56 protein-coding genes (2 of these 56 cut by a window edge) are annotated in these 56,361 nt (G+C 66.9%); 25 read left to right on the forward strand and 31 right to left on the reverse strand.

The genetic code is table 11. The annotated features are described in order from the left end of the window. Positions 1-52 carry the end of a YggS family pyridoxal phosphate-dependent enzyme gene (locus tag ABS767_RS04620; RefSeq protein ID WP_408077183.1) on the forward strand. 617 nt of this gene lie to the left of the window's left edge, so 52 of the gene's 669 nt are visible here — the last part of the coding sequence; its start codon lies beyond the left edge, outside the window; its stop codon occupies positions 50-52. Next, positions 49-723: an HAD family hydrolase gene (locus ABS767_RS04625; protein WP_408077184.1), complete on the forward strand. Its 675-nt coding sequence runs from the start codon at positions 49-51 to the stop codon at positions 721-723. Before ABS767_RS04620 ends, ABS767_RS04625 begins: the two co-directional genes overlap by 4 nt. On the opposite strand, the gene tldD is transcribed toward ABS767_RS04625, so the two are convergent. Further along, positions 720-2,141 (reverse strand): metalloprotease TldD, encoded by a 1,422-nt coding sequence (gene tldD / locus ABS767_RS04630; RefSeq protein ID WP_408077185.1) that lies wholly within the window; start codon positions 2,139-2,141, stop codon positions 720-722. The genes ABS767_RS04625 and tldD overlap by 4 nt on opposite strands. Before the next feature lie 18 nt (positions 2,142-2,159). Further along, positions 2,160-2,390, reverse strand: coding sequence for a zinc-finger domain-containing protein (locus tag ABS767_RS04635; protein ID WP_408077186.1), 231 nt, complete (start codon positions 2,388-2,390; stop codon positions 2,160-2,162). A gap of 105 nt (positions 2,391-2,495) precedes the next feature. On the opposite strand from ABS767_RS04635, the gene ABS767_RS04640 reads away from it, so the two are divergent. Beyond that, a complete protein-coding gene (locus ABS767_RS04640) occupies positions 2,496-3,422 on the forward strand; it encodes an ABC transporter ATP-binding protein (protein ID WP_408077187.1) in 927 nt (308 codons plus the stop codon). 4 nt (positions 3,423-3,426) lie between these two features. On the opposite strand, the gene ABS767_RS04645 is transcribed toward ABS767_RS04640, so the two are convergent. Continuing rightward, positions 3,427-4,320, reverse strand: coding sequence for an alpha/beta hydrolase family esterase (locus tag ABS767_RS04645; protein ID WP_408077188.1), 894 nt, complete (start codon positions 4,318-4,320; stop codon positions 3,427-3,429). Between the two features lie 121 nt (positions 4,321-4,441). Between ABS767_RS04645 and nadB the strand changes: the two genes are divergently transcribed. The 5 genes from nadB to ABS767_RS04670 all read left to right on the forward strand — a co-directional run bounded on the left by nadB (position 4,442) and on the right by ABS767_RS04670 (position 13,004). After that, a complete protein-coding gene (gene nadB / locus ABS767_RS04650; RefSeq protein WP_408077189.1) occupies positions 4,442-6,034 on the forward strand; it encodes an L-aspartate oxidase in 1,593 nt (530 codons plus the stop codon). A 132-nt stretch (positions 6,035-6,166) separates the two neighbouring features. Continuing rightward, positions 6,167-7,261, forward strand: coding sequence for a serine hydrolase (locus ABS767_RS04655; RefSeq protein ID WP_408077190.1), 1,095 nt, complete (start codon positions 6,167-6,169; stop codon positions 7,259-7,261). A 207-nt stretch (positions 7,262-7,468) separates the two neighbouring features. Next, positions 7,469-10,237, forward strand: a complete 2,769-nt coding sequence (polA, locus tag ABS767_RS04660) for a DNA polymerase I (RefSeq protein WP_408077191.1) — start codon at positions 7,469-7,471, stop codon at positions 10,235-10,237. Then, complete coding sequence (locus tag ABS767_RS04665) at positions 10,234-11,505, forward strand: cation:proton antiporter (protein ID WP_408077192.1); 1,272 nt, start codon at positions 10,234-10,236, stop codon at positions 11,503-11,505. Before polA ends, ABS767_RS04665 begins: the two co-directional genes overlap by 4 nt. Continuing rightward, entirely contained in the window at positions 11,502-13,004 is a 1,503-nt protein-coding gene (locus tag ABS767_RS04670; RefSeq protein WP_408077193.1) for a lipopolysaccharide biosynthesis protein, read from the forward strand. Before ABS767_RS04665 ends, ABS767_RS04670 begins: the two co-directional genes overlap by 4 nt. 28 nt (positions 13,005-13,032) lie before the next feature. Here the strand turns inward: ABS767_RS04670 and purH are convergent, their stop codons facing one another. From purH to htpX, 5 genes are read right to left on the reverse strand one after another with little or no spacing between them, the layout of a single operon-like run. Beyond that, a complete protein-coding gene (gene purH, locus ABS767_RS04675) occupies positions 13,033-14,604 on the reverse strand; it encodes a bifunctional phosphoribosylaminoimidazolecarboxamide formyltransferase/IMP cyclohydrolase (protein WP_408077194.1) in 1,572 nt (523 codons plus the stop codon). A gap of 40 nt (positions 14,605-14,644) precedes the next feature. Next, positions 14,645-16,393 (reverse strand): heparinase II/III family protein, encoded by a 1,749-nt coding sequence (locus ABS767_RS04680; protein WP_408077195.1) that lies wholly within the window; start codon positions 16,391-16,393, stop codon positions 14,645-14,647. Beyond that, positions 16,390-17,049 (reverse strand): ribulose-phosphate 3-epimerase, encoded by a 660-nt coding sequence (rpe, locus tag ABS767_RS04685; RefSeq protein WP_408077196.1) that lies wholly within the window; start codon positions 17,047-17,049, stop codon positions 16,390-16,392. The genes ABS767_RS04680 and rpe overlap by 4 nt, the downstream gene beginning before the upstream one ends. A gap of 24 nt (positions 17,050-17,073) precedes the next feature. Beyond that, entirely contained in the window at positions 17,074-18,357 is a 1,284-nt protein-coding gene (locus ABS767_RS04690; RefSeq protein WP_408077197.1) for an RsmB/NOP family class I SAM-dependent RNA methyltransferase, read from the reverse strand. 45 nt (positions 18,358-18,402) lie between these two features. Then, the gene (gene htpX / locus ABS767_RS04695; protein ID WP_408077198.1) at positions 18,403-19,365 is read right to left on the reverse strand and encodes a zinc metalloprotease HtpX; all 963 of its coding nucleotides are present in this window, start codon (positions 19,363-19,365) and stop codon (positions 18,403-18,405) included. A gap of 64 nt (positions 19,366-19,429) precedes the next feature. Here htpX and ABS767_RS04700 point away from each other — a divergent pair, with 64 nt between their 5' ends. Both ABS767_RS04700 and ABS767_RS04705 read left to right on the forward strand, forming a co-directional pair. Next, entirely contained in the window at positions 19,430-19,591 is a 162-nt protein-coding gene (locus tag ABS767_RS04700; RefSeq protein ID WP_408077199.1) for a DUF1674 domain-containing protein, read from the forward strand. A gap of 42 nt (positions 19,592-19,633) precedes the next feature. Further along, a complete protein-coding gene (locus ABS767_RS04705; RefSeq protein WP_408077200.1) occupies positions 19,634-21,472 on the forward strand; it encodes an AsmA family protein in 1,839 nt (612 codons plus the stop codon). An 8-nt stretch (positions 21,473-21,480) separates the two neighbouring features. On the opposite strand, the gene ABS767_RS04710 is transcribed toward ABS767_RS04705, so the two are convergent. From ABS767_RS04710 to ABS767_RS04740, 7 genes are read right to left on the reverse strand one after another with little or no spacing between them, the layout of a single operon-like run. Then, positions 21,481-22,011 (reverse strand): DUF1697 domain-containing protein, encoded by a 531-nt coding sequence (locus ABS767_RS04710; protein WP_408077201.1) that lies wholly within the window; start codon positions 22,009-22,011, stop codon positions 21,481-21,483. Continuing rightward, on the reverse strand, positions 22,008-22,985 hold the full coding sequence (locus ABS767_RS04715; protein ID WP_408077202.1) for an NAD(P)H-dependent glycerol-3-phosphate dehydrogenase: 978 nt from the start codon (positions 22,983-22,985) through the stop codon (positions 22,008-22,010). The genes ABS767_RS04710 and ABS767_RS04715 overlap by 4 nt, the downstream gene beginning before the upstream one ends. After that, complete coding sequence (gene tsaD / locus ABS767_RS04720) at positions 22,982-24,007, reverse strand: tRNA (adenosine(37)-N6)-threonylcarbamoyltransferase complex transferase subunit TsaD (RefSeq protein WP_408077203.1); 1,026 nt, start codon at positions 24,005-24,007, stop codon at positions 22,982-22,984. Before tsaD ends, ABS767_RS04715 begins: the two co-directional genes overlap by 4 nt. Before the next feature lie 17 nt (positions 24,008-24,024). Beyond that, positions 24,025-24,567: an SRPBCC family protein gene (locus ABS767_RS04725; RefSeq protein ID WP_408077204.1), complete on the reverse strand. Its 543-nt coding sequence runs from the start codon at positions 24,565-24,567 to the stop codon at positions 24,025-24,027. Positions 24,568-24,580: 13 nt separating this feature from the next. Continuing rightward, positions 24,581-24,976 (reverse strand): VOC family protein, encoded by a 396-nt coding sequence (locus ABS767_RS04730; protein ID WP_408077205.1) that lies wholly within the window; start codon positions 24,974-24,976, stop codon positions 24,581-24,583. Continuing rightward, complete coding sequence (locus ABS767_RS04735) at positions 24,973-25,305, reverse strand: ArsR/SmtB family transcription factor (protein WP_408077206.1); 333 nt, start codon at positions 25,303-25,305, stop codon at positions 24,973-24,975. The genes ABS767_RS04730 and ABS767_RS04735 overlap by 4 nt, the downstream gene beginning before the upstream one ends. Positions 25,306-25,350: 45 nt before the next feature. Further along, entirely contained in the window at positions 25,351-26,025 is a 675-nt protein-coding gene (locus ABS767_RS04740; protein ID WP_408077207.1) for an MBL fold metallo-hydrolase, read from the reverse strand. Positions 26,026-26,104: 79 nt separating this feature from the next. Here ABS767_RS04740 and pabB point away from each other — a divergent pair, with 79 nt between their 5' ends. The 3 genes from pabB to msrA all read left to right on the forward strand — a co-directional run bounded on the left by pabB (position 26,105) and on the right by msrA (position 30,018). Then, a complete protein-coding gene (gene pabB, locus ABS767_RS04745) occupies positions 26,105-27,877 on the forward strand; it encodes an aminodeoxychorismate synthase component I (RefSeq protein WP_408077208.1) in 1,773 nt (590 codons plus the stop codon). A 34-nt stretch (positions 27,878-27,911) separates the two neighbouring features. Then, a complete protein-coding gene (locus tag ABS767_RS04750) occupies positions 27,912-29,111 on the forward strand; it encodes a pyridoxal phosphate-dependent aminotransferase (RefSeq protein ID WP_408077209.1) in 1,200 nt (399 codons plus the stop codon). A gap of 226 nt (positions 29,112-29,337) precedes the next feature. Then, positions 29,338-30,018, forward strand: a complete 681-nt coding sequence (gene msrA / locus ABS767_RS04755) for a peptide-methionine (S)-S-oxide reductase MsrA (protein WP_408077210.1) — start codon at positions 29,338-29,340, stop codon at positions 30,016-30,018. Here msrA and ABS767_RS04760 read toward each other — a convergent pair. Both ABS767_RS04760 and mgtE read right to left on the reverse strand, forming a co-directional pair. Next, a complete protein-coding gene (locus tag ABS767_RS04760) occupies positions 30,015-30,413 on the reverse strand; it encodes a DUF1489 family protein (RefSeq protein WP_408077211.1) in 399 nt (132 codons plus the stop codon). The genes msrA and ABS767_RS04760 overlap by 4 nt on opposite strands. 36 nt (positions 30,414-30,449) lie before the next feature. Beyond that, a complete protein-coding gene (mgtE, locus tag ABS767_RS04765; RefSeq protein ID WP_408077212.1) occupies positions 30,450-31,856 on the reverse strand; it encodes a magnesium transporter in 1,407 nt (468 codons plus the stop codon). Between the two features lie 143 nt (positions 31,857-31,999). On the opposite strand from mgtE, the gene ABS767_RS04770 reads away from it, so the two are divergent. From ABS767_RS04770 to ABS767_RS04800, 7 genes are all read left to right on the forward strand, one after another. Continuing rightward, the gene (locus ABS767_RS04770) at positions 32,000-32,458 is read left to right on the forward strand and encodes a peptidylprolyl isomerase (protein ID WP_408077213.1); all 459 of its coding nucleotides are present in this window, start codon (positions 32,000-32,002) and stop codon (positions 32,456-32,458) included. Between the two features lie 96 nt (positions 32,459-32,554). Beyond that, a complete protein-coding gene (locus tag ABS767_RS04775; protein WP_408077214.1) occupies positions 32,555-33,169 on the forward strand; it encodes a LolA family protein in 615 nt (204 codons plus the stop codon). 231 nt (positions 33,170-33,400) lie between these two features. Further along, a complete protein-coding gene (locus tag ABS767_RS04780; protein WP_408077215.1) occupies positions 33,401-34,186 on the forward strand; it encodes an exodeoxyribonuclease III in 786 nt (261 codons plus the stop codon). A gap of 50 nt (positions 34,187-34,236) precedes the next feature. Further along, positions 34,237-35,268, forward strand: a complete 1,032-nt coding sequence (ribA, locus tag ABS767_RS04785; RefSeq protein ID WP_408078652.1) for a GTP cyclohydrolase II — start codon at positions 34,237-34,239, stop codon at positions 35,266-35,268. 183 nt (positions 35,269-35,451) lie between these two features. Then, the gene (locus ABS767_RS04790; protein ID WP_408077216.1) at positions 35,452-35,790 is read left to right on the forward strand and encodes a P-II family nitrogen regulator; all 339 of its coding nucleotides are present in this window, start codon (positions 35,452-35,454) and stop codon (positions 35,788-35,790) included. A 14-nt stretch (positions 35,791-35,804) separates the two neighbouring features. Then, positions 35,805-37,136 carry an ammonium transporter gene (locus ABS767_RS04795; protein WP_408077217.1) on the forward strand — a complete coding sequence of 444 codons (1,332 nt, stop codon included), beginning with the start codon at positions 35,805-35,807 and terminating at the stop codon, positions 37,134-37,136. Positions 37,137-37,256: 120 nt separating this feature from the next. Continuing rightward, positions 37,257-37,679: a DUF5990 family protein gene (locus ABS767_RS04800; protein ID WP_408077218.1), complete on the forward strand. Its 423-nt coding sequence runs from the start codon at positions 37,257-37,259 to the stop codon at positions 37,677-37,679. Between the two features lie 3 nt (positions 37,680-37,682). Here ABS767_RS04800 and ABS767_RS04805 read toward each other — a convergent pair whose 3' ends face one another. The 7 genes from ABS767_RS04805 to ABS767_RS04835 form a co-directional block, all read right to left on the reverse strand. Continuing rightward, on the reverse strand, positions 37,683-39,254 hold the full coding sequence (locus ABS767_RS04805) for a GMC family oxidoreductase (RefSeq protein ID WP_408077219.1): 1,572 nt from the start codon (positions 39,252-39,254) through the stop codon (positions 37,683-37,685). A 63-nt stretch (positions 39,255-39,317) separates the two neighbouring features. Beyond that, a complete protein-coding gene (locus tag ABS767_RS04810; protein ID WP_408077220.1) occupies positions 39,318-40,262 on the reverse strand; it encodes a sterol desaturase family protein in 945 nt (314 codons plus the stop codon). Between the two features lie 62 nt (positions 40,263-40,324). After that, positions 40,325-40,720, reverse strand: a complete 396-nt coding sequence (locus ABS767_RS04815) for a hypothetical protein (RefSeq protein ID WP_408077221.1) — start codon at positions 40,718-40,720, stop codon at positions 40,325-40,327. 3 nt (positions 40,721-40,723) lie between these two features. Then, on the reverse strand, positions 40,724-41,149 hold the full coding sequence (locus ABS767_RS04820) for a TIGR01244 family sulfur transferase (protein ID WP_408077222.1): 426 nt from the start codon (positions 41,147-41,149) through the stop codon (positions 40,724-40,726). A gap of 7 nt (positions 41,150-41,156) precedes the next feature. Beyond that, complete coding sequence (locus tag ABS767_RS04825) at positions 41,157-41,666, reverse strand: hypothetical protein (protein ID WP_408077223.1); 510 nt, start codon at positions 41,664-41,666, stop codon at positions 41,157-41,159. Beyond that, a complete protein-coding gene (recQ, locus tag ABS767_RS04830; protein WP_408077224.1) occupies positions 41,659-43,443 on the reverse strand; it encodes a DNA helicase RecQ in 1,785 nt (594 codons plus the stop codon). The genes ABS767_RS04825 and recQ overlap by 8 nt, the downstream gene beginning before the upstream one ends. Then, positions 43,440-44,330 (reverse strand): hypothetical protein, encoded by an 891-nt coding sequence (locus tag ABS767_RS04835; RefSeq protein WP_408077225.1) that lies wholly within the window; start codon positions 44,328-44,330, stop codon positions 43,440-43,442. Before ABS767_RS04835 ends, recQ begins: the two co-directional genes overlap by 4 nt. 65 nt (positions 44,331-44,395) lie before the next feature. On the opposite strand from ABS767_RS04835, the gene ABS767_RS04840 reads away from it, so the two are divergent. After that, positions 44,396-44,677 (forward strand): GNAT family N-acetyltransferase, encoded by a 282-nt coding sequence (locus ABS767_RS04840; RefSeq protein ID WP_408077226.1) that lies wholly within the window; start codon positions 44,396-44,398, stop codon positions 44,675-44,677. Here the strand turns inward: ABS767_RS04840 and ABS767_RS04845 are convergent. The 4 genes from ABS767_RS04845 to ABS767_RS04860 all read right to left on the reverse strand — a co-directional run bounded on the left by ABS767_RS04845 (position 44,674) and on the right by ABS767_RS04860 (position 49,347). Next, positions 44,674-45,765 (reverse strand): ATP phosphoribosyltransferase regulatory subunit, encoded by a 1,092-nt coding sequence (locus ABS767_RS04845; RefSeq protein WP_408077227.1) that lies wholly within the window; start codon positions 45,763-45,765, stop codon positions 44,674-44,676. The two genes, ABS767_RS04840 and ABS767_RS04845, sit on opposite strands and share 4 nt — an antisense overlap. Then, entirely contained in the window at positions 45,765-46,427 is a 663-nt protein-coding gene (locus ABS767_RS04850; RefSeq protein WP_408077228.1) for a TIGR02466 family protein, read from the reverse strand. Before ABS767_RS04850 ends, ABS767_RS04845 begins: the two co-directional genes overlap by 1 nt. Positions 46,428-46,470: 43 nt before the next feature. Next, entirely contained in the window at positions 46,471-48,048 is a 1,578-nt protein-coding gene (serA, locus tag ABS767_RS04855) for a phosphoglycerate dehydrogenase (protein ID WP_408077229.1), read from the reverse strand. 138 nt (positions 48,049-48,186) lie between these two features. Then, positions 48,187-49,347 carry a phosphoserine transaminase gene (locus tag ABS767_RS04860; protein ID WP_408077230.1) on the reverse strand — a complete coding sequence of 387 codons (1,161 nt, stop codon included), beginning with the start codon at positions 49,345-49,347 and terminating at the stop codon, positions 48,187-48,189. A gap of 169 nt (positions 49,348-49,516) precedes the next feature. On the opposite strand from ABS767_RS04860, the gene ABS767_RS04865 reads away from it, so the two are divergent. Further along, entirely contained in the window at positions 49,517-50,206 is a 690-nt protein-coding gene (locus ABS767_RS04865; RefSeq protein WP_408077231.1) for an extensin family protein, read from the forward strand. A 58-nt stretch (positions 50,207-50,264) separates the two neighbouring features. After that, entirely contained in the window at positions 50,265-51,131 is an 867-nt protein-coding gene (locus ABS767_RS04870; RefSeq protein WP_408077232.1) for an LOG family protein, read from the forward strand. 56 nt (positions 51,132-51,187) lie between these two features. On the opposite strand, the gene ABS767_RS04875 is transcribed toward ABS767_RS04870, so the two are convergent. Continuing rightward, the gene (locus ABS767_RS04875) at positions 51,188-51,853 is read right to left on the reverse strand and encodes a c-type cytochrome (protein ID WP_408077233.1); all 666 of its coding nucleotides are present in this window, start codon (positions 51,851-51,853) and stop codon (positions 51,188-51,190) included. Between the two features lie 111 nt (positions 51,854-51,964). On the opposite strand from ABS767_RS04875, the gene ABS767_RS04880 reads away from it, so the two are divergent. Beyond that, positions 51,965-52,858, forward strand: coding sequence for a prephenate dehydratase (locus ABS767_RS04880; protein ID WP_408077234.1), 894 nt, complete (start codon positions 51,965-51,967; stop codon positions 52,856-52,858). A gap of 29 nt (positions 52,859-52,887) precedes the next feature. Here the strand turns inward: ABS767_RS04880 and ABS767_RS04885 are convergent, their stop codons facing one another. Both ABS767_RS04885 and ABS767_RS04890 read right to left on the reverse strand, forming a co-directional pair. Further along, entirely contained in the window at positions 52,888-54,462 is a 1,575-nt protein-coding gene (locus ABS767_RS04885; RefSeq protein ID WP_408077235.1) for a peptide chain release factor 3, read from the reverse strand. Between the two features lie 17 nt (positions 54,463-54,479). Then, on the reverse strand, positions 54,480-55,346 hold the full coding sequence (locus ABS767_RS04890; RefSeq protein WP_408077236.1) for an aldose 1-epimerase family protein: 867 nt from the start codon (positions 55,344-55,346) through the stop codon (positions 54,480-54,482). A 196-nt stretch (positions 55,347-55,542) separates the two neighbouring features. Between ABS767_RS04890 and ABS767_RS04895 the strand changes: the two genes are divergently transcribed. Beyond that, positions 55,543-56,361: the 5' portion of an alpha/beta fold hydrolase gene (locus ABS767_RS04895; RefSeq protein ID WP_408077237.1), read on the forward strand. The gene runs 12 nt beyond the window's last position; the window shows 819 of its 831 coding nt (coding positions 1-819); it begins with the start codon at positions 55,543-55,545; the stop codon falls past the right edge of the window.

A 56,361-nucleotide genomic window follows, 5' to 3' on the forward strand; every position in this document is an offset into this window, starting at 1 on the left:
CGGCGCCACCCATGTCCGCGTCGGGACCGCATTGTTCGGGGCGCGCGCATGACGCTCGCGATCCGGTTCGACGCGCTGATTTTCGACTTCGACGGCGTGCTGCTCGAGAGCGAGTTCGAAGGCAATCGCCATATCGCCGAGTATCTCACCGCGATCGGGCATCCGACCTCCCCGGAAGATTCGATGACGAACTTCATGGGGCTCGCCGGACAGGAGTTCATCGACGCAATCGAGACGTGGATCGGGCAAAGCCTTCCCGAAGACTTTCATGGCGCGCGCGAGACAGAGAATCGCCGCGCGCTGGCCGAAGGCGTAGCCGAGGTTGAGGGTGCGATCCGATTCGTCCGAGCGCTCCCCGACGATCTGCCCCGCGCGATCGCGTCTTCGAGCAACAGCCAGTGGATCGTGACGCATCTCGACCATCTCGGCATCCGCGATGCCTTCGAGGGCCGCATCTTCAGCGGGCGCGAGCATGTTGCGCGGGGCAAGCCTGCGCCCGACATCTATCTCCACGCCGCGGCGCAGTTGGGGGTCTCCATCGAGCGCTGTGCGATCCTTGAGGATTCGCCGGTGGGCGCGACCGGGGCGGTGGCATCGGGCGCGCATGTCATCGGGCTCTGCGCAGGCAGTCACTGCGGGCCGGATCACGGCGCGCGGCTCCGCGCGATCGGTGTGCAGGATATCGCACACGACTTCGCCGAGGTCGCCCGCCTGCTGGCTTAAGCGGCCGTCCCTCCCACAGTCAGCCCTTCGACGAGCAGGCTTGGCTGACCGACGCCCGCCGGAACCGACTGGCCGCCCTTGCCGCACATTCCGATGCCCTCGTCGAGCGCGAAGTCGTTGCCGATGCCGATCACCTTGGTCAGGCAGGTCGGCCCGTCGCCGATCAGCGTCGCGCCCTTGATCGGCGCGCCGAGCTTGCCGTCCTCGATCTTGTACGCCTCGGTGCAGGAGAACACGAACTTGCCCGAGACGATGTCGACTTGGCCGCCACCGAAGCTCTTCGCGAAGATGCCTTTCTTCACGCGCGCCAGCAACTCGGCGGGTTCGTCCTCGCTGCCCTTCATGAAGGTGTTGGTCATGCGCGGCATCGGGGCATGCTGGAACGATTCGCGGCGGCCGTTACCGGTGGGGTCGACCCCCATGAGTCGCGCGTTCATGCGGTCCTGCATGTAACCCTTGAGGATGCCGTCCTCGATCAGCACGGTTTCGCGCGTCGGCGTGCCTTCATCGTCGATCGACAGCGAACCGCGGCGGTCCATGATCGAGCCGTCGTCGACGACCGTTACGCCCGGCGCCGCCACCCGCTCGCCGATGCGACCCGAAAAGGCGCTCGTGCCCTTGCGATTGAAATCGCCCTCGAGCCCATGGCCAACCGCCTCGTGCAGCAGCACGCCAGGCCAGCCCGGGCCGAGCAGCACGGTCATCTCGCCCGCTGGGGCGTCGACCGCGTCGAGATTGACCAGCGCCTGCGCCAGCGCTTCATCGATCGCGCGATTCCACACTTCGGGCTGGAACAGGCGGTCGTAGAGCGCGCGCCCGCCGGTGCCGAAGCTGCCGGTCTCGCGCCGCCCGTTCGATTCGACCACGATCGAGACGTTGAGGCGCACGAGCGGGCGGATATCGGTCGCGACGAACCCATCGGGCCGGACGATCTCGACCACGCTCCACGATCCAAGCAGGCTTGCCGACACTTGCACCACGCGCGGGTCGCGGGCACGCGCCGCGGCGTCGATCGTCTGGCACAGATTCACCTTGTCAGCGAAGGGCACCAGATCGAGCGGATCGGCGTCGGTGTAGAGGTGACGATTGGTGCGCGGGGGCGCGGCAGCCTTCGGGCCGGTTGCCGGGTCGATCAGCGCCATCGTCTCGCCCGCGCGGCGGATTGCGGCGTTGCTGATTTCGTTGGCATGGGCGAAGGCCGTGGTCTCGCCGCTGACCGCGCGCAGGCCGAAGCCCGAATCGGTGTTGTACGACGCTGTCTTCAGGCGCCCGTCGTCAAAGCCGAACGCTTCGGACTTGCGATACTGTAGGTAAAGCTCGCCATCCTCGGCCTTGCCAAGGATCGACGCGGTCAGGCGTTGTGCGGCATCGGCGTCGAAGCCGTCGCGGTAGAGGAAGCTTCGGGGATCGGAATACATCCGCCGAATATAGGAGCCTTAGAGGCTCGCGCCAGACGCGATATCTGGCAGCGCGCTCTGATCGGCGCCATCGGCGGGCCCACCAATCAAGACAAAGCGGCGGTCGCAATATCCGCAATCGACATAGCCATGCTCGTCGATCTGCAGGAAGACCCGCGGATGGCCCAGCGACGCGGGGATACCGGCATGTGCGCCATCACAGGCAACGCGGGCATGGGTGACGCGGGTGACTTCGGGTGGCGCGATCATGCGCCTGCGGTTAGCAAAGCGGCGCGCGCGCGGCAATCGCCTGTGTACCGGTCCCAACGAGCAGTTTTGCTTGCCAAGTGGCGTGCGTCGCCCCACTTCGGCCGCATGAGCGACGCGGCGATCGAGATCGACGGCCTTTCCAAGGTCTATCAGGGCGGAAAACAGGCGCTGGATGCGGTGACCTTTACCGTGCCGCGCGGGCAGATTTTCGGTCTCCTCGGCCCCAATGGGGCGGGCAAGTCGACGCTGATCAACATTCTGGCAGGGCTCGTCAACAAGACCGGCGGTAGCGCGCGCGTGTGGGGTTTCGACATCGGCGCCAATCCGCGCAACTCCAAGCGCGCGATCGGGATCGTCAACCAAGAGATCCTGTTCGACCCCTTCTTCACTCCGTTCGAGACGCTGGAGATCCAGGCAGGGCTGTACGGCGTGCCGAAAGCCGAGCGCCGGACGATGGAATTGCTGCGCGCGGTGCACCTGGAGGACAAGGCGAACGCCTATTCGCGCACGCTTTCTGGCGGCATGAAGCGGCGGTTGATGGTGGCGAAGGCGATGGTCCATTCGCCGCCGGTGCTGGTGCTCGACGAGCCGACCGCTGGCGTCGATATCGAACTGCGTCAGCAGCTCTGGGCCTATGTCCGGTCACTCAACGACAGCGGCGTGACGGTGGTGCTGACCACGCACTATCTGGAAGAGGCCGAGGAGCTGTGCGATCGCATCGCGATCATCAACCACGGCAAGTTGATCGCCAACGAACCGACCCGCGAGCTGGTCGGCAAGACACAGGAAAAGGCGGTCGAGGTCGTGGTCGATCGTGACATTGCCGGTCTGCCGGCGAACCAGTGTTTCCAGAAGATCGAGGCGAAGGGCGAGCGTACCTTGGTCATCACCTATCGCAAGGACCGCGCGAATGCCGGCGAGGTGCTGGGCGCAGTGCAGGCGGCGGGGTTCGGCATCGTCGACGTATCGACGCGCGAGGCGGACCTCGAGGACGTGTTCCTGAGCCTGACTCGCGCCGCAAACGCCGCCTGAGCGGTCAGCGCCGGTAGCGTTCGAAGAACCGCCACATCGCATCGTTGTCCGCAGTCCAGACATGGCCTGCGCCGCGCGTGATCCACGCGGCGACCTCTGCCCCCGCACGGCACTGGGTGTGCAGGCGTTCGTAGAGATTGGCGGCCAAGTCCCGGCGCAGCGGACCGGTATTGCACCCGTTAAGCGCGGCCCAGCGCGCCTCGGCAGCCTCCATCGTATATTGCCAATAGCCTGCGCCGCCGCCCTGCACCGGATTGGTGCCGTCGGCATCGCCGGCAAACGCGATCACCGGCATCGGCCGCTTCGGCATGCAGGTGGCGGGGTCGGGGCGCGCCTTGTCGCGCGCCAGCGGATTACCCGCGCGCAAGCCGACGACCGGAGCGATTGCGGCGAAGCGGTCGGACGCGACGCAGCCCAGCCATGACGTCATCCTCCCGCCGCCCGACAGGCCGGTGGCATAGACGCGGGCAGGGTTTGCACATCCCTGTGCCGCCAGCCAGTCGATCGCGGTCTTCAGAAATGCGACATCGTCGGCATCGCCCGGGCCGGGGACCTTGCCGGTGACGGTGGGGACCCCCGGAATGTTCCAGACGAAGCCGCTCTCCACCGGGATTCCGGCGTCCGGCGCGGCGACGATGAACCCGTGGAGATCGCTGGTCATTTCCAGCTTCGATTGCGCGAGGATTGCCGAGCCATCGCCACCGCTGCCATGCAGCGCGAACACCAGCGGTAGCGGCTCGCGCGTCGCACTCACGGGAACATGGAGCAGCACGCTACGACCGGTATCGCCGACGGTTACCCGCGCGGTCGTGCCCGGCGTGACTGGACAGCCGGGCGCGGCAAGCGTCGGGGAAAGCGTGGTGAGCAATGCGGCAAGGGCGGCGAGGATCAGGCGCATCGGTATCTCCTTGAGCGACCCTCGCTATGACCTGCACCCTCGCACGGCAACCGCGGCGTGTTTGAAATCGCCGCGCTTTGTCGCATAGCAGCGCCCGCCATTGGTGCTTGAAGGAACGAGATTGGCCCACGACCCCCATCAAAGCGATGTGCTCGTCATCGGCTCCGGCGCCGCCGGCCTCACTGCCGCGCTCAACCTGGCGCAGCGCTTCAAGGTGACCGTGCTGGCCAAGGGCGGTCTGGACGAGGGGTCCACCGCCTGGGCGCAGGGCGGGATCGCCGCAGTGCTCGAGCCGGGCGACACGTTCGAAAGCCATATCGAGGACACGATGGTCGCCGGCGCCGGCCTCAACGACCGCGCGACGGTCGAGATGGTCGTCGAGAACGCCCCGATCGCGATCGAACGGCTGGTCGAACTGGGCGTGCCGTTCAACATGGACGGCAATGCGCTGCACCTCACGCGCGAAGGCGGACATAGCGCGCGCCGCATCGTCCATGTCGATGACGCCACCGGATGGGCGGTGCAGGAAGCTCTGATCCGCGCCGCGCGCGCCGCTCCCAATATCACGCTGGTTCCCGATATGGTGGCGATTGACCTCGCCACCAGCCGCCACGAACTTCGCTATTCCGGGGCGGGTAAGGTCTGGGGCGTATACGCCGTCAACCGCGCGACCGGACGGGTCGAACTTTTCACCGCCAACGCCACCGTGCTCGCGACCGGCGGCGCAGGGCGCACCTATCTGTTCTCCACCGCACCCAAGGGGGCGACCGGCGACGGCATCGCGATGGCGTGGCGCGCGGGGTGCCGCATCTCGAACATGGAGATGATGCAGTTCCATCCGACCTGCCTCTACAATCTCGACGTCAAGAATTTCCTCATCACCGAAGCGGTTCGCGGCGAGGGCGGGCGGCTGATCAACCCGCAGACGGGCAAGCGCTTCATGAGCGACTACGATCCCGAGCGGATGGAACTGGCGCCGCGCGACGTGGTCGCCCGCGCGATTGATGCCGAGATCAAGCGCGACGGCCTCGATTACGTCCATCTCGACATCAGCCACATGCCGGCGGAGTTCGTGAAGGGGCATTTCCCCAATATCTATGAGAAGCTGCTCGGCCTGGGCATCGACATGACCACCGGCCCGATCCCGGTCGTGCCAGCCCAGCATTATACTTGTGGCGGTGTCGTCGTCGATTTGGACGGTCGCACCGACCTGCCTGGCCTCTATGCCGCAGGAGAATGTACCGAAAGCGGGCTGCATGGTGCTAATCGTCTTGCCAGCAATTCGCTGCTCGAATGCTTCGTGTTCGGCGAGGCGGCCGCACGACACATCGCGACGCACTGGGACGATCTGCCGCCGCCGCCAGCGATCCGGCCATGGGACGAGAGCCGCGTTACCGATTCGGACGAAGAGGTCGTGATCAAGCAGAATTGGACGGAGATTCGACGGTTCATGTGGAACTATGTCGGGATCGTACGGACAACCAAGCGGCTCGAGCGCGCGGCGCACCGGATCAAAATGCTCAATGAAGAGGTGGCTGATTATTACGGCCATTTTCGGGTGACGCCGGATCTGATCGAACTGCGCAACCTGCTCCAGTCGGCCGAGCTGATCGTGCGAGCGGCGTTGCACCGGCACGAGAGCCGGGGGCTGCACTATACGCTCGATTATCCGGAAACATCGCCGGAGGCTGTCGATACCGTATTAGTTCCGTGAAAATTTGGTGGAATCTTCACGCTTTGGCTCCAATATCCCTACATTCGTCGCACATCCCGCGCTGGGCCCTTGAGCCAGATGCTGCGACGCCGCATGATCGCTTTGGGCAAGGGGCGTCGTATCGTGTTGGGGATGCAGGAGTTTACGATTCTTCAGCGAGCACTGACTTTGGCGGGGCTTGCCCCTGCGCTGCTGATCGGCGCAGGCGTGCATCGCGACGACCTACCCGAAAATCTCACACCGCCCAGCTACCGCGTATCGATGCCTGTCCCGGCCGCACCGCAGGCCGCCCCCGTGTTTCCCGCACCGGCCGCCCTGTCCGCGACGATCGCGTCGCTGTCGCGGGAATTCGGCGGAGTCGTTGGAATCTCGATTCGTAGTCTCGACTGGGGATGGCAGATCGACGCCAACGGCCAGCGCCGGATGCCGCAGCAGAGCGTGAGCAAATTGTGGGTCGCGATGACCGTGCTCGACGCGCGCGACAAGGGTCGGCTGACCCTCGACGATCCGGTCACGCTGACGCGCGAGAATCTGACGGTGTTCCATCAGCCTATCGCCACGCTAGTGGTACGCGACGGCGTGTATCGCACCACGGTGCGCGAATTGATGCTGCGGGCGATGCAGTCCAGCGACAACACCGCCAATGATCGGTTGTTGACCCTGGTCGGGGGTCCGCCCGCCGTGCGCGCCTTCATCGCCGAGAAGGGGCTGGGCGAAATCCGCTTCGGCCCGGGCGAGCGGCTGCTGCAGGCGGGGACCGCGGGCCTTTCGTGGAAGCCCGAATATTCGATGGGGCGCGCTTTCTACCAGGCGCGCGCCGCGCTTCCGGTTGCGGTCCGTCGGGCTTCGTTCGATGCGTATGTCGCCGATCCGCCTGATGGCGCGTCGTCGGGGGCGATTGCACTCGCGCTGGCGCGGCTCAAGGCCGGGGAATTGCTATCCCCGGCGTCGAGCAACTTCCTGATCAACGTGATGCAGGGCGCACGCACCGGCCGAGCGCGGATCAAGGGCGCGACCCCGTCCGACTGGAAGTGGGGCCACAAGACCGGCACCGGGCAGGATCTGGGCGGGCGCACCGCCGGGTTCAACGACGTTGGCATCCTGACCGCGCCCGATGGGAAGGCCTATGCGATCGCGGTGATGATCGGGGACACGTCCCGGCCGGTTCGCGAGCGCCAGCAACTGATGCAGGCAGTCGTCTCCTCGGTCGTCGCCAACCACCGTTAGTTCGGGCTCAAGCATCGGGATGCGCGGCGCTGGCCGTTCGGCTCGGTAGTGCGCATGCCCGACGATCTCGATCGCTACGACTGGACAGCTGCCGGAGCCGCGTTCGACCTGCGAGGTTAGGCGATGCTTCCCCGCCTGCTGGCGCCCGCGCGCCGCGGGTGTTCGTTGGGGCTTTGTTCCGCCCGATAGCTCGGCTATCCCCCGGCGATGCCTCATCTCTACCTAGTCGACGGCTCGAGCTTCATCTTCCGCGCCTACCATGTGCTTCCCAAGCTGACGAACAAGCATGGCGAGCCGGCGGGGGCGGTTTATGGCTATGTGTCGATGCTGTGGAAGCTCGCGAACGACCTGCACAAGGCGGAGGGGCCGACCCATCTCGCGGTGATTCTCGACAAGAGCGAGCATACCTTCCGCAACGAGCTGTACGACCAGTACAAGGCGCATCGCCCGCCCGCGCCCGAAGACCTGAAACCGCAATTTCCGATGATCCGCGACGCGACACGCGCGTTTAGTTTGCCGTGCATCGAGGAGCTGGGCTGGGAGGCGGACGACCTGATTGCCAGCTATGCCAAGGCGGCGCTGGCGCAGGGGTGGCAGGTGACGATCGTCAGCTCCGACAAGGATCTGATGCAGTTGCTGACCGAGCCCGGCATCGACATGCTCGACACGATGAGGGACCGCCGCATGGGTCCCGAGGCGGTGGTCGAGAAGTTCGGCGTGGGGCCGGACAAGCTCGGCGAAGTGCTCGCGCTGATGGGCGACGGCGTCGACAATGTCCCCGGCGTGCCCGGCGTGGGACCGAAGACAGCGGCAAAGCTGATCTTGGAGCATGGCGATGTCGAGGCGGTGCTCGCCGCCGCGCCCGAGATGAAGAAAAGCAAGCTGCGCGACAATCTGATCGAGCATGCCGAGATGGCACGGCTGTCGCGCAAGCTGGTCGAGCTCGCCAGCGACGTGCCGCTACCCGAACCGCTCGACGATTTCGTGCTCGACGGCATCCCCGACGCGCCGCTGCGCGCGTTTCTCGAACATCATGGTTTCAAGACGCTACTCGCCCGGCTGGGAAGCGTATCAACGTCGGTCGCCGATGCGCCGGTGGAAACGCATGAGGTCCCCGGGCTCGAGCCTGATCCGCCCTGCGACCACGACGGCTATGAAACGGTGACCGACGAGACCGCGCTGGATCGCTGGATCACGGTGGCGCGGCACCAGGGATGGATCGCGATCGACACCGAGACGACCGGAGTCGACGCGACGCGTGCCGAGCTCGTCGGGGTCAGCATGGCGCTGCATCCCAATCTCGCTTGCTACATCCCCGTCGCCCATGGCGGGACCGACATGTTCGCCGAAAAGCCGATCCAGCTCGACCGTGCCACGGTGATTGCGAAGCTGAAGCGGCTGCTCGAGGACCCGGCGGTGCTCAAGATCGGCCACAATCTGAAGTACGACCTGATCATCTTGGGGCGGCTTGGGATCGACGTCGCGCCCTATGACGACACGATCGTGATGAGCTTCGACCTCGATGCCGGGCTGCACGGCCATGGCATGGACGAGCTGGCGGCGACGCATCTGTCGCACAGCTGCATCGCGTACAAGGACGTGACGGGAAGCGGGAAGAAGCAGATCGGCTTCGCCGAAGTCGATCTGAAGGCTGCGACCCGCTATGCCGCGGAGGATGCCGACGTCACGTTGCGGCTGTGGCGGCGGCTCAAGCCGCGGCTCGCATATGAAGGTGCGACGCGCGTCTATGAGATGGTCGACCGCCCGCTCGTGTCCGTGATCGCGGGAATGGAGAGGGCGGGGATCAAGGTCGATGCCGGAGTACTCGCGCGCCTGTCCGACGAATTCGCCAAGCAGATGGCAAAGCTGGAGGAGGAGATCCACGGCATCGCGGGCTTCAAGTTCACCATCGGCAGCCCCAAGCAGCTCGGCGACGTGCTGTTCGACAAGATGGGGATCAAGGGCGGACGCAAGGGCAAGAGCGGCGTCTATTCGACCGACGTCAACGAACTTGAGCGGATCGCGGCGGACAAGGATTCGCCGGGGCGCGAGATGGTGGTCAAGGTGCTCGACTGGCGCCAGCTGTCGAAGCTCAAATCGACCTATACCGACGCGCTTCAGGCGCAGATCAATCCCGAGACCGGCCGCGTCCACACCAGCTACAGCCTCACCGGTGCGCAGACCGGGCGGCTTTCGTCGACCGATCCCAACCTCCAGAATATCCCGATCCGCACCGAGACCGGGCGGCAGATCCGCGACGCGTTCGTCGCCGAGCCGGGCAACGTCATCCTGTCGGCCGACTATTCGCAGATCGAGCTGCGGTTGGCCGCGCATATCGCCGATGTGCTGGCGCTGCGCGAAGCGTTCGAACAGGGCGAGGACATTCATAATCGCACCGCGACCGAGCTGTTCGGCGAGGTCAACCGCGACACGCGCGGGCGCGCCAAGACGATCAACTTCGCAATCCTCTATGGCATCTCGCGCTGGGGGCTGGCAGGCCGGCTCGACGTGACGCCCGACGAAGCGCAGGCGATGATCGATCGCTATTTCGAGCGCTTTCCCGGGATTAGCCGGTACATCGCCGATACGCTGACCGAGGCCAAGGCGCAGGGATATACGACCACGTTATTCGGTCGAAAGACGCATTTCCCGCGGATCAACGCAGCGAACCAGAACGAGCGCGCGGGCAGCGAGCGTGCGGCGATCAACGCACCGATCCAGGGGACCAGCGCGGACATCATCAAGCGCGCGATGATCCGGATGGGTCCGGCGCTCGCGGAAGCGGGGCTGAATGACGTGCGGATGCTACTGCAGGTGCACGACGAACTGGTGTTCGAACTGCCCGAAGGCGATGTCGATGCGGCTTCGGCAGTGATCCGCCGGGTGATGGAGACCGCGGCTCAGCCGGCGGTGACGCTGACTGTCCCCCTGGGGGTCGAAATCGGCGTCGGGCCGAGCTGGGGCGCCGCGCATTGACCGCGGTCGAGGCCAGCTTTGCGCCGCTGATCGACCTTTATATTCCGCTGCTTTTGGGCACGGGCGTCCTGATCCTGCTCGTGTCCTGGCTGCCGCTGGTGCTCAACAAGCTGCCGCTGTCGCTTCCGATCATCTGCGTGGGCTTCGGCGCGCTGCTCTTCTCGTTCGATCGCTTCACCCCATTCGCGCTGCACCCGATCGAAGGGCCGTTCCTGGTCGAGAAGGCCGCCGAACTGATCGTCATCGTCTCGCTGATGGGGGCTGGGCTAAAGATCGATCGCGCGTTCAGCTGGAAGAACTGGCGGCTGTGCGTGCGGTTGCTCGCCATTGCGATGCCGCTGACGATCCTGGCGCTCACCCTGCTGGGTCAGGCAATGCTGGGGGTTGGTGTTGCAACTGCGTTGCTACTCGCAGCTTCGCTCGCCCCGACCGATCCGGTGCTGGCGTCCGACGTGCAGATCGGCGAACCTGAATCGGAGAGCGACGACGAGGCACGGTTTGCATTGACCTCCGAAGCGGGACTCAATGATGCCTTGGCCTTTCCCTTCGTGCATCTGGCTATCGGTGTAGCCGCCGGGGGCTGGGCGATTTCCAACGTCGCTGCCTGGGCATTGGACGCGGTGGTGATCCGCATGGCGGTGGGGTTCGTCCTCGGCTGGGCGGGCGGCTGGGCGCTCGGCAAGATCATCTATCGCATCCCGGCGGACACCCAGCTTTCACGAACCGGCGACGGCTTCGTTGCGCTCGGTGCGACCCTGTTCATATACGCCATCACCGAACTGGCACACGGTTATGGCTTTCTCGCCGTCTTCGTCGCGGGACTGATGCTGCGCCGTGCCGCGCGGGACAATGACTTTAATGCGCGGATGCATGACTTCGCTGACGAGACGGAGCGGCTGCTAATGATGGCGTTGCTGGTGATGTTTGGCGGCATGTTGACCGCGGGCGGGCTGTTCGCGATGATCGGATGGGTCGAACTGGCCTTCGCGTTGGTCGCGCTCTTCATCGTGCGGCCGCTGGCCGGGTGGATCGCGCTGGCCGGGTGTCGGCTGGCACCCTTCGAACGGCCGGTCATCGCGTTCTTCGGCATCCGCGGGCTGGGATCGGTGTTTTATTTCGCCTACGGGATCAATCATGGCCAGTTTGAGGAGCCGGTGCGCCTGTGGGGCGCGCTCGGCGTGATAATCCTGATCTCGATCCTGCTCCACGGGACCACTGCGACGCACGCGATGCGGCTGCTCGAACGCGGCCGGAAGCAGGTGGCGTGAAGCAGGACGACGATCTCAACGCGCTCGCCAAGGGCGGGCGGACCAATATCTTCGGCTTTGCCCTGCGCCTCGCCGCGCGCCTGCCGTTCCTGTTCATCGCCGGGCGGCTCTATGGCGCGGATACGGTGGGGCGGTTCGCGCTCGCCGTCGTCGTGGTCGAACTCGCGGCGCTGCTCGCGACGCTCGGCCTGAAGCGCGGCCTCGCCCAGGCGCTCGCGTCGACCGACCGGCCGCACGCGCATGTCGTGTGGGATGGCATGGTCGTCGCCTTCATCGTCTCGATGATGGCGAGCGCGGTGCTGTTCCTGTTCCCCGAGCTCATGTTCCCCAACAGCGGCACCACCGGGCTCGACCGCTATCTTGCGGTGATCGTCTTCGCGATCGCTTGGTCGGACGTCAGCCTCGCCGCGCTCGCCTATCGCCATAATGTGAAGGCGACGGTGACCGCACGCGCGGTCATCGAGCCGTGGACCATCAGCATCGCAGCCTGGGGCTTTTACTATGCCTCGGCGCGCGATGGACTGATCATGGCCTATGTGCTGTCGATGGCGGCGGCGCTGGTCGCCAGCCTGATCCCCTTCATCCGCAGCTATGGCCTGCCCCATGGCTGGTCGCCGCGGGTGACGCCATTGCTTCAGCTTGCCCGGCGGAACATGCCGCTGGCGGGCGCCGACGCGATCGAATGGGGCACGCGCAATATCGACCGATTCATCCTGGGCCTGCTGTTCCCGCCGGCGATCGTCGGCATCTATTACATGGCGCAACAGGTCGCCTCGCTTCCACAGAAGCTCAAGACCAGCTTCGACCCGATCCTGGGCCCGGTGATCGCGCGCAACCTCGCCGCCGGAAACCGCGTCGCGATCGCGCATCAGGTCAAGCAGGTCGGCTTCTGGATCATCACGGCGCAGGCGGCACTGCTGTTGATGGGCGGCATACCGGCCGAAGGCGTGATGGGCGTGGTCGGGCCGCAATTCGTCGCGGGCGCGGGGGCATTGTGCTTCCTGCTAGCGGCCGAAGTGCTGGCGTCACCCGGCGCGGTGGCGGAGGCGGGGCTGGTCTATATGGCACGGCACCGCAACCTGATGGTGTCGATCCTGCTGCTCGGGTTCCAGGCGGCGCTGAGCTTTGCGCTGGTGTTCCAGATGCGCGCGCTGGGGTGGAGCGTGAACGTCCAGGCGGCGGGGCCGGCGGTTGCGCTGGCGCTGACGCTCGCGCTCGGCTCGACGATCAAATGCTGGATGCTGTCGCGACTGACCAAGGCGTCGGTGTTCAGCCTGCGTCCCGGCTTCGTCGCGGCGATCGTGGTGGCGGGGTTGGTCGGCTGGGGCTTCACCCGATTGCCGCACGAGCTGGAATGGCTCGAACTGTCGGCAGGTGTCCCGGCGATCTTCCTCGTCTATTTCGCGATCATCGGAAAATGGGCGTTCGGACCGGAAGATCGCCAGCTGTTCAAGAAGATGCCGAAGAGCGAACCGACATTGCCCGACGAAAAGGTGTGACCCGGCGGCGTCCGCGGAGCGGACTGCATCAGTGCCGGAAGTGGCGCATCCCCGTGAACACCATCGCCAGGCCGGCTTCGTCGGCGGCGGCAATCACGTCGGCGTCGCGAATCGATCCGCCCGGCTGGATCACCGCGGTGGCGCCCGCTTCGACCGCCGCGAGCAGACCGTCGGCGAACGGGAAGAAGGCGTCGGAGGCGACCGCGCTGCCAATCGTGCGGGGTTCGCTCCACCCCGCCTTTTCGGCGGCGTCCTTAGCCTTCCATGCGGCAATGCGCGCGGATTCGAGACGGTTCATCTGACCGGCGCCGACGCCGGCGGTGCTGCCATCCTTGGCATAGACGATGGCGTTCGACTTGACGTGCTTGGCAACGGTCCAGGCGAACAGGCAATCGGCGAGTTCGCGATCGGTCGGCGCACGCTGCGTCACGACCTTGAGTGCCTCCTGCGCCACGCGGCCGCTGTCGCGCGACTGGACGAGTGCGCCACCGGCGATCGTCTTGAGCATCAGCCCGGGGCGTGCCGGGTTGGGCAGTTCGCCGCAGATCAGCAGGCGAAGGTTCTTCTTGCCGGCGAAGATCGCCTTCGCTTCTTCGCTGGCGCCCGGTGCCACGACGACTTCGGTGAAGATATCGGTGATCGCCTGGGCCGTCTCTGCGTCGAGCGGGCGATTGAGGGCGATGATGCCGCCGAACGCCGAGACCGAATCGCAGGCAAGTGCAGCCTTGTACGCATCGACCAGCGTATCGGCCGTGGCGACGCCGCACGGGTTGGCGTGCTTGACGATCACGACGGTCGGCGGGCCATCGCGAAATTCGCTGACCAGTTCGAGCGCGGCGTCGGCGTCGTTGTAATTATTGTAGGAGAGTTCCTTGCCCTGAAGCTGCTCGGCCTGGGCGATGCCGGCGGTGGCGGGGCCAGCGGGCAGATAGAGCGCCGCCGCCTGATGCGGATTTTCGCCGTAGCGCAGCTCCTCACCACGCTTGAACACCATCGGCAACGTCTCGGGGAAGCGCTCGCCCTGATCGGCGAAGGCAAACCAAGAAGCGATGGTGGAATCATATTGCGCGGTCAGGGCATAGGCCTTGGCGGCGAAGCGCTTGCGGTCGTCGAGCGTCGTCTCGCCCTTTGCGGCGATCGCATAGTCGGCCGGATCGGTGACGATCGCGACAAAGGCATGGTTCTTGGCCGCCGAGCGGACCATCGACGGGCCACCGATATCGATATTCTCGATAATCTCGTCGCGGTCCGCACCCTTGGCCACGGTCTGCGCGAAGGGGTAGAGGTTGACCACGACCAGGTCGATCATGCCGATCGCGTGTTCGGACGCGGAGCCCATATGGCCTTCATTGTCGCGCACTGCGAGCAGGCCACCATGTACGACCGGGTGCAGCGTCTTGACGCGCCCGTCCATCATCTCGGGGAAGCCGGTGAGGTCGGAGATGTCGCGCACTTCCAGGCCCGCATCGCGCAATGCCTTTGAAGTGCCCCCGGTCGACACGAGTTCGACCCCCTTGTCGGCTAGCGCGCGACCGAGTTCGACGATCCCGGTCTTGTCGGAGACCGAGAGAAGGGCGCGGCGAATGGGGATGCTGGTCATGGCTTGGCGCTTTAATCCGCACGCATCAGGCTGCAACCCCTTACCGTGCCCGGTGGAAGAGCCAGGAGACACTCCCGCCGCCGGCCGGGGCCGCTCCCGTCAAGACGATCTGCTGCGTTTCACGTGGAATGCCCTTGCCATCGACCCACACGCTTTCTTCGATCGCAAGCTCGGCGCCACGCGCGCGGAACTGCCAGACCGCGCCCGATCGCGTGCGGAGCAGCGCACCGGAATTGTCAGCCGTGGGAGACGCCTCGACTCCGGGGTGAAGGTGAAACCGGATTGCGAACGGAACGTCGCCCTTGCCGCCACGCTTTGCCGCGGGAAGCAGGCTGTCTTCGCCGCGCACGTCGCGTCCGTCGGTGCCGAGTGCGACCGTGCGTCGATGGATGACTCCGTGGCGCCGGGCATAGCCATCGTGCGCGGCATCGATCCGGCTCGCGGTTTCGGTCTCCGTACGGCTCAGTTCCATCTCGACGACGCCGCGTCCGAGCGTGCCGTCGGGATGAATCGCCGTGGAGTTGCTGTCGCGCACGATCAGCGTCGAATGCGCGGCGGTGGTGCGCAGACCCTCGGTCAACGCCGACGGCAGGCGCAGATCGGCGCCCCGCGCGCCGCCGCAGCTCACGACGATCCGCTCCGCGCCGTCGGAAAATTCGATGGCGAGGGTGGAGGCGCAGCCGCCTGCCATCACCCGCGCGATCGGCGGCGGCGCAGCGTCCATGATCACGACGGTGCGCTGCTGCGCCAGCCGCTGATAGCCCCATTCATGCGCCTGACGCAGCGGCCGGACGCGCGCGCCGGTCGCTTCGATCGTCTGCTCGATGATTTCGCCCGAAAGCGGCAATCCCCCTTGCCAGCTCGCCAGCCCGCGATCGCCGTGGCAGACGCCGAGCAGCGCACTGACCATGCGGTCGAGCGTTTCGGTCACGAAGCCCGGCGCGTCGAGCCGCCGTGCCGCATAGGTTTCGCGCAGCAGGGTCAACAGCTGGATCGCATCGAGGAGCGCGAGCGGGGAGCGGCCGGTGATGCCGCCGTCGCGGTTGATCGCGCCGCCGAGTGCGCGGGAAAGCCCGGCTTCGCCGAACGCGCGGCGCGGATCACCCCCGGGGATCATCAGCCCGGCGGTGAGCACCCCGCACCAGGCGGCGATGCGCGGGGCGCCCAGCGGCGCGCGGTCGGCGGCGCGATCGAGATGGCGCGCGCCCCGGGCAAGTGCGTTGAGGACGGCCGAGCGATAGACGAGATCGGTGCTCGACAGGATCAGGGGCGCATGCGCCGCCCAGAACTGGATGCGGCGCCCCCACAGATCCGCGCGCCAGCCGGGATCGGTGACCCGCGCGGCATGCGCGTCCAGCCATTTGCGCATCAGCGCTTCCGCCCGGGGGGCCGCCTGTTGCCGGGTCGCGACGGTCGACAGGTCGCGCAGCCAGGAGAAGCCATGGAAATAGTCGGCAAAGGGGGCCGACCAGTCGGGCTTCGCCGGATTGAGCGTGACCACGTCATGGCTCTCGCCGCGGAACATCAGCCGCCCCTCGAGCAACGCGTTGCCGCGCGCCGGATCGCCCATGAACGGATCGTCGGTGACCGCGATCAGCTTGAGGGGGTGGCGGCCGCGCAGCCGCAGCGAATGGATCGGGGTGCGCCAGCTCATCCTGAAGAGGCGGTCGGAAACGCGATCGGCGAGCGACAGGCCGCGATCGCCACCGACCCGGATCAGGCGCTTGCCATGCTCGATCCCGTCAGCGGCCAGCCCGTCGGCGGCATCGTCGTCGCCGCCCCTGCTCACCCGGCTCTCAACGCCTGGATATTGTCGGCATAGGCGGTCGGGCCGCCCTTGAACGCAGCCGTCCCGGCGACCAGCGCGTCGGCGCCGGCGGCGATCACGCGTGCGGCATTCGAGCGATCGACGCCGCCATCGACTTCGAGATCGATGTGGCGCCCGCTGGTGTCGATCCGCGCGCGCAGGGCGGAAATCTTGGCGAGCTGACTTTCGATGAACTTCTGTCCGCCAAAGCCCGGATTGACGCTCATCACCAGGATCAGGTCGACCAGATCCATGACGTGATCGACGGCATCGACCGGGGTCGCGGGGTTGAGCACCACGCCCGCGCGCTTGCCCAGCGCCTTGATCGTCTGGAGCGTGCGGTGGAGGTGCGGGCCGCTTTCGGGATGGACCGACAGGCAGTCGGCGCCGGCTTCGGCAAAGGCCTCGAGCATCGGGTCGACCGGGGCGATCATCAGGTGGACGTCGAACGGCTTGGCGCTGTGCGGCCGCAGCGCCTTGATCACCGCCGGGCCGATCGTGATGTTGGGCACGAAATGCCCGTCCATCACATCGATATGGATCCAGTCGGCCCCCGCTGCGTCGATCGCGCGCACTTCCTCACCCAATTTGGCGAAATCGGCGGAGAGGATGGACGGGGCGATGCGGACGGGGGTCATGCGTTTCCCTTTACCACCTCGAACCTAGGCGGCAACTCGCATGAGCCGCACCATGAAAAACCCGTCCAGTCCGCCCTGTTCCGCGAGCATGCCGGGGAGCGTGCGCAGCCAGCCGCGCGGATCGACGGGAATCCCGTCAGGCAACTCGTCGGGCAGGACCGGATCGATCGCGAAGTCGGGGTGCTCGGCCAGGAAGCGCTCGATCTGCGCCTCGCCCTCCTCGGGTTCGAGCGAACAGGTGGCATATACGAACAGCCCGCCGGGGCGCACCCAGCGCGCGGCGCGGGGCAGAAGCTGCGCCTGAAGCTCGGCCATCTCGGCGATCAGGCGGGGGCGGACGCGATGGAGCACGTCGGGATGGCGGCGGAAGATGCCGGTGGCGCTGCAGGGCGCGTCGAGCAGGACGGCATCGGCCTCGAACCCCGGCTCCCACTTCAGCAGATCGGCGGTGACGACCTGTGCGGAAAGACCGGTGCGTTCCAGATTCTCGTGAAGTCGCGCGAGACGACTTTCCGAAACGTCGACTGCCGTGACGTCCCACCCGGCGGCGGCGAGCTGAAGCGTCTTGCCGCCGGGGGCCGCGCACAGATCCAGCGCACGTCCCGAACCGCTGCCGTTTCTGGCGCCGATCAGGCGGGCGGGAAGCGAGGCGGCGAGATCCTGAACCCACCACTCCCCTTCGGCAAAACCGGCGAGTTCGGGAATGCTCGTGCCCGCCGCGACGCGGACGTGGCGCGGGAGGAGGCTCTCGCCCTCGACCTCTGATTCCCCGCGCAGGGTGAGATCGAGCGGGGGCGGGGCGGCAATCGCGGCGCCCGCCGCATCGGCGACCCGCTCGCCCCAGTTGCCGGCGATCCGGGCATAGGCCGTGCCAGGGAGCGCGGGCGGATCGTTGAGCGCCGCATTCTGGCGCAGCAACGTGCCGAATACGCCATGGACCAGCTTGCGCGGGCCGCCATCGACCAGCGGCAGCGCGGTCGAGATCGCCGCATGCGGCGGCGTACCGAGCCGCAGCGCCTGGACCAGCGCGATGCGCAGCACGAAGCGTGCCTTTGCGTCGTCGGGCAGGCGGTTGCGCGTCGCGCTGTCGATCAGATCGTCGAGATCGGTGAGACGGCGCAGCACTTCGGCGGCGATGGCGTGTGCGAGGCCGCGGTCGGACGGGGCAAGGCCCTGGGTCGACCCGTCGAGCGCCTGTTCGATGGCAAGGCCACGGCGTAGCACGGCATCGAGCAGGCGGAGCGCGGCGCGGCGGGCGGGGACGCCGGGGGGATCGGCAGGGGGACGGGGGGTGGCAGGCCGGGGCATCAGCAGCCCCTACGCCGATTGTCGCGCGCGTTCACCCCCAAAGCATCATCCGCGTCGGTTGGGATCGAGCGCGCTGCCCCGGCGCGGCTTGGGCCGCATGCCGAGCGCGGAGGGGCGGTCGGCGGACACCTTGGGTGCGGGCTGCGCGAACATGTCCAGCGGAGCGCTTGCGCCCATTGCGAGCGCCATCTCCTCGAGCGCGGCGATGCGGTTGCCGGTGTCGGGATGGGTCGAGAACAGGCTGTCGCCGCCGCGCGAGAGGCCCGGGACGATATAGAGCTGCGACGCGGCCGGATTGCGTTCGGCCACCGGGTTGGGAATGCGCTGTGCGCCCTGAGCGAGCTTGGCGAGCGCAGAGGCCAGCGCGCGCGGGTTGCCGGAAATCTCGGCACCGCCCTTGTCCGCGCCATATTCGCGAGTTCGGCTGATCGCCATCTGGACGATCATCGCGGCAAAGGGTGCGACGATCACCGCGAGGATGGTCGCCAGCATCGCGCCGCGATTGTCCCCGCCGCCGCGGAAGAACAGCCCGAAATTGGCGAGCATCGAGATCGCCCCGGCGATCGTCGCGACCATCGTCATGATCAGCGTGTCGCGATTGCGGACATGCGCGAGTTCATGCGCCATCACGCCGGCAATCTCGTCGCGATCGAGCAGGTTGAGCAACCCGGTGGTCGCCGCAACGGCCGCATTTTCCGGATTGCGGCCGGTGGCGAAGGCGTTGGGGTGGGGCGAATCGATGATGTAGACCTTGGGCATCGGCAGCTGCGCGCGCTGGGCCAGCCCGGCGACGAGGCCGTGGAATTCGGGGGCGCTGGCCGCATCGACCTCGCGCGCGCCGTGCATCTTCAGGACGATCTTGTCGGCGTTCCAATAGGTGAAGACGTTCATCCCCACCGCGAACAGCAGCGCCAGGATCATCCCGCCGCGCCCGCCGATGGTGAAGCCCAGGGCCATGAACAGCGCGGTCAGCGCGGCCAGCAGCATCGTCGTCTTGAAACCGTTCACTTGTATGCGCTCCTTTGCGCCCCCAATGTGGGATGGATCGCCATCTGCTTCAATCGAGGATCGCATGGGCCAGCGCCCGCCGCACGTGAAACCACCCGCCTACCTCTCCAAAAGTCCGCCTCTGCCCAAGCCGGCCGAGGGGAAAAAGGCGGAGACGGACCCGCTCGGCGCCGATCCGACCCGTTATGGCGACTGGGAGCGCAAGGGCATCGCCGTCGATTTCTGAAACGCGCGCGGAACGAAAGCGGGGGCAGCGCGTCGAGCGGCGATGACCGCCCGCGCCCGAACCCTGATCACTCGCATTGCTGTCGGCGTGGCGGTGACGCTGCTCGTCCTTATCCTGCTGCTGGCGATGATGCCCTGGGGCATGTTCAAGGAACGCGCCGAGCGCGCGCTGGCGGACCAGTTCGATGCGCCGGTGACGATCGGATCGATCGAGCGCGCCAGCCGGTTTTCGTTCAATCCGATGCTCGACATTCGCGACCTCCGGATCGCGCAGCCGTCCTGGGCGGGCAAGGGCGCGATGGTTCAGGTCGATCATGTCGCGGTGCGGCTGCCGGTATTGCCGATCCTGATCGGCCGGATCCGTCCCGAGCCGGTGGCGGCGACCAATGGTCGGCTGGTGCTGATCCGTGCGAAGGACGGGCGCAAGAACTGGGATCGCCGACCCGAGCGGCGCAGCGGCGGCGGCGGTGGGCTCGACGCGCTGACGGTGCGTAACCTGACGCTCGACTATCGAGATGCGCTCAAGGATCGACGCGCAGTGCTCCGCGTGGATTCGGATGATGATGGATTTCGCGCGTCGGGACGCGGCAGGCTCGCCGAGGAACCGATCCAGCTCGCGATCCGCGGCGCGCCGATCGCGGGCGGTGCGCGCTGGCCGTTCGGCGCGGCGCTGATCGGAACCACGACGCGCATCGTCGCGCAAGGTGCCATGGCCGCGCCGCTCGATACGCGCGACATGGCGTTCGACCTGCGCGCGCGCGGCAACGACCTGCTCGACATCGACCGGGTGATCGAGGCGGGCCTGTTCGGCACCCAGCCGGTTGCGCTGACCGGACGCGTATCGCGCAAGGGCGATGTATGGCGGGTCGAGCGGCTTTCAGGGACGGTCGGGCGATCGCGGCTATCGAACGCGGTGGCGACCGTGGACAAGGGCACCGAGCGGACCAGGATCGACGGCACGCTGCGGCTCGCCGTGCTCGACTTCGAGGATCTGGCGAACGATCGCGGCCTTGCCATCGCCGCCGCCAAGCGTGCCGCTGCGGGTCCGCGCATCGTCCCGGCGACGCGGATCGACCTCAAGAATCTCGACGATGTCGACGGCGTGCTGAAGGTGAAGGTCGACCGGCTGGTGTCGCGCCACAACGAGCCCTTTCGCAAGATTTCGGGCACGCTGACGCTGGACCGCTCGCGGCTGACGGTCGACCCGTTCGAGGTCGGCATGGTCCGGGGCGTGCTGGGGGGTCGCGTGGTGGTCGATCAGCGCGCGGGCAAGGCGAAGCCGACGCTGACGCTCGATCTCAAGCTCGACGGCACCACCATCGGCACGCTCGCGGGGGGTGGAGAGATCGATGCGACGCTGCGGGGAATGGCGCGACTGACCGGCAGCGGCGAGACGGTGCGCGAGGCGGTCGGCCGCTCTTCCGGCCGCGTTGCGCTGGTTTCGGGATCGGGGCGGATCCCGTCGAAGCTGGCGTCGTTCCTGGGCCTCGATGTCGGGCGCGGGGTGTTTGCGGACAAGGATGCGGTGGCGACGCTGCGCTGCCTGATCGTGCGGATGGACGTGAAGAACGGGACCGCGCGGATGAATCCGCTGCTGATCGATACCTCGCGTTCGCAATCGCGCTTTTCGGGGACGATCGACCTGGCGTCGGAGCGGTTGGCGCTGAGCATGATGGGGTCGCCCAAGAAGGACAGCATCCTGCGGCTCACCAAGCCGGTCCCGATCGGCGGCACGGTCAAGGCACCGGTGCCGCGCGTTCCCGGGGAAAAAACCAATGTCGGCGGCGTGCTGAAGATGATCGGCGATGCAATCGCGGGAGACCGACCGCCGCTGGCGACCGATGCCGACTGCAAGGGGCTTGCCGCACGCGCGATGGGCTGAGGCAACCCCTAGAGGGCGTCGCGAATCTTGAGCACCGTGTTCCAGTTGCGCCCGGTGGTGACCGCATCGCCTGTCGCCTTGACCAACGGTGCGTGCAGCATCGAACGCGCCTGGCCTTCGGGGAAATCGATATAGAGTTCGCGGTCGATTGCGCGCGCACGTTCGGGGCCGTCATACCGCGCGATCAGCGCGTCGACCGCTTCGGCGTCGACCGGCTTGCGATGAAAGGTAACGACGAGGAAGCTCGGGCGCTCGCGTGCCGCATCGGGGAAGGGGTTTGCGGCGACGACTGAGTCCATCTCCTGCGGTGTACGCACGAAAACCTCGGACTTGAGGCCGGTCGCTCGCGCGAGCGCGTCGTGAAGTTGCGCCTCCAGCCCCTCTGCCGTCGCACCCGGGGCCGTGAAGACGACGTTGCCGGAGGCGAGCAGGGTCTTGACGTCGTCGAACCCCAACCCCTCGACCACTGATCTGAGTTCGGCAGATTTGAGCTGACGCTTGCCGAGGTTGATCCCCCGCAGCATCGCCGCCCATCTCATGCGCTTTCCCCGCGCGGCGGGCGGGCGAGCAAGGCGTCGACCACGGCGCGGACCGGCGTGCCTTCGAGCAGCGCGCATACCGCCTCGGTCACCGGCATCTCGACCCCCGCCGCGCGCGCCGCCTCGCGCAGGACCGGGGCGGTGGCGGCGCCCTCGGCCACCGTGCGGCGGTCAGCGAGCAGCTCGGTCGCGGCCTTACCTTGGCCAAGACCGAGGCCGAGCGAGAAGTTGCGCGAATTGGTCGAGGAGCAGGTGAGGACGAGATCGCCAAGACCCGACAGGCCTGCCAGCGTCTCGGGCCGCCCGCCGCGGGCGACGCCGAAACGCGTCATCTCGGCAAAGCCGCGCGCGATCAGTGCGGCGCGCGCGTTGAGGCCGAGGCCCGCGCCCTCGACCACGCCGCAGGCGATGGCGAGCACATTCTTGACCGCCCCGCCGATCTCGGCGCCAGCCACGTCGGACGAGCCATAGGTGCGGAAGGTGGGGCTGCCGAGTCGCTCGGCGAGCGCGTCGCGCAGGGCTTCGTCCTCGCACGCCAAGGTGACCGCGGTGGGAAGGCCCTTCGCCACCTCATGCGCGAAGGTCGGGCCGGACAGGACCGCCACCGGAGCCGCCGGATGAAGTTCGCGCGCGACCTCGGCGACGAGCTTCTGCGTCCCCGCCTCGATCCCCTTGGCGCACAGCACCAGCGGGCGGTTCCCGGCGGGGAGCTGCGCGAGCACCGCGCGGAGGAATTGCGCGGGCACGACGACGAGCAGCGCATCGCGATCGGACAGGTCGGCAAGGTCGCTGGTCGCGCGGATCGACGGGGAGAGCGGGACGCCGGGGAGGAAGCTCGCATTCTCATGCGCCGTATTGACCGATGTCACGACGTCATCCTCGCGCGCCCACAGCGTCACGGGCTGCGCGCCACGTGCCGCGACCTGCGCCAGCGCCGTCCCCCATGCTCCGCCGCCCAGCACTCCGATCTTCATGCCTTTACCCCTGCTCCACGCACCTTTTCCGCATCCGGATCGAGCGGCCAGCGCGGGCGCGCGGGCATGTCGAGCGGATCGGTCAGGCCGAGCGCGAACCGCTCGACCCCGGCCCAGGCGATCATGGCGGCATTGTCGGTGCAGAGCCAGAGCGGCGGCGCGATGAAGGGCAAGCCTTGCGCGGCGGCGAGCGTGGTCAGTGCGTTGCGGACTGCGGTGTTGGCCGCGACGCCGCCCGCGACGACCAACGCGGTCGCCTGCGGTGCCTTGGTCAGCGCGATGCGGGTGCGATCGACCAGGCAATCGACCACCGCCTGCTGGAACGAGGCGGCGAGATCCTCGGGCGCGAATTTGCCGACCTTGCGCGCGACATCGCTCTTGAGGCCGGCGAAGGAGAAGTGCGGCTCGCCCGATCCGACCAGCGGGCGCGGCAGCGGGACGGCAAAGGGGTCGCCGAGCGCCGCGCTACGCTCGACCGCCGGACCGCCGGGAAAGCCGAGGCCGAGCAGCTTGGCGGTCTTGTCGAACGCCTCGCCCGCGGCATCGTCGATCGTGGTCGCGAGGCGGCGATAGCGACCGGCGCCTTCGACCAGCAGCAGCTGGCAATGCCCGCCCGAGACGAGCAGCAGCAGATAGGGGAAGGCGAGATCGGGTTCGGCCAGGCGCGGGGACAGCGCATGGCCCTCGAGATGGTTGACCGCCACCAGCGGCTTGCCCGCTGCGTGCGCCAGCGCCTTGCCGGTGACGAGGCCGACCATGACGCCACCGATCAGCCCCGGGCCGGCGGTGGCGGCGATCGCGTCGACATCGGACAGGGCGACGTTCGCTTCCTCCAGCGCCGCCTCGATCAGCGGGCCGAGCGCCTCGACATGCGCGCGCGCGGCGATTTCGGGGACGACGCCGCCGAATGGGCGATGCGCCTCGTCCTGCCGCGCGAGGCGGTGGGACAGGATGCGGCGGTCGTCTGTCACCAGCGCGGCGGCGGTTTCGTCACAACTCGATTCGAGGCCGAGGATCAGCATGCCGCCGATCTAGGGATTCATCCCCCGCTTGTCGAAGCCTGTGCGAGCGTGGCGGCGACCTTTGCCTCCGACTGGGCATGCAGCGCCCAGAAGTTGCGGACGGGCTGACCCGCGAGCAGGCCCTGAAGCACCGCGAGGTGCGAATGCCAGCCGCCACCGAAATTGGCCATCGGGGCGGGACCGGTGATGCCGCTATGCGTCAGGACGAGGCGCGTTCGATCGGTACCTTCCGCGAACAGCTCGAACCGCGCGATCCCCTGCTTGCCCTCGTCCCAACTGATCGCGAAGACGTGCGGCGGATCATATTCGACCACGCGTTCGCGTCCCACCGCGCCCTGCCACTTGGCGTATTTCTCCGGATAGGGGACCTCTTCCGCCGACAGATTGTCATGGTCGAACACCAGCTCGACCGCTTCGCCTGCGCGGGCATCGGTGCCGCCCGAGAACCAGCGGCGGCGCAGCTCCGCTTCGGTGAGGTAACGCCACACGGTCGCGGGCGGCGCGTCGAGGATACGGACGATGCGCAGCGTGTCGGGGGCGAGGATTTCGAGGTCGGGCATGTACGAGTTCCCGTCAGGCTAGGTTGAGCTGCCACGACACGCCGAAGCGGTCGCTGATCCAGGCGAAGTTGCGACTCCAGCCGTAATTGCCCGGTGGCATCAGCACGGCGCCCTCTTCGGACAGAGTCGCGAAGAGCCGGTCGAACCCGGCGGCGTCGTCGCAGTCGAGGAAGAAGGACCAGGATGGCGTGAAGTCGAAGCCATGCGCGATGAAGCTGTCATGGACCATCACCTCCTGGCCCGCGATGGTCGCGAAGGCGCGGATGATGGTGCCTTCGGGCCCGGGGCCGTCGGGGCCGAAGCGCTCGACCGAATCGATGCGGCTGTCGGGAACATGCTCGACATAGAAATCGAGCGCGGCCTGCGCCTTGCCGTGCTGGAACATCAGGAACGGGGTGGCCTTCGTCACTGCGCATCTCCCTGCGGGGCGTCACGAAGCAGGGCTTCGAGACCGTCGAGCCGAGTGTTCCAGAAGGTCGCCCATTGCTGGAGCCACTGGTTGGCCTCGGCGAGCGGGGCGGGGTTGAGCGCGCAGCGATGCGTACGCCCGTCACGGCGGCGGGTGACGAGACCCGCCCGCTCGAGCACCTGGACGTGTTTCGACGCGCCGGCGAGCGTCATCGCATAGGGTTGGGCGAGTTCGCCGATACTCTTCTCGCCGACGGCAAGGCTCGCGAGCATCCCGCGTCGCGTGGGATCGGACAGGGCGTCGAAGGTCGTGTCGAGTCGTTCAACCATTTGGTTGAATTACGCGACGCTCCCGATGATTGTCAACCGATCGGTTTAGCTTCGTGCCAGCACGGCGTCGGCGACGAACGGATTGGTGCGTCGTTCCTGCCCGAAATTGCTGGGCTGGCCATGGCCGGGGACGAAGACGGTTTCATCGCCCAGCGGCCACAATTTTCCGGTGATCGCATCGAGCAGATCCTGATGGTTGCCCATCGGGAAGTCGGTACGGCCGATCGACCCCTGAAAGATCACGTCGCCGACGATGGCGAGCTGACTGGCGGGGTGGTGGAACACGACATGGCCGGGCGTGTGGCCGGGGCAGTGATAGACGTCGAGCGTCAGCTCGCCGACGGTCACGGTGTCGCCATCGACCAGCCAGCGATCGGGCTCGAACGGCTTGCCGTTGACGCCATAGCTGCGCCCGTCGTCTTCCAGGCGGCTGATCCAGAAGCGATCCGCCTCGTGCGGTCCCTCGATCGGCACGCCCAGCTCCTTCGCCAGCACCCCTGCCTCGCCACAATGGTCGATATGGCCATGGGTGATCAGCAGTTTCTCGATCGTGACGCCATGCTGCTGCGCCGCCGCCTTGAGCCGGTCGAGATCCCCGCCGGGATCGGTGAAGGCGCCGCGCATCGTGCGCGTGCACCACAGCAGCGTCGAATTCTGCTGAAGCGGGGTGACGGGGATAATCGCGGCGCGCAGCGCGGGCGTGGAGGGGGTGGAGGCCATGGCGCTTCAGATAGGCCGAGCCCGCCCGAGCGGCAACAGAGGCTTGCGGGCGAGCGCTTCCCCCTGCATGGCCGATGTGATGCGCGCCGACGCCCCTTTCGTGCTGCTCGACGATGCCCGGCCGGGGGGCGAAGCCGCGCGACTCTACACCGCGCCGCTGCGGGTGATTGCCGCGCATTCGGCCGAGGACGTCGCACCGGCCCTGGCGGACCTCGAGGCCGCGACCGCCGAAGGGCTGCATGCCGCGGGCTATCTCGCCTATGAGGCGGGGCATGCGCTGGAGCCGCGTCTGGCCGCGCTCACGGGCGGTGCGGACGGGCCGCTGCTGTGGTTCGGGTTGTTCGAGGGCTTTCGCGAGATCGCCGCAGAAGACGTCCCGACTCTACTCCCGGACCCGGCCGGCGCCTGGGTCGGGCGCCCCGAACCGCGCATCGCGCGCGCCGATTATGACGCGGCCTTTGCGCGCGTGCATGCCTGGATCGAAGCGGGGGACATCTATCAGGCGAATCTGACCTTTCGCGCGGCGGTGCGGCTGATCGGCGACCCGCTCGCCGCCTATGCCGCGATCCGTGCACGGGCGGCGGCGGGCTATGGCGGAATCGTGTGGACGAGGAGCGACTGGTTGCTCTCCTTCTCCCCCGAATTGTTCTTCGCGCTGCGCGACCGACAGCTGATCGCCCGACCGATGAAGGGCACGACGCCCCGCGGTGCGACTCCGGAGGAGGATGACGCCGCTCGCGCGGCTCTGGCCACCGACGCCAAGCAGCGCGCCGAAAACCTGATGATCGTCGATCTGATGCGCAACGACCTGACCCGCATCGCCGCGCCGGGCAGCGTTGCCGTGCCCGAACTGTTCAAGGTCGAAACCTATCCGACGCTGCATACGATGGTGTCGACGGTGTCGGCGACGATCGCGCCCGAAATCGGCCCCGCGGCCGCGCTCGCCGCGATCTTTCCCTGCGGATCGGTGACCGGCGCGCCCAAGATCCGGGCGATGGAGGTGATCGCCGCGGTCGAGCCCGATGCGCGCGGCGCTTATACCGGGTCGATCGGGCGGATCGATCCGTCGGGGGACGCGGCGTTCAACGTCGCGATTCGCACGCTGCACGTGCGGGAGGGCGAGCAGCGCGCGACCATCGGCCTGGGATCTGGCGTGGTCGCGGATTCGCGGGCGGGAGAGGAATGGGACGAATGCCTGGCCAAGGGGGCGTTCCTGACCCGGGGCCAGCGGCGCATCGACCTCATCGAAACGATGGCATTCGATCCGGCGCAAGGGATCGCATTGCTGGACCGGCATATCGAACGGATGAAGGCGAGCGCGCAGGCGTTCGGCATCGCGTTCGATCGGCATGGCATCCGTAACGAGCTTCAGGCCGCAACCTTCCGGCTGCGTGCGCCGGCGCGGGTGCGATTGCTGTTGTCATCGCAGGCTCGCATCGCGATCGGCACGGCACCCATGCCGGACACGCCGGTCGAACCGGTCACCGTCGCGCTGGCGCAGCGCCAAGTCGCGCCGCGCGACTTTCGGCTCGCCCACAAGACCAGCGATCGGCGCCCCTGGCCCCGTGTCGCGGGCGCGTTCGAGACGCTCTATGTCGATGATGCGGGATATCTGACAGAGGGCAGCTTCACCTCGATCTTCGTGCCGGGCGCCGACGGCGTGTTGCGCACCCCGCCGCTGACGCGGGGCGTGTTGCCCGGAATCCTGCGGGCGGAGTTGCTCGCAAGCCAGCGCGCGGTCGAGGACGAGCTGCGGCCCGACGACCTCGCTGACGGCTTCTTCATCGGCAACGCCGTTCGCGGTCTTGTTTCGGCTGTTACGGTTGCGGAGGGGGCCATCGTCACCCTATAGGGCGCGCGATTTTCCCTTCAGAGAGGCGTTTTCCATGCAGACCTCCGCCGCGCTCAACCGCATCCAGCCTTCGGCCACGCTCGCCATGACGAGCCGTGTGCTGGAGCTGAAGCGTGCCGGGGTCGATGTCATCGGGCTTGGCGCTGGCGAACCCGATTTCGACACGCCCGATTTCGTCAAGGATGCGGCGATCGAGGCGATACGCAAGGGCGCGACGAAATACACCAATGTCGACGGCACCGCCGAGCTCAAGGCTGCGATCGTCGGCAAGTTCGCGCGCGAGAACAGCCTCACCTATGCCGAAAACCAGATCAGCGTGAATTCGGGCGGCAAGCACACGCTGTTCAATGCGTTTTGCGCGACGATCGACGCGGGCGACGAAGTGGTGATCCCGGCCCCCTATTGGGTCAGCTATCCCGATGTGGTCCAGTTCGCGGGCGGCAAGCCGGTGTTCGTCGCCGCGGGTGCCGACCAAAACTACAAGATCACGCCGGCACAGCTCGACGCCGCGATCACCGCGAAGACCAAGTGGGTGGTCCTCAACTCGCCATCCAACCCGACCGGTGCGGCCTATAGCGCCGCCGAGCTCAAGGCGCTGGGCGCGGTGCTCGAGCGGCACCCGCACGTGCTGATCTTCGCCGACGATATGTACGAGCATATCCTGTACGACGGGTTCGAATTCGCGACGATCGCCCAGGTCTGCCCGTCGCTGATCGATCGCACGCTGACCGCCAATGGGGTGTCGAAGGCGTATGCGATGACCGGCTGGCGCATCGGCTATGCCGGGGGCCCGCAATGGCTGATCAAGGCGATGGGCAAGCTCCAGTCGCAGTCGACGTCGAACCCGTGCAGCGTCAGCCAGGCGGCATCGGTCGCCGCGCTGACGGGCGACCAGGCGTTCCTGAAGGATCGCGCCGCAGCGTTCCAGAAGCGCCGCGACCTGGTCGTCGGCATGCTCAACGCGATCGAGGGCATGAACTGCCCGACGCCCGAAGGCGCCTTCTACGTCTATCCCGAATTCAGCGCGCTGATCGGCAAGACGACGCCCAAGGGGGTGACGATCGACACCGACGAGACGATGGTCGGCTATCTGCTCGACGAAGCGAAGGTCGCGGCTGTGCATGGCGCGGCGTTCGGTTTCTCGCCGGCCTTGCGGATCAGCTATGCGACCAGCGAGGACGTGCTGACCGAAGCCTGCAGCCGCATTCAGGAAGCATGTGCGGCGCTGCGCTGAACCGCACGATGAACCGGCAAGCCAGCGCAGGTTCATCGACCGGAAGCTAATCTTTGCTTGGATTCGTCGCGGGGCACCCCATCTCCGCGCCAACCAATAAGGATTGACCCATGTTTGCGGCCTTGAAATCGCAGTTCCTCCGCCGGTTCCTGGCCGGTTTCTCGCTTGGCGCGATCGGCATGGTCGCGCTCCACGCCGAGCAATTGGCGGCGACCCCGTTCTTCTGATGATGCGCGCCGCCGCTCTTGGTCTTGCAGGCCTTTGCGCGTTTGCCTTTGCCGGTGCTGCGGGACTCGTGCCGCCCGTGTTCGCGGGCAGCGGCGGCGAAAAGGCAGTCGCGATTCCGCCGTCGACGGTCGATGTCGCGCCGGCGAAGGGCGATCAGGTGGCGGTGCTTGCGGGGGGCTGCTTCTGGGGCATGGAAGCGGTGTTCGAGCAGGTGAAGGGCGTGAAGTCGGTCACCAGCGGCTATGCCGGCGGCGCGCGCGGGACCGCGAGCTATGCGCAGGTCTCGACCGAGCGTACCGGCCATGCCGAAGCGGTTCGCATCACATTCGATCCGCGACAGGTGAGCTATGCGACGTTGCTGCGCATCTATTTCTCGGTCGCGCACGATCCGACGCAGCTCAATCGTCAGACCCCCGATGTCGGCCCCAGCTATCGCTCGGCCATTTTCCCGCAAAACCCGGGGCAGGCCCGTGTAGCGCGTGCCTATATCGACCAGCTCGACAAGAGCGGCGCCTATGGCAAGCCGGTCGCGACGACGGTCGAGCAGGGCGCCTTCTATCCTGCCGAGGCGGAGCATCAGGACTTTGCCCGGCGCAACCCCGCGCACCCCTATATCGTCCGCTGGGACAAGCCGAAGGTCGCGGCGTTGCGCGCGGCATATCCCCGCCTGGTGCGTTAGGCGAGGCCCAGTTCGGCCAGTTTGCCGGCCAGTTCGGGCGGCAACGACGCCATGTCGCCCTCGCCAAGATCGACCGGGGCATCCACGCCCTCGAGATAGCGCCATCCCTGATGCGCCCGCTTTGCCTGCGGGATCACCTGCACCAGTTGGGGATCGAGCAGAATCGCGCAGCGGCCGCCCTCAGCCTCGCCAAAGCCGAGAATCGGCGAACGTGCGACAAGCTGATGCTTGAGGATCCAGAACAGCGATCCTTGCCCCGCGATTTCCGCATGCCGCTTGGGCAGATAGCGCGTGGTGAGCGCAACCGGCCCGTCGTGTCCGCGTAGCGCCAGTCGCGCGCGCAGATGCTCGACGCTGGGATTGCCGAACGCGACTTTGGTGAGATGGAGCGCCATCGCTGCGATCTGGTGGCGGCGGGCGCCGGGGTCAAGCTAGGCGCCGACCAGACCCGACGCGACCGCGAGTCCAAGAAAGGCGAGGAAGCCCATCGAATCGGTGACCATGGTCACGAACACCGATGACGCGACGGCGGGATCCTGATCCAGCCGGTCGAACGCGACCGGGACCAGCACGCCGGCGAGGCCGGCGACAAGGATATTGATGATCATCGCGGATGCGATCACCCCGCCCAGGGCCGGGTTGGCGAAGACGAAGCCCGCGCCCAGCCCCAGCAGGACCGCGATCGTCCCGCCATTGAGCAGCGCGACGAGAATCTCGCGGCGGATCATCCGCACCGTGTTCGACTGGGTCAGCTGATTGGTGGCGAGTGCGCGCACGACGATCGCCATGGTCTGCGTGCCGGCATTGCCGCCCACCGACGCCACGATCGGCATCAGCACCGCGAGCGCCACCATCTGTTCGATCGCCCCACCGAACAGCGCGATGATCGACGAGGCGACCAGTGCGGTGAACAGGTTGGCAATGAGCCAGCGGACGCGTGCGATATAGGTGTCGCGAATCGGCTCGTTGATGTCGCCGTCGCCGGCACCGGACAGCAGCAGCGCGTCCTCTCCCGCTTCCTCGGATATGATGTGGACGATGTCGTCCACGGTGATCACGCCGACCAGCCGGCCGCTGTCGTCGGTCACCGCGGCGGAAATCAGCGCGTATTTCTGGAAGATCAGCGCGACCTCTTCCTGATCCATGTCGACCGGGATCAGCGTCTGTTCGCGCTTCATCACATCGGCGATCGACACCAGCCGCGGCGTGCGCAGGATCCACGACAATGCGCAGGTACCGACCGGATGGTGGGCGGGATCGACAACGAAGATTTCCCAGAAATCCGTCGCCAGTTCCTCCGCGCCGCGCAGATAGTCGAGCACGTCGCCGACTGTCCAATGCTCGGGCACCGCGATTAGCTCGCGCTGCATCAGGCGGCCGGCGGACTCCTCGGGATAGGACAGTGCCTCCTCGATTGCGGCACGGTCGTCCGGGTCGAGCGCGCGAAGGACGGCGCGCTGGTCGGCCTCCTCCATGTCCTCGATGATCGCCACCGCGTCGTCGGTGTCGAGTTCCGCCGCGATGTCGGCGACTTCGTGGGGCTCGAGCGACTCGATCAGCGCGTCGCGGACCCAGTCGTTCATCTCGGCGAGCACTTCGCCGTCGATCAGGCCCGAAATCGCCGAAGCGAGGGCATGGCGCTGATCGGCGGGGGTCAGCTCGACCAGGTCGGCGATGTCGGCGGGGTGGAGCGGCTCGACCTTCTCGCGTGCCGCCTCGACCTCGCCGTTCTCGACCAGGTCGAGAATGGCGCGGACGAAGTCGGGGCTCAGGCTGTCGCGTGCCTCTTGGTCATGCGATTCGGGGATCGCGGTTGCGGTTTCGGTCTCGTCGTTCATCGAGCCTCCCCGGTTGCGCGCCCAGCCCCCCTCTAACGCGCTCGAATCGCGCTGCCAATCCGCCACGGCATCTGCACCATTTGCAACCGGACGCTTGCAGTCCTAGGGGTCGGACGACCGTTTTCACCGGAGTATGAGTTTCGATGTCCGATCTTCCGACGCGCCTTGTGATGACCCTCGACACCGGTGAGGTGCAGATCCGCCTGCGCCCCGATCTTGCGCCCAAGCATGTCGAGCGGATCGTCAAGCTTGCCGATAGCGGCTTTTACGATGGCGTGGTGTTCCACCGCGTGATCGACGGGTTCATGGCGCAGGGCGGCGACCCCACCGGGACCGGCATGAGCGGATCGAAGGAGCCGAACCTGCCTGCCGAGTTCAGCAGCGCGCCGCATCTGCGCGGCGTGTGCTCGATGGCGCGCACCAACGATCCCAACAGCGCCAACAGCCAGTTCTTCATCTGCCTCGACGATGCCACCTTCCTCGACGGGCAATATACCGTGTGGGGCGAGGTGACCGAAGGCATGGAGAATGTCGACGCGCTGCCCAAGGGCGAGCCGCCGCGCGAGCCGGGCAAGATCGTCACGGCGCGCAGCGCGGCTTGATCTGACGGCGTCGCCGTTACGGGCGGGGCCGCCCCGATGGCGTTCACGCCGAGTTCAAAGCGGAACCGTCAGAGGTCGGATATGTTTGGCACAACCATGACACTCCGACCGCTGGCGGCGCTTGCCGCAATCACCCTTCCGCTCGCCGCTCCCGCCACCGCGCAGCAAGGCACGCTCGCCCAGGTGCAGCAGCATCTGCGGAGCACGCAGACGATGACGGCGCAGTTCAGCCAGACCGATCGCGCGGGCAAGACGCTGAACGGCGTGCTGACGCTGAAGAAGCCCGGCAAGGTCCGCTTCCAGTATGAAAAGGGCGTGCCGCTGCTGATCGTCGGCGACGGCAGCGCCCTGTGGTTCATCGACTATTCGGTTCGACAGGTGTCGCGCTGGCCGGTCAAGGATTCGCCGCTGGGGATCCTGCTCGACCCCGAACGCAACGTCGCGCGCTATGCCAAGGTGATTCCGACCGGCAATCCCGATGTGGTGAGCATCGAGGCGCACGATCCCAAGCGCCCCGAATTCGGGCGCATCACGATGGTATTCGCACGCAATGCCTCGGCACCGGGCGGGCTTATGCTCCAGGGCTGGGTCGCGCTCGACTCGCAGAACAACCGCACCACGGTCCGCCTGTCAGACCAGAAGTTCAACGCCCCGATCAGCGATGGAGCGTTCCGCTGGAACGACCCGCGGAAAAAGGGCGGGCGCCGCTGACGCGGGCATTCATGTTGGCGACAGCTTTGCAGCGCTAGACCGGTATCTGCGGATGGGGCTTCGGGATTTTTCCCCCTGTTGCCCGAAGGTGTCCCCGTCCTGCCTGCGTGACGAACGCCAGGTCGGCCCTCGCTCCATGCCCCCGGAGCGGGGGCCTTTCCGTTTCGGGAACGCAGCGTTCGTGCGCTCCGCCATTGCCGGGACGCGACCCCGTCCCTAGATCACGCGGCCATGAAGATCGCCTCCTGGAACATCAATTCCATCCGTTTTCGCATGGAGATCGTCGAGCAGTTCCTTCGCGAGGAGGCACCCGACATCCTGTGCCTTCAGGAAACCAAGGTGATCGACGGCGATTTCCCGCACGCGCCGCTGCGCGCGCTGGGTTACGATCACATCGTCATCCATGGTCAGCGGATGCATCATGGCGTGGCGATCATCAGCCGCGTGCCGCTGGTCGAGGACGATAGGCTCGACTGGCAGGCCAATGGCGAGGCGCGGCATGTCGGCGTGCGGCTGCCGAACGGGGTGCGGCTGGAAAATGTCTACGTGCCCGCCGGCGGCGACGTGCCCGACCGCGACGTGAACCCCAAATTCGGCCAGAAGCTCCATTTCGTCGAACGCATGACGCGCTGGTCGGAAGGGCTGAGCGGCCTGCCGGTGATCCTGACCGGCGATTTCAACATCGCCCCGCTCGAATGCGACGTGTGGAGCCACAAGCAGTTGCTCGGCGTGGTCAGCCATACGCCGGTCGAGGTCGCGGCGCTGGGCCGCCTGCAGGCGGCGAACGACTGGGTCGATCTCGGCCGCAAGTTCATTCCTGCGCCCCAACGCTGCTTCACCTGGTGGAGCTATCGCGCCAAGGACTGGGCGGCGTCGGATCGCGGTCGTCGGCTCGACCATATGTGGGCGAGCGGCGATGTTGCGGCGCAGGCGACCGCGCATCGCGTCTGCGAGCCGTGCCGCGGGTGGCTCAAGCCGTCCGACCACGTTCCGATCGTCACCGAGTTCGCGTTTTGAGCGCCCCGCCGCTTCCCGATCCCCGTGCGGCGGCGCGCGCGGTCGATGCGATGCGGCGCGGCTGGCCGATCGCGATCCGCGGGGCGGAGGGGGCGCTGTCGCTGCTCGCGGTGGAGACCGCCGATGCCCAGCGGCTCGTCGAGTTCGATCCCCAGATCGCCGCCCCGCTGCTGATTTCGGCCGGTCGCGCGGCGACGCTCAAACTGACCAACCAGCGCGATGCAGCGGTCCCCGACGCGCCGGTGATGATCGCGCGGCGCCCCTGGCTCGATTTCGACACCGCGGTCGCGCTTGCCGATCCGCAGCACGATCTGTCCAGGCCGATGAAGGGACCGTTTCGCGCGACCCCGGCGCTTGTGCCGGATGCGGCCGCGGCGGCGCTGCGCCTTGCGCGGATCGCCGGACTGCTCCCGGCATTCTTCCTCCATCCCGAAGCGCCCGGGCGGCGGATACCGGACGCGATCACGCTCGCCGATATCGAGTCGCACCAGGATCCGGCGCGGTTGCGGCTCGTAACGCGCGCGCGGCTTCCCGTGGCCGGTGCCGAGGATTCGGAGATCGTCGCGTTCCGCACGCCCGAATCGCCCGACGAGCATATCGCGCTCGTGATCGGCCAGCCCGACGGCACTCCGCCGCTGGTGCGGCTGCACAGCGAATGCCTGACCGGAGACGTACTTGGCAGCCTGAAATGCGATTGCGGGCCCCAGCTCCACGCGGCGATTCACGCCATTGCGGAAAGTGGCTGGGGCATCCTGCTCTATCTGCGGCAGGAGGGACGCGGGATCGGTCTGGTCAACAAGCTGCGCGCCTATGCGCTTCAGGATCAGGGGTTCGATACGGTCGATGCCAATATCCGGCTCGGTTTCGCGATCGACGCGCGCGATTTCGGTGTGGCGGGTCAGATGCTTCGCCAGCTCGGACAACAGCGCGTACGACTTTTGACCAACAATCCCGACAAGGTCTCGGGGCTGGTCGCAGCGGGCGTGGAGGTCGCCGAGCGCGTGCCCCACCAACTGCCGCCCAATCCGCACAACGAGCGCTATCTCGCGACCAAGCGTGACCGGACCGGGCACCAACTCTGAAGCGCTGCCTATTGCGCGAGCAGTCAGCTTGGCAGCCTAAAAATTAGGCAGGCGTTCGCGCCTGCACAATTTTTTACCTTTCGGTAACAGATGCCGCACCCCAGACCGACGGAAACCCGCCGATTCCGACTCTGGCACGTCCCTTGCTGATTGGCCTCCGGGTCAAACGCGAAAGGGGGCGGAATGAAACTCGTCATCGCCATCATCAAGCCGTTCAAGCTCGATGACGTCCGGGAAGCACTCACCGAGTTGGGTGTGGCGGGCATGACCGTGACCGAGGTGAAGGGGTTCGGACGGCAGAAAGGCCAGACCGAAATCTACCGGGGCGCGGAATACAGCACCAACATGGTGCCCAAGCTGAAAATCGAAGTGGTCTGCGCCGCCGACTTGGCCGGGCGGGTGGTCGAGGCGGTTCAGGCCGCGGCGAACACCGGCGCGATCGGCGACGGCAAGATCTTCGTGCTCGACGTCGGTCAGGCGGTGCGCATCCGCACCGGCGAGACCGATCAGACCGCGCTGTGATGAAGGGGGTATCGATGAAAACTGCTTTGAAGATTGCCGCCGCCGGCGCGGGGACCGCGCTGTTCGCGGCGACGCCCGCCTGGGCCGCGCCCGTCGTGGCGACGGTGAACAAGGGCGACACCGCCTGGATGATGGTCTCCACCATCCTCGTCCTCCTCATGATCGTGCCGGGTCTGGCGCTGTTCTATGGCGGCCTTGCCCGCACCAAGAACATGCTGTCGGTGATGACGCAGATCGGCGCGGTGATGTGTTTCGCGATGCTGATCTGGGTGATGTACGGCTACACCATGGCATTCGGCCCCGACGCATCGGACGGGCTGAAGCCGTATATCTCGAGCTTCGGCAAGGCGTTCCTCGCCGGCATTACCGCCGACAGCAACGTCGCCACCTTCACCGACGGCGTCGAGATCCCCGAATTCGTGTTCATCAGCTTCCAGATGACCTTCGCCGCGATCACGGTCGCGCTGGTCCTCGGTTCCGTTGTCGAGCGCATCAAATTCTCGGCCGTGATGGTGTTCGCGCTGATCTGGCTGACGCTCGTCTATTTTCCGATCGCGCACATGGTGTGGGCAGCCGGTGGCTGGTTCTTCGAAGCGGGCGCGCTCGACTTCGCGGGCGGCACCGTGGTCCATATCAATGCAGGCGTCTCGGCGCTCGTGGCCGCGCTGCTGATCGGCAAGCGCATCGGCTATCCGACCGAGCGCATGGCGCCGCACTCGCTGACGCTGACGTTCGTCGGCACCGGCCTGCTGTGGGTGGGCTGGTTCGGCTTCAACGCCGGTTCCGCGCTCGAAGCCAATGGTTCGGCGGGCCTGGCAATGATCAACACCTTCGTCGCCACCGCGTCGGCCGCACTGTTCTGGATGCTTGCCGAGCGTGCGGCAGGGCACAAGCCGTCGGCACTGGGCTTCTGCTCGGGTGTGATCGCTGGTCTGGTCGCGGTCACTCCGGCAGCAGGCAATTCGGGTCCGTTCGGCGCAATCGTGCTGGGTGCGGTCGCCTCGGTGGTCTGCTTCCTGTTCGTGACCGTCGTGAAGCCCAAGCTCGGCTATGACGACTCGCTCGACGCGTTCGGCATCCATGGCGTGGGCGGCATCGTCGGCGCGATCGGCACCGGCATCGTCTATGCGCCGTCGCTGGGCGGTCCGGGGGGCGACGACTTCGTGATGAGCGCGCAGCTCGTCACCCAGGTCAGCGCCGTTGCCGTCACCATCCTGTGGGCCGCTGTCGGTACCGCCATCGCGACGATGGTCGCCAAGGCGATCACCGGGGGCCGCGTCACGCCCGAAGTCGAGCGGGAAGGCCTCGACCTCGGCGAGCATGGCGAGCGCGCCTACAACTACTGACAAGATCGGGTCGCACCCTGAGCGGTGCGGCCCCACAGGGGTTCCTCCTGCGGACGACTGGGCCGGCTCTCTCCAGAGCCGGCCCATTTTTTTGCGCCTCGGACTAAGGTAGAAAGACGCATGGCCCGCGCCGATCAAATCCCGTTCCAGCTGCGGATCGTGATCCGCGACCCGGTTCCTGGCGTCCTCCACAGCCTTCAGTCAGCAGACGGCGCTCCGCTCGACCCCAAGCGCTCCAGCGCGGGTGAATCGCTGGCCTTCGAGTGCAGCGTGCGGATCGCCGCCGGGCCGAAATTCTTCGGCGATCAGGTGCGGCGCGAAGGTCCGGTACGGCGCTTCGTCTATATCCGGATCGGCGCCATGGCGGGCGACATCATGTCGTCCTTGTCGCGGCGCATGAAGATCGACATCCACGATCTGGACGCGGCGCTCGTGGACCATGCGATGGCTGGCGGCGCGATCGAGATTTCGGTCAACGGCACGGGCAAGGACGGCACGCCCGCCTGCGCCACCGTTCCGGCCATCGCGCGGCGGAAGGCATAGTCGTCAGCGGAGATCTGCCCTGACGAAGTCCGCGCAACGCTCGCCGATCATGATGCTGGGCGCGTTGGTGTTACCGCCGATCAGGCGCGGCATGATCGAGGCATCCGCGATATAGAGCCCCTCCACCCCGCGCACGCGTAGCTGAGGATCGCATACCGCACCCGCGTCCGACCCCATGCGCGCGGTGCCGACCGGGTGATAGATGGTGTCGGCGCGCGCGCGGATCAGGCGTTCCAGCGTGGCATCATCGTCGAACGGGTAGCGGTCCTTGCCCGCAAACGCGGCGAGCGGCTGCTGCTCCAGGATGCGGTACATCATCCGCGTCCCCTTCATCAGCCCGGCGAGGTCGCGCGGATCGGACAGGAATTGCGGATCGATCAGCGGCGCGGCGCGCGGGTCGGGCGATTTGAGCCGCACCGTTCCCCGGCTTTCGGGGCGCAGGACACAGGCGTGGCAGCTGAACCCATGCGCCTTCACCTTTGCTCGGCCGTGATCTTCGACGATCGCGATCAGGAAATGGAGCTGGATGTCGGGCACTTCCAGCGCCGGATCGCTCTTCAGGAACGCGCCACCCTCGGCATAGGGAGAGGTCATCATGCCGCTGCGGCTGCGGAACCAGCGCCACATGCCGCCGAGCCCGGCGAGCGATCCGCGCAGCGAGCGGCCGAGGAAGTCGTAACCCGGCGTCTCGAACGCCGCGACATAATCGAGATGATCCTGGAGATTGCCGCCCAGCTCGGTCCGATCGATGCGCACCGGGATGCCCATTTCCTTGAGATGCGCGGCGGGGCCGATTCCGGAAAGCATCAGCGTCTGCGGCGTTCCGAACACTCCGCCCGCCATCACGACCGCGCGCCGCGCGCGGATCATCTTCGTCTGCCCGCCGCGCGAATAGGCAACGCCCCATACGCGGCCCTCCTCGAACAACACGCGCTCAACCGTCGCTTCGCAGATGATCGTGAGGTTCGGCCGCTCCTTCAGATAGCCGCGCGCGGCGGTCCAGCGCTCGCCAGCCTTCTGCGTCACCTGATAGACGCCGATCCCCTCCTGCCGCGGACCGTTGAAATCGTCGTTGCGCGGAATCTGCAGCGCCGCGCCCGCCTCGACGAATGCGCGGGTTCCGGGGTGGACGAAGCTCTGGTCGCTGACGTGGAGCGGGCCGTCGCCGCCGTGAAAGGCATCCGCGCCGCGTTCGTTCGCCTCGCTGCGCCTGAAGACGGGCAGAACGTCGTCCCAGCCCCAGCCGGGGCAGCCGAGCCGTTCCCAATTGTCGTAATCCCACGGCACGCCGCGAATGTAGAGCATCGCATTGATCGCGCTCGATCCGCCCAGGCCCCGGCCGCGCGGCTGATAGCCCCGCCGACCATCGAGGCCCGGCTGGGGCACAGTCTCGAACGCATAGTTGGTCGCGGGGGTCTGCATCGCGATGCCGCCGGGCATCAGCGTGCGGAAGCTGGTGTTGCGCCCGCCTGCCTCAAGGACCGCGACGCTAGACTTTCCGTCCTCGCTCAGCCGACCTGCTGCGGCGCTTCCCCCGGACCCGGCTCCGATGACGACGATATCGGCTTCTTCCACGCTTTCCCCGCCTCTCGGTTGTGCGGCACCGGATCGCTCCCCCACCCGGCCACCCATAGGTTACTAAAACTGGGTGGCCGGGTGGGGGAGCGGGCCGGTGCCGTCGTCCGCGCCAGCGGACCTCGATCGACTCGCTTCCCAGCGCGCCTTGATCGTCTCGGATGTATCGCGGCTGCCGTCATGGCTCCAGCCGGGCGGCGCGATCATGTACATCAGGCGGGCGTGCCAGTTCGGGGCAGTCCACACGTCCTTCGCGATCCCCCACCATTCGTGAAACGCCGCGCGCACCAGGTTGAAGTCGGGCAGGTTCTTGACGATGCCGTAGCGCGGGCGATCGTCGTCGCGCTCCGCCTCGAACGTCCCGAACATGCGGTCCCAGATGATGAACACGCCGGCATAATTCTTGTCGAGATAGCGTGGGTTGGTCGCGTGGTGGACGCGGTGGTGCGACGGGGTGTTCATCACCGCCTCGAACCAGCGCGGCATCCGCCCGATCACCTCGGTATGGATCCAGAACTGATAGACGAGGTTGAGGCCGGCGACGAAGAAGATCATCGCCGGCGGAAAGCCGATCAGGAACAGCGGCAGGCGGAAGATGAAGCCCAGGCTGAAGAAGCCGGTCCAGGTCTGCCGCAGCGCGGTCGACAGATTATAATGCTGGCTGCTGTGATGGATGACATGGCTCGCCCAGAACCAGCGAACGCGATGGGCCGAGCGGTGGAAGACATAGTAAGCGAGATCGTCGAGCACGAAGGCGAGGACGAACCAGTACCAGGCATAACCGATGTCGAAGAGGCGGAACTGGTGGACCCAGACCGCCATGCCGAACACGAGCCCGCCCGCCAGCACGCCCGCGATCGTGCTGCCGAACCCCAGCATCAGCGAGGTCAGCGTGTCGCGCGGGCAATAGCGGCTGCGGTCCTTGAGCCGCGCGACCACCATCTCCGCCAGCACCAGCAGGACGAAGGCGGGCACGGCAAGATCGACCGGATCCGGCAGATCGGGCATCTTCTCTCCTTACACGCGTGTAAATAAGCGCGAAGCAGAGCCCTATGCAATGGGGCGCGCGGTCAGCCGAGTTGGGCGACGAATGCCTCTGCCGCCGTGACGTCGGCGACAGTGATGCGGAACACCGCGCCGGGCTGAAGCTCCAGCGTGATCGCGGTTCCTTCGGGCGCCGGATGTACCGCTGCGACGCGTGCTCCGGCATAATGGGTCGCACGATAGCGCGCGCCGAGCGGCTCGATCAGCACCAGATCGCCGGGTCCGCCCGCCACGGCGGCCAGCTCGCCGCTCGCCGAGACGATGCCCGCAGTGCCCTCGAAGCCCGACACCAGCGCCTCGGCCAGTGCCACCGCATCGTCGCCCGACTCCAGACGCTGCGCCCCGCCCAGTTTCAGCAGCCAGGCAATCCCCGCCAGCGCCAGTACCGCCGCGAGCGATCCGGCGGCGAGCCACCAGTTCACAGGTCAGGCCTGGCCCGACAATGCGTCGAGCATCGGCCGGATACCGCTGATGTCGTAGCCTGCATTCGCGGCCTTGCCGACCAGTGTTTCGGGGTCCGTCCCGCGGCTGGCCTCGGCCAGCGCCCAGAGATTGGTCGACCGTGTGCCCGACCGGCAATAGGCGAAGACCGGGCCGCCAGCTCCTTCGATCGCGGCGCGCATCGCTTCGACCTGCGGCATCGAGAAGCCGGCATGGGTGACGGGGATGGCGTGGTAGGACAGGCCCAGCGTCTCTGCGACCGTGCGGATCGCGTCGCCCGCGGGCTGGCCCGGCTCTTCCTCGTCGGGGCGGTTATTGACGATCGTCTTGAACCCGGCACGCGCGATCTCGTTCACCTCGCTCGGTGTGATCTGGGGGGATACCGAAATCGTCTCGTCGATCCTTCGCATCAGCGCGCTACTCCTGGCTGCCGGGACGGGTCTCGACGACGGGAGCCGCGTCCGCCCATGATTTCATCAGATCCTGTGCCTGCACCAGCCCCTCATGCACCGGCTTGGTCTCCGCCGACTGGCATCCCAGATCGAATTTGACCCGAAGGTCCGGCGTCGCGCCCCAGCTGATCGTGCCATAGGGCATGTCGGTAATGGTGCGCTGGCACGGCAGCGTTGCGCCGGCATAGCGCCGCGCGGGCGCGAGCAAGGCGGCAAGCCGCGCATAGCCGTCGCGTCCCACGCTGATCCGCTTGGTCTTCAGCACATAGTCGCGAAACGCCTTGGTCGGCCCTTCATCGGCATAGGTGTAGACGCCGGTACCATCGGGGCCGAGCGTCCAGTCGAACAGCGGCTTGCCCCAACTCTTGATCGTCAGGCCGACCGGCTCGGCCGGTGCGGATGCGGCCGATGGGGCCGGGGGCAGCGTCGCGCAACCGGACAGCGCAAGGATCGCCAGCAACATCGCCTTACGCATCGACAGCCTCGCGGATCGCTTCAAGGAAGGCATCGCCATACGCGGCAAGTTTGCGCGCGCCAATGCCCGGAATGCGCGACAGATCGGCGAGTGTCGCGGGACGGCTTGCCGCCATCTCGCGCAGCACCGAATCGTGGAAGATGACATAGGGCGGAACGGCCGCTTCTTGGGCCAGCGTCCGGCGCCTGTCGCGCAATGCTTCGAACAGCGGATCGCCGACCGGGTTGGCGACTGCGCCGCCTCCCTTGCGTCGCCGCTCGCGCTTGGGCGGCAGCACCAGGTCGAGGCCCGACTCGCCCTTGAGGATCGGCCGCGCGCCGGGCCCGAACTCCAGCCCGCCATGCGGATTGGTGCGCAGCGCATCGCGGAGCAACAGCGCGCGGCCGACGGGCTTGAGCATCGCGGCCTCGTCGCCCTCGACGATTCCCCACACGGACAACGCTTCGTGCCCGTTCATCAGGCTGCGCTCGCTCGACTGGCCGGTGAGCACGCTTTCGACATAGCCGGCGCCGAACGTCTGGCCGGTGCGGAACACGGCGGAGAGATATTTCTGGGCCGTGACGCTGGCGTCGACCGACTTGGGCGCTTCGAGGCAATTGTCGCAATTGCCGCAGCGTTCGGGCGGGGTCTCGCCGAAATGGCGCAGCAGGATCGCGCGACGGCACCCGGCGGTCTCGACCAGCGCGCCCAATGCGGTAAGGCGCGCGCGTTCGCCGGGCTGGCGATCGGCTTCGACCTCGCCGATCCGCTGCCGGGCGCGGGCGAAATCGTCGGCACCCCAGAACAGCTGCGCAACCGCCGGATCGCCGTCGCGGCCGGCGCGGCCGGTCTCCTGATAATAGGCCTCGATCGACTTGGGCAGCCCGGCATGCGCGACGAAGCGGACATCGGGCTTGTCGATGCCCATGCCGAACGCGACGGTGGCGACGATCACCATATCCTCGGATTCGACGAACGCCGCCTGGTTGCGGCGGCGGACATCGGGGTCGAGCCCCGCGTGATAGGGGAGCACGGGGCGCCCGTTGCCCGACAGCTTCTCCGCCAGCTTCTCCACCGCCCTGCGCGTCTGGGCATAGACGATGCCCGGCCCGGTCTGCCCGGCGATGAAGTCGGCGACCTGCCGCGTCGTGTTGTCGCGCGGGGCGATACGATAGCGGATATTGGGGCGGTCGAACCCGGCGACGATCATGCCGTCGCGCGGGATACCGAGCTGGTTCAGAATGTCGTCGCGGGTGTGGGCGTCGGCGGTGGCGGTGAGCGCGAGGCGCGGGACATCCGGAAACGCGTCCATGAGGGGGCGGAGCAGACGATAATCGGGGCGGAAATCATGGCCCCACTCGCTCACGCAATGCGCCTCGTCGATCGCGAACAGCGCGAGCGGCGCGGCGCGCAACAGGTTGCGAAACGCCTCGTTCGACGCGCGTTCGGGGGCGACATAGAGCAGATCGAGTTCGCCCGCGCGGAAGCGGTCGATCGTCTCGGCGCGATTTTCGTCGACGCTGGTCAGCGTTGCGGCGCGGATGCCCACCGCCTCGGCCGCGCGCAACTGATCGTGCATCAGCGCGATCAGGGGGGAGACGACGATGCACGTTCCGTCCATCATCGTCGCGGGCAATTGATAGGTCAGCGACTTGCCCGCGCCGGTCGGCATCACCGCCAGCGTACGCTCGCCGGCGATTACGCGATCGACCACCTGCCGCTGGACGCCGCGAAAATCGGGAAAGCCGAACAGGCTGTGCAGGACATCCCTGGGATTTTGCGCGCGCGGGTCACTCATGCGGCGGGGATGTAGCCGAGCTCCACAAGATATGCGCGCAATCCGGTCGGATAATCCGGATATTCCACCAGCTGACCCTCGGGGCATTCGCCATCGTCGGTACGATCGACCTTGCAGCGATCCGGCCAGGCGGCGGGTTCCTTGCGATATTCGGCAAGGATCACCGGCCATACCGTGTCGAGCGTGCCGAGCCGCGCAGCGGACGCCGCCCAGGCGGCGCAGGCGCCATTGGGATACTCCTCGCCGATGCACGCCTTGCGCGTGCGCGATGCGGCCTTTTCGAACACTTTGGCGAAGCGTGGTTCGGCCGACACGTCGCGCACCTCTCCATCGACGAGGTTGAGGATTTTCGGCGGCGCGACGCTCGCGGCATAGCTTTCGAACGCATAGAGGAAGCGGTCGTCGGTCACCACGAAGTCCAGATTTCCGTCGCCGTCGACATCCTTGGGCCAGCCGATCTCCATCCCGTCATAGGCGCCCAGCTCGACCAGCTTCAGGCCCGCCTTGTCGCGGATCACGACGCGCATCTGGTGACAGCAATGCATGCCGCCAGTGTAGGATTGGACAAATGCGACCACCGGGCCACCCTTTGCAACCGGGCCGAGCATCAGGATGTTCTGCATCGGCGACCCGTCGAGGGTGATCGACGCGCCGTCCGCGGTGCTGAGCGTCAGCTTGGGTTCGAGCTGATCCTCCTCGCACTCCTCGCCCAGCGGCGCGCACTGGACGCGGTCGAACTTCGCGGTCATGTCGCCGAGCCGATAGATCTTGAGGCGATCGCTCATCGACCATTGGATCGTCTCGCCCGCGCGCACCTGCTTTGCCGGCGCGGTCGCGCCGCCCAGCGCCAGTGCCGTGAGAGCCAGCGTGAGAAGCCGCATATTCAAGCGATTGTCCTCCCTCGCCGGATCGCTACCATTGGTCCCGATGCACGGCAATCGGGAGGCGGGTGATGGACTCTGACACGATACGCGACAATGCGGAGCGACACCGGTTCGAGATGACGGTGGACGGCCATCTTGCCCGCGCCGATTACCGGATCGAGGATGGCGTCATCACCCTTACCCATACGATCGTCCCGCCTGCGCTGGAGGGGCAGGGGATCGCCAGCCGGCTGATCCGCCACGCGCTGAGCGAAGCGCGGGCACGCGGACTGAAGGTGGTGCCGCAATGCCCGTTCGTGGCCGCCTATATCCGCAAGCATCCCGAATGGGAGGACCTGCTGGCCGGCTAGATCGCCTCAGGCTCATCGTTGCGCAGGATGTGCGTGCAGAGCTGCGCCTCGGCGCTGTCCGCCTCATCCAGTGCCGCCACGGCGACCCACCCCTGGGTGCGTAGACTTGCGGCCGTCTCTGCACCGGTGCCGAATGGGAGGAACAGCCGCCGCCGCTCGGCCGGGACCAGGCCTGCATCGAGCAATGGGTCGGCATAGAGCGAGAAGCCCACGGCGGGCTCTTCGCCCGCAACGCCCAGCACCGAATAACTGCCGCCCCGCCCGATCTCGCCGCGCACGCCGCGCGCGAACAGCGAGAAGCCGATCCAGCTCTGATATTCGAAGCCGTGACGCTCGGTCGGGTCGAGCGTCAACGCCGCCTTGCCGGCGACGGCCTGCGCCACTGCCTCCAGTCCGTCGAGCCGGCTGGTGAGTGCGCCGCCTGTGTCGTGCGCGCGCAGCCGCGCGATCGCGGCATCGAACGGTCCCGCCGCCTCGATCAGGGGGAGGAAGGCGGCGTCGATCGCCGCCACTCCGGCCGCATCCTTGGCGTCGAGCGCATCGCGCAGCGCGGCAAGCTGGTCCGCCGCCATGTCGGGCGCGAGCTGTTCGGTCAGATCGGGCAAGGTGAAGTCGATCGCCAGATCGGGAACGCCCGCTGCGTCCAGCGCCGCGACGGCGACGCTGACGACCTCTCGCACCGCCGCGATGCCGTCATTGCCGATCAGCTCGCAACCGATCTGGCGCATCGCGCGCTCCGGCCGCAACTCGGTGGCGCGCAGCTTGAGGACCTGCCCGGCATAGGACAGGCGCACCGGACGCGGATGGTGTGCCATGCGCGTCGCGGCAATGCGCCCGACCTGTGCGGTAATGTCGGGGCGGATCGCCAGCGTGCGGCGCGAGACGGGATCGGTGAATCGCACCGCGTCCTTGCCGTTCGCCGCCTTGAGCCGCTGGCCGAGCGATTCCTCGAACTCGGCGAGCGGGGGATCGACCCGCTCATAGCCATACGAGCGCGCGACATCGAGCACGCGCCGCTCCAGCGCGGATGCTCCATCGGCATAGGGCGGCAGGGAGTCGTGAAAGCCCTCAGGCAGCAAACCGTTCATTACGCCTCCTTGGCGTAGATATTCATCGCGATCGAGATGCGATCGCGGCTGCCGCGATGCGGCCGCACCCCGTGGCGCAGATAGCCGGGGAACAGGACGAGGTCGCCGCGGCCGGCCGGGACCACGAACTCATGGCTTTGCGGCTGGCCGTCCGCACCGATCGCGCGAAAGCCGGGAAAGGTCATCAGATTCATCGGAAAGCGTGGATCTTCCAGGTACAGTTCACCACCGACATCCCCGTCGCCGGGCGCAGCGCCCATGTCGACATAATAGACCGCCGCCCACAGGACGCCGGGGTGCGCGTGGCTCATGTTGAGCGCACCCGGCGGCGAAACATTGGCCCACATCCGCGTCGACCAGTGCACGCTCGCAGGATCGCGGTCCTCGAAGTGCGAAGCACGCTTGGCGAGCCGGATCGCAGCGTCGGCCAGACGCGCTGCGGCGGTCCCGCCCCATTTCCGCATGTCCGTGCGCGAGTGCCAGCCGCCCAGGTTCGAGCGCTTGATCCCCTGATCCTGAGCCATTCTGGTTCGGATCGCGGCTTCGAGCGCGGGCGCAATCGCCTCGGGATCGGCAAGCGAGGCATGCATCACCGGCGTCTCGAACAAACCAAGACGACCGGCGCGCATGCGCAGCATGTCGGAGGATGCGGGCTCGGCCATGCCGCCGCCTAGCGTGACGACACGGCAGAATCCATCGCGATCGTCAGAACTTGAGCGCCATGGCAGTCTTGACGCCCGGCAGCGCCCGGACCTTGGCGATCAGGTCCGGCGTCACCGCTTCGTCGACCGAGAGCAGCAGCACCGCCTCGCCCCCCGCATCGCGGCGGCCGAGGTGGAAGGTGCCGATATTCACCCCGGCGTCGCCCAGCGTCGTGCCGATCCGGCCGATGAAGCCGGGGGCGTCCTCGTTGACGACATAGAGCATGTGGCCGACCAGATCGGCCTCGACCTTGATCCCGAATAGCTCGACCAGCCGCGGCGTGCGGTTGCTGAACAAGGTGCCCGCGACCGAACGCTCGCCGCCATCGGTCTTGACCGAGACGCGGACCAGCGTGTGGTAGTCGCCTTCCTTCTCGGTCTTGATCTCGCGCACCTCGATCCCGCGCTCCTTGGCGAGATAGGGGGCGTTGACCATGTTGACCGTGTCCGAATGGACGCGGAGAAAGCCGGCGAGGACGGCGCTGACGATCGGCTTCTGGTTGACCTCGGCCGCCGCGCCCTCGCTGTGGATCGACACGCGCGGGATGTTGCCGTGCGCGAGCTGGCCGACCAGGCTGCCGAGCTTTTCGGCAAGATCCATATAGGGCCGCACACGCGGCGCTTCCTCGGCCGAAAGGCTCGGCATGTTGAGCGCATTGGTGACGCCGCCGTTGACGAGGAAATCGGCCATCTGCTCGGCGACCTGGATCGCGACATTGACCTGTGCCTCGTTGGTCGATGCGCCAAGATGCGGGGTCGCGACGAAGTTCGGGGTGCCGAACAGCGCATGTTCCTTGGCCGGTTCGGTCACGAACACGTCGAGCGCGGCGCCGGCGACATGGCCGCTGTCGAGCAATTCCTTGAGCGCCGCTTCGTCGACCAGGCCGCCGCGCGCGCAGTTGATGATGCGCACGCCCTTCTTGGTCTTGAGCAGGTTCTCGCGGCTCAGGATGTTGCGCGTCTGATCGGTCAGCGGCGTGTGCAGCGTGATGAAATCCCCACGCGCGAGCAGCTGGTCGAGTTCGACCTTCTCCACGCCGATCTCGACCGCGCGTTCGGGCGAGAGGAACGGGTCAAACGCGACGACCTTCATCTTCAGCCCCAACGCGCGGTCGGCGACGATCGACCCGATATTGCCCGCACCGATCAGGCCCAGCGTCTTGCCGGTCACCTCGACCCCCATGAAGCCGTTCTTGGGCCAGGTCCCGGCCTGGGTCTGCGCATTCGCTTCCGGCAGCTGGCGGGCGAGGGCGAACATCAATGCGATGGCATGTTCGGCAGTGGTGATCGAGTTGCCGAACGGGGTGTTCATCACCACCACGCCCTTGCTGCTCGCATAGGGGATGTCGACATTGTCGACGCCGATGCCGGCGCGGCCGATGACCTTGAGGTTGGTCGCGGCGTCGATGATTTCCTTCGTCGCCTTGGTCGAGCTGCGGATGGCGAGGCCATCATAGTCGCCGATGATCGCCTTGAGCTCTTCGGGTGTCTTGCCGGTGATCTCGTCCACCTCGACCCCGCGCTCGCGGAAGACCTGGGCGGCCTTGGGGTCCATCTTGTCGCTGATCAGTACCTTGGGCATGTTTATTCTCCATTCCCTCTCCCCTTCAGGGGAGAGGGCAAGCGAGCGTAGCGAAGCGAGGGAGAGGGGCGGTCGTGGAGGGGGCAGCTCGCGATATGCCCCTCTCCCCGACCCTCTCCCCTGAAGGGGAGAGGGAGACTAAGCGGCCTTCGCGGTCGCGTAGGCCCAGTCGAGCCAGGGGCCGAGTGCCTCGATATCGGCAGTGTCCACCGTCGCGCCGCACCAGATGCGCAGCCCCGCCGGGGCGTCGCGGTAGCCCGCGATGTCATAAGCGGCGTCCTCGGCCTCGAGCAGCGAAGCGAACTTCTTGATGAACGCCTCGTCCGCGCCCTCGACCGTCAGGCACACGCTGGTGGTCGAGCGGATCGCCTCGTCCGCGGCGAGGTTCCCCAGCCAGTCGCGTTCGGTAACGAGCTTCTGCAGCGCAGCGGCATTGGCGTCGCTGCGCGCGATCAGCGCGTCGAGCCCGCCGAGCGACTTGGCCCATTCGAGCGCGAAGATGGCGTCCTCCACCGCCAGCATCGACGGCGTGTTGATCGTCTCGCCCTTGAACACGCCCTCGGCGAGCTTGCCCTTCGCCATCAGGCGGAACACCTTGGGCAGCGGCCAGGCGGGGGTGTAGCTTTCAAGGCGCTCCACGGCGCGCGGCCCCAGAATCAGCACGCCATGAGCGCCTTCGCCGCCGAGCACCTTCTGCCAGCTGAAGGTCGCGACATCGATCTTGTCCCACGGCAGATCGTAGGCGAACACCGCGCTGGTCGAATCCGCGAAGGTCAGCCCCGCGCGATCGTCGGGGATCCATTCCCCATCGGGCACGCGCACGCCGCTGGTGGTACCGTTCCAGGTGAACAGCACGTCATCGGCGAAATTCACCTGGGTCAGGTCGGGCAGCTGACCGTAATCGGCGCGCACGACGGTGGGGTCGAGCTTGAGCTGCTTGACTGCATCGGTGACCCAGCCCTCGCCGAAGCTCTCCCACGCAAGCGTGGTGACGCCACGCGCGCCCAGCATGGTCCACATCGCCATCTCGAACGCGCCGGTGTCCGAACCGGGGACGATGCCGATGCGATGCGTATCGGGCAGGCGCAGCATCTCGCGCATCAGGTCGATGCAATAGGCGAGGCGCGTCTTGCCGAGCTTCGAGCGGTGCGAGCGCCCGAGCACCTCGGTCGCGAGCTTGGCAGCGTCCCAGCCCGGAGGCTTGGCGCAGGGACCCGAAGAGAAAAAGGGGCGAGCCGGCTTGATAGCGGGCTTGGCGATGGACGCAGTTCCGGCGTCGGCGGCAGTCAGATCAGTCATGTCAGTCTCTCCTTGCAGAGAGCACGCGCGGCGTTGGGACCGCGTGGCCCGTCGGCGGCCCTAACGGCGAGGGGCGGTAAGTCAAGCGAATCAAGGTAACCGGTGAAACGGTCTCGGGGCGCCGCCCCCCGGGTAAGTCGGGGTTAACCATATTGGGTTAGAAGGGCGCATGGTCACGCGTATCTTACTGACCCTGTGCCTGCTCTTGCTGCTCGCCGGCTGCCTGTTCGGGGGAGGCGACGACCGCGCCCCGTCGCGCGCCGGGCCGGTGCGTCCTGATCCGCGCGGGCCGGTGACGCTCGACATCCCGACCAGTCGCGAGACCAAGCAATGCTATGCCGACCTGTCGCGCGAGCAGGTGCGGTTCAGTCCGCTGCCTGACCGCGATTATGGCGGGGGTTGCCAGGTGATCGGCGCGGTACAGCTGATCGACGTGGGTATCCCGGTGTCCGGGCTGAAGGCGATGCGCTGTCCGCTGGCGCGCACTTTCGTCGCCTGGATGCGCCACGCCGCCGTCCCCGCGGCGCGCGAAATTCTGGACGGAGAGCTGGTGCGGGTCGAAACCTATGGCACCTATGCCTGTCGCGGGATCGTCGGGGGCAGCGCCGCCTCGTCGCTCAAGGTGTCCGAACATGGCCTGGGCAATGCCGTCGACGTCGCCGCCTTCGTCTTGCGCGACGGGCGCAAGATCAGCGTGCTGGGCGACTGGAGCAGCGGCACCGCGGAGGAGCGTGAATTCCTGCGGATCGTCCATCGCTCCGCCTGTCGCCGGTTCAAGACCGTCCTGGGGCCGGAGTATAATTCGGCGCACCGCAACCACTTTCACTTCGACATGGGCGGCAAGCCCTTCTGCCGATAGGACTGCTCGCCGGGGTGGCCGCTTTGCGTTGTCGACGAAAGCGGCTAATCGCCCCGCAATGACCGACAAGAAAGTACCGTCGCGGGTCTTTGCCCGCGCGAGCCAGGATGCCGAGACGGCGCGGACCGCCGTCTCCACCCCGCAAACCGAACATCCGGCCTACCGCCTCGCCTTTCAGGACATGGAATTCCTGTTGCGCGAGGACCTGCGTCCGGTGCGCTTCCAGCTGGAGCTGCTCAAACCCAGCCTGTTGATGGACGAGGCGAAGATCGAATCGCTGTTCGTCATCTACGGCTCGGCACGCATTCCCGAGCCGGCAAAGGCGCAGGCGCTGCTCGACCTCGCCACCGACGAGCAGTCGCGGCGCATCGCCGAGCGGCTGATCGCCAAGTCCAAATATTACGACGTGGCGCGCGAACTGGCGCATCTCGCCAGTTGCTACCCGCTCGACGCGGACGGCAAGCGTCACTTCGTCGTCACCTCGGGCGGCGGCCCTTCGATCATGGAGGCGGCAAACCGGGGTGCGGCGGAGAAGGGCTGCGAATCGGTCGGGCTCAATATCGTGTTGCCGCACGAACAGGCGCCGAACGAATATGTGACGCCGTCGCTCAGCTTCCAGTTTCACTATTTCGCGCTGCGCAAGATGCATTTCCTGCTGCGCGCGCGCGCGGTGGCCGTGTTCCCGGGCGGCTTCGGTACCTTCGACGAATCGTTCGAGCTGCTGACGCTGATCCAGACGGGCAAGATCGCGCCGATCCCGGTGCTGTTCTACGGCAAGGAGTTCTGGACCCGCGTCGTCAATTTCGATGCGCTGTGCGAGGAGGGCGTCATCTCGCCGCGCGATCTGAACCTGTTCCATTTCTGCGAAACGGCGGAAGAGGGCTGGGCGATCGTCCAGAAATTCTGGGAAGACCGGAAGGGATAAGAAAAAGGGCGGCCTTTGACGGGCCGCCCGTTCTTTTCCGGGTCGTGAAACCGGGATTATTCCTTCTTCGCGGCTTCCTCCGCTGCGGCCGGATCGACCGAGGGTGCTCCCGATGCCGGGGTGCCCGAATTGCCGAGCTCGGTCGGCGCCACCTCGTTGCCCGGCGCAGCGCCCTCGCCCTCGGCCGGAGCGGCTTCGGGGGCGGGGAGCGGCAGGTTCGACCCCTGCGCGTTGAGATAGGCGATCACGTTCGCACGTTCCTGCGGATCGGACAGGCCGGCAAAGGTCATCTTCGTACCCGGCGCATATTTGCGCGGGCTCGCCAGCCATTCGTCCATCGCCGCGAAGTCCCAGTTCCCCGGAACGCTCTTCAGCGCGTCGGAATAGGCGAAACCGGCGACATGGCCGTGTGGCTTGCCCAGCGCCGCCCACAGGTTCGGGCCAACGCCGTTTGCGCCGCCCTGGGTGATCGTGTGACATGCGGCACATTTGGCGAACGAAGCCTGGCCCTTGGCGACATCGGCCGCTGCGAGGCGATTGGCGATCGGCTCGACCGCGGCCGCGCCACCTTCACCCTCGGCGCCGTCAGCGCTCTCGACCGGATAGCCTTCCTTTTCAGGATGTCCGCTCTTGTAGATCATACCGCTGGCGATCGACAGGCCCAGTGCCGACGCGCAGCCGAACAGGACCCAGCCTGCGATCGTGTTCATGCGATTGTCCATTGCGCGCCCGTCTGCCCCGTGTTGATCTTGGCCGGTTCCTTTAGAGCGCGGTTTTGCGCACCGCAACCCGGGCTTGCCGCAACTTCGCTTGCACTCTAATCGCGCGCGCCAATGGATAATTTTGCCGCCCCCGCACGCCCCATCGTCGAACGCATGACGCAGGCCGCGCTTGCGGAGCCTGGCCGCGCCGTCGCATTCCAGGGCGCGCCGGGCGCAAATTCGCATATCGCGGCGCTCGAAGCCTTCCCGACCGGCCTCCCGCTGCCCTGTTTCAGCTTCGAGGACGCGATCGACGCGGTGCGCGAGGAGCGCGCGGATCGGGCGATGATTCCGATCGAGAATTCGTTGCACGGCCGGGTGGCCGACATCCATTTCCTGCTGCCCGAATCGGGGCTGGTGATCATCGGCGAGCATTTCCTGCCGATCCGCTATGCGCTGATGGGGATCGGCACGCGCGCCGGGGTGCGTCAGGCGATGAGCCACCCCCAGGCGCTGGGCCAGTGCCGCCACTGGCTGAAGGCGCAGGGAATCGCGCCGCTTTCCTATCCCGACACGGCTGGTGCCGCTGCGGTCGTCGCTGATGCCAAGGATCCCGCGCTGGCTGCGCTCGCCCCGCCGGGCGCCGCGCCGCTCTATGGTTTGACGGTTTTCGACAGCGACGTTGCCGATGCCGATCACAATATGACGCGCTTCGTCGTGCTCGCGCGCAATGCCCCTTCGCTGCGCGATCACGGGCCGTACATGACGACCTTCGTGTTCGAGGTGAAGAACATCCCGGCGGCGCTGTACAAGGCGCTGGGCGGCTTTGCGACCAACGGCGTCAACATGACAAAGCTCGAAAGCTATCAGCGCGGCGGCAGCTTCGCGGCGACCGAATTCTACGCCGACATCGTTGGTCGCCCCGGCGACGCGCCGGTCGACCGCGCGCTTGACGAGCTCAAATTCCATACCAAGTCGATGCGCGTGCTCGGCACCTATCCGCAGGCCCGTGCGCGGCCGGAATAGGAGCGGGCCGGGGCGGAGCCCTCAAAAAATCAGCGCTCGCGCGTCGCCAGGAATTTCACGCGCGGGTAGCGGTCGGCGACATAGCCGACTTCCCACGCCGATTTGGCGAGGAAGACGGGATCGCCGTCGCGGTCCTTGGCCATCGCGCCGCGATTGAGGTCCATGAACTCCTTCACGTCGCCCGGCTCGCCACCCAGCCAACGCGCGGTGTCATAGGGCGCGGGCTCGAGATTGGCGCCGACCTTATACTCGGCCTCGAGCCGGCTGAGCAGCACGTCGAGCTGCAGCTGGCCGACCACCCCGATGATCCAGTTCGATCCGATCTCGGGATAGAAGACCTGGATCACGCCCTCTTCGGACAAGTCGTCGAGCGCCTTGCGCAGCTGCTTGGTCTTGGTCGGGTCCTTGAGCTGGACGCGGCGCAGGATTTCGGGGGCGAAATTGGGCAGGCCGGTGAAGCGCACCGCCGCCTTTTCGCTCAGCGTATCGCCGACGCGCAGCGTGCCGTGGTTGGGGATGCCGATGATGTCGCCCGGAAACGCCTCGTCCGCCAGCTCGCGCTGCTGCGCGAAGAACATGATCGGCGAATGGATCGCAATCGGCTTGCCGTGCCCGGTCGGGGTCAGCTTCATGCCCCGCTTGAACGTACCCGAGACCAGTCGCATGAACGCGATGCGGTCGCGATGGTTGGGGTCCATGTTCGCCTGCACCTTGAACACGAAGCCGGTGACTTCGCCATGGTCCGGCGCGACCGGGGCAGGATCGGCGGGCAGCGCGTGCGGCGGCGGGGCATGCGCGGCGAGCGCGTCGATCAGCGAATCGACCCCGAATTCCTTGAGCGCCGACCCAAAATAGACCGGGGTCAGATCGCCGTTGCGATAGGCGTCGGCGTCGAAGCTGGCATAGCCCGCCAGCGCCAGCTCGGCATCCTCGCGCAGCTTGGCGAGGTTCTGGGCTGAGACGATCGCGTCGAGCTGCGGATCGTCGAGCCCGGTCGTCTGGATCACCTTGCCCTGGAACTCGCGGCTGTCGCCCTCGGGCAGCAGCAGGCGGTTGGAGACGAGGTCGTACACCCCCTCGAACGTGCCGCCCATGCCGACCGGCCAGGTCATCGGCGCGACGTCGAGCGCGAGCAGGTCGGCGATCTCGTCGAGCGTTTCGAACACCTCGCGGCCTTCGCGGTCGACCTTGTTGACGAAGGTGATGATCGGCACGTTGCGCAGCCGGCAGACCTCGAACAGCTTGCGCGTCTGGCTCTCGATGCCCTTGGCGACGTCGATCACCATCACCGCCGAATCGACCGCGGTCAGCGTGCGATAGGTGTCCTCGCTGAAATCCTCGTGACCCGGCGTGTCGAGCAGGTTGAAGGTCACGCCCTCGCGCTCGAACGTCATCACCGAGCTGGTGACCGAAATGCCGCGCTGCTGTTCGATCTTCATCCAGTCGGATCGCGCGCGCCGCGCCTGTCCGCGTGCCTTGACCTCGCCGGCCAGATGGATCGCGCCGCCGAAAAGCAACAGCTTTTCGGTCAGCGTGGTCTTGCCGGCGTCGGGGTGGGAGATGATCGCGAAGGTACGGCGACCGGGAATCGGATTTTCGGGCATCGCGGCCCCCTAGCGGCTCAGGCGCGCAACGTCACCTGCATTGCGAAGCGGCGCGAGTCGCCCGCGGGAATCGCGATAACGCCCGGCTTGTCGCGCAGCTCGCCCGAAAAGCCGACCGGATCGGCATGGCCCTGCCACGGTTCGACGCAGATGAAATGCGCCCCCGGCTTGGTCCAGATGGCCAGCGTCGGCAGCCCCTCGAACGCGATATCGAGCTGGGGCCCGGTGTCGCTGCCATAGCGTACCGAGCGGCTGGCGGGGGCCATCCAGATCAGCGCATCCTCCTCGAACAGCGCATCGCGCAGGTGCAGCGTGCGTCCGTCGAGCGGGGTGGGTCGCTCCGCTGGCACGATCAGTCCGGCGTTGAGTTCCGCCAGCGAGGCGGGTTCGTGCCGTTCGAACACGATGCGATGGGCCTCCTTCGCGCCGCCGCCGGGCAACGGCCAGGCGAAGGCGGGGTGGAAGCCGAAGCTTGTCCACATCACGCGATCGGCATCGGGGTTGGTCACGACGACCTCGACCGCTAGCGTCGCGCCGTCGAGCGTGTAGCGCGCACTCAGTTCGAACGGGAAGGGCCAGACCGCGCGCGTCTCGGCATCGTCGCGCAGGACGAATTGCACATGCGTGGCGCTGGTCTCGGCGACCTCGAAGACCCGGCGGCGCGCAAAGCCATGCTGCTTCATCGTATAGTCGCGCCCATCGACGCGCAGGGTGTCCTCGTTCAGCCGCCCGACGATCGGGAACAGCAGCGGCGCATGGCCGGTCCAATAGGCGGGATCGGCATCGGTCATCACCTCGTTGCCCGATGCGTCGCGCAGGCTGACGAGTTCGGCGCCCAGCGAATCGATCCGCGCCGTCAGCGTGCCGTTCCCGATCTCGATCACTGCAATCCTCGCCAAACGCGCCCGGCAGGTTCGCGCGCCACCACGCTGTAGCGGCCCCCGCTCGGCGACGCGAGGGAAGACGGAAATGGAAACGATCGCTTTCGCAGGTTCGATCTGTTGCGACTCGGCAAGCGGTGTCATCCTGCTCGCACGCCCCGCTTCCCGCGCGGCGGCCACGGCAAAAGGATGCGAGCTCATGAGCACCATCACCACCAGCGACGGCACCGAGATTTTCTACAAGGACTGGGGTCCGAAGGACGCCACCCCGATCGTCTTCCATCACGGCTGGCCGCTCAGCGCGGACGACTGGGACAACCAGATGCTGTTCTTTCTCGACGAGGGTTATCGCGTCATCGCGCATGACCGGCGCGGCCATGGCCGGTCGAGCCAGACCGATACCGGGAACGAGATGGATACCTATGCCGCCGACGTCGCCGCGCTTACGGCCGCGCTCGACCTCAAGGGCGCGATCCATGTCGGCCATTCGACCGGCGGCGGCGAAGTCGCGCGTTATGTCGCGCGCGCCGAACCCGGCAGGGTGGCCAAGGCGGTGCTGATCGGCGCGGTCCCGCCGGTGATGGTGAAGAAGGACAGCAACCCGGAGGGGCTCCCGCTTGAGGTCTTCGATGGCTTCCGCAAGGCGCTCGTGGCAAATCGTGCGCAATTCTACATCGATGTGCCCACCGGACCCTTTTACGGCTTCAACCGCGACGGCGCGACCGTCAGCCAGGGGCTGATCGACAATTGGTGGCGCCAGGGGATGATGGGCGGCGCCAAGGCACACTTTGATTGCATCAAGGCGTTCAGCGAGACCGATTTTACCGAGGACCTGAAGGCGATCGACGTGCCGGTGCTGGTGATGCACGGTACCGACGACCAGATCGTGCCGATCGACGATTCGGCACGGAAGGCGATTGACCTGCTTCGGCACGGCACGCTCAAGACCTATGACGGGCTGCCCCACGGCATGTGCGCGACGCATCCCGATGTGGTTAACCCCGATCTGTTGGCGTTC

The sequence above is a fragment of the Sphingomonas plantiphila genome, from assembly GCF_046000505.1.
GTDB lineage: Bacteria > Pseudomonadota > Alphaproteobacteria > Sphingomonadales > Sphingomonadaceae > Sphingomonas > Sphingomonas plantiphila.

Coding starts and splice junctions, on each gene's coding strand:
- recQ (WP_408077224.1), bottom strand. CDS start 43,443: ATGAGTGACCCGCGCGCGCAAAATCCCAGGGATGTCCTGCACAGCCTG.
- ABS767_RS04760 (WP_408077211.1), bottom strand. CDS start 30,413: ATGGCGCTCCATCTCACCAAAGTCGCGTTCGGCAATCCCAGCGTCGAG.
- ABS767_RS04885 (WP_408077235.1), bottom strand. CDS start 54,462: ATGCCCGAAAATCCGATTCCCGGTCGCCGTACCTTCGCGATCATCTCC.
- pabB (WP_408077208.1), top strand. CDS start 26,105: ATGCGCGCCGACGCCCCTTTCGTGCTGCTCGACGATGCCCGGCCGGGG.
- ABS767_RS04870 (WP_408077232.1), top strand. CDS start 50,265: ATGACCGACAAGAAAGTACCGTCGCGGGTCTTTGCCCGCGCGAGCCAG.
- ABS767_RS04770 (WP_408077213.1), top strand. CDS start 32,000: ATGTCCGATCTTCCGACGCGCCTTGTGATGACCCTCGACACCGGTGAG.
- ABS767_RS04735 (WP_408077206.1), bottom strand. CDS start 25,305: ATGGTTGAACGACTCGACACGACCTTCGACGCCCTGTCCGATCCCACG.
- ABS767_RS04845 (WP_408077227.1), bottom strand. CDS start 45,765: ATGAACGGTTTGCTGCCTGAGGGCTTTCACGACTCCCTGCCGCCCTAT.
- ABS767_RS04865 (WP_408077231.1), top strand. CDS start 49,517: ATGGTCACGCGTATCTTACTGACCCTGTGCCTGCTCTTGCTGCTCGCC.
- ABS767_RS04825 (WP_408077223.1), bottom strand. CDS start 41,666: ATGCGTAAGGCGATGTTGCTGGCGATCCTTGCGCTGTCCGGTTGCGCG.
- ABS767_RS04780 (WP_408077215.1), top strand. CDS start 33,401: ATGAAGATCGCCTCCTGGAACATCAATTCCATCCGTTTTCGCATGGAG.
- ABS767_RS04850 (WP_408077228.1), bottom strand. CDS start 46,427: ATGGCCGAGCCCGCATCCTCCGACATGCTGCGCATGCGCGCCGGTCGT.
- purH (WP_408077194.1), bottom strand. CDS start 14,604: ATGACCAGCATCCCCATTCGCCGCGCCCTTCTCTCGGTCTCCGACAAG.
- ABS767_RS04655 (WP_408077190.1), top strand. CDS start 6,167: ATGCAGGAGTTTACGATTCTTCAGCGAGCACTGACTTTGGCGGGGCTT.
- ABS767_RS04810 (WP_408077220.1), bottom strand. CDS start 40,262: ATGCCCGATCTGCCGGATCCGGTCGATCTTGCCGTGCCCGCCTTCGTC.
- ABS767_RS04710 (WP_408077201.1), bottom strand. CDS start 22,011: ATGAGATGGGCGGCGATGCTGCGGGGGATCAACCTCGGCAAGCGTCAG.
- ABS767_RS04800 (WP_408077218.1), top strand. CDS start 37,257: ATGGCCCGCGCCGATCAAATCCCGTTCCAGCTGCGGATCGTGATCCGC.
- ABS767_RS04795 (WP_408077217.1), top strand. CDS start 35,805: ATGAAAACTGCTTTGAAGATTGCCGCCGCCGGCGCGGGGACCGCGCTG.
- tsaD (WP_408077203.1), bottom strand. CDS start 24,007: ATGCTGATCCTCGGCCTCGAATCGAGTTGTGACGAAACCGCCGCCGCG.
- ABS767_RS04700 (WP_408077199.1), top strand. CDS start 19,430: ATGGGCCAGCGCCCGCCGCACGTGAAACCACCCGCCTACCTCTCCAAA.
- ABS767_RS04645 (WP_408077188.1), bottom strand. CDS start 4,320: ATGCGCCTGATCCTCGCCGCCCTTGCCGCATTGCTCACCACGCTTTCC.
- ABS767_RS04775 (WP_408077214.1), top strand. CDS start 32,555: ATGACACTCCGACCGCTGGCGGCGCTTGCCGCAATCACCCTTCCGCTC.
- ABS767_RS04820 (WP_408077222.1), bottom strand. CDS start 41,149: ATGCGAAGGATCGACGAGACGATTTCGGTATCCCCCCAGATCACACCG.
- ABS767_RS04790 (WP_408077216.1), top strand. CDS start 35,452: ATGAAACTCGTCATCGCCATCATCAAGCCGTTCAAGCTCGATGACGTC.
- msrA (WP_408077210.1), top strand. CDS start 29,338: ATGATGCGCGCCGCCGCTCTTGGTCTTGCAGGCCTTTGCGCGTTTGCC.
- ABS767_RS04725 (WP_408077204.1), bottom strand. CDS start 24,567: ATGCCCGACCTCGAAATCCTCGCCCCCGACACGCTGCGCATCGTCCGT.
- ABS767_RS04640 (WP_408077187.1), top strand. CDS start 2,496: ATGAGCGACGCGGCGATCGAGATCGACGGCCTTTCCAAGGTCTATCAG.
- rpe (WP_408077196.1), bottom strand. CDS start 17,049: ATGACCCCCGTCCGCATCGCCCCGTCCATCCTCTCCGCCGATTTCGCC.
- ABS767_RS04625 (WP_408077184.1), top strand. CDS start 49: ATGACGCTCGCGATCCGGTTCGACGCGCTGATTTTCGACTTCGACGGC.
- ABS767_RS04840 (WP_408077226.1), top strand. CDS start 44,396: ATGGACTCTGACACGATACGCGACAATGCGGAGCGACACCGGTTCGAG.
- ABS767_RS04880 (WP_408077234.1), top strand. CDS start 51,965: ATGGATAATTTTGCCGCCCCCGCACGCCCCATCGTCGAACGCATGACG.
- ABS767_RS04750 (WP_408077209.1), top strand. CDS start 27,912: ATGCAGACCTCCGCCGCGCTCAACCGCATCCAGCCTTCGGCCACGCTC.
- tldD (WP_408077185.1), bottom strand. CDS start 2,141: ATGTATTCCGATCCCCGAAGCTTCCTCTACCGCGACGGCTTCGACGCC.
- polA (WP_408077191.1), top strand. CDS start 7,469: ATGCCTCATCTCTACCTAGTCGACGGCTCGAGCTTCATCTTCCGCGCC.
- ribA (WP_408078652.1), top strand. CDS start 34,237: ATGCGGCGCGGCTGGCCGATCGCGATCCGCGGGGCGGAGGGGGCGCTG.
- serA (WP_408077229.1), bottom strand. CDS start 48,048: ATGCCCAAGGTACTGATCAGCGACAAGATGGACCCCAAGGCCGCCCAG.
- ABS767_RS04690 (WP_408077197.1), bottom strand. CDS start 18,357: ATGCCCCGGCCTGCCACCCCCCGTCCCCCTGCCGATCCCCCCGGCGTC.
- ABS767_RS04715 (WP_408077202.1), bottom strand. CDS start 22,985: ATGAAGATCGGAGTGCTGGGCGGCGGAGCATGGGGGACGGCGCTGGCG.
- ABS767_RS04740 (WP_408077207.1), bottom strand. CDS start 26,025: ATGGCCTCCACCCCCTCCACGCCCGCGCTGCGCGCCGCGATTATCCCC.
- ABS767_RS04705 (WP_408077200.1), top strand. CDS start 19,634: ATGACCGCCCGCGCCCGAACCCTGATCACTCGCATTGCTGTCGGCGTG.
- mgtE (WP_408077212.1), bottom strand. CDS start 31,856: ATGAACGACGAGACCGAAACCGCAACCGCGATCCCCGAATCGCATGAC.
- ABS767_RS04635 (WP_408077186.1), bottom strand. CDS start 2,390: ATGATCGCGCCACCCGAAGTCACCCGCGTCACCCATGCCCGCGTTGCC.
- ABS767_RS04860 (WP_408077230.1), bottom strand. CDS start 49,347: ATGACTGATCTGACTGCCGCCGACGCCGGAACTGCGTCCATCGCCAAG.
- ABS767_RS04875 (WP_408077233.1), bottom strand. CDS start 51,853: ATGGACAATCGCATGAACACGATCGCAGGCTGGGTCCTGTTCGGCTGC.